The following is a 57,472-nucleotide window of genomic DNA, read 5'->3' as shown; positions in this document are numbered from 1 at the left end:
AGGGTCTCGGGTGTGGCCCGCGCGTATTTTTGGAACTGCGCGAAGCGCGCCAGTGTCGGCCCGTCTCCGAAGATCACGGGTTGCAGCGCCCGGCGGACCTGTGGCCTCGCCAGCGCTTGCGCCGTGATCTCGGGCCCGATCCCCGATACGTCTCCCAACGAGATTCCTACGACCGGACGCTCGCTCACGCGTCTTCCCTCACCCTGACCCTCTCCCAGAGGGAGAGGGGATTGACGCGGATTCCAACCCGGGGCTCGAGATACCCTCACCCCGTCCCTCTCCCAGAGGGAGAGGGGTGTTTGTTGGGGCTCGCTCTCAGATCTTCACGTCGATCGACGCCTGCTGCCTCAGCTCCTGCACGTATTGCTCGACGTACTTCTCCGTCTTCTGCAGCCGCAGCCGCCCCTCCAGCTCCGCCTTCACCGTCTCGAACGCGGGCACGTCCACCGCTCGCCTCTCCTCCACCTTCAACACGTGCCAGCCGAACTGTGTCCGCACCGGCTCGCTCACCTCGCCCTCCTTCAGCGCGAACGCCACCTTCTCGAACGCCGGCACCATCACCCCTCGCCGGAAGAAGCCCAGGTCCCCGCCTTCCTTCGCGCTCGGGCCCTCGCTCTTCGCCTTCGCCAGCTCCGCGAAGTCCACCCCTGGCTTGCGCGCCTCCTCCGCCAGCGTCAGCGCCTTCTTGCGCGCCGCTTCCACCTGCTCCGGCGTCGCCTTCGGATCCACCTGCACCAGGATGTGCCGCGCGTGCACCTCGGCGTCTCCCGACTCCATCTTCGAATACTGCGTGTAGGCCGCCTTCAGGTCCTCCTCCGACACCTTCACCTTCGGGCTCACCTTCATCTGCACCAGCTTCATCCGCGACATCTGCTTGCGCAGGAAGTCCTTGTAGGCCGCCAGTGTGTAGCCCTCTCCCGACAGCAGGCGCTCGAACTGCGAGTCGTCCGTGATGTTGTTCTGCTTCCTCACGTCCGCCATCGCCGCCTCGAGCTCGGCATCCGTCGTCGCCAGCCCCAGCTCCTGGATCTGCGCCTCCATCAGCTTCTCGCCAATGAGCGTGTCCAGCGAGCTCTTCAGCACCCGCGCGCGCTCCTCGGCGCGCTTCTGGGGCTCGCGCACCGCGCTGTTCACCCGCGCCAGCTCCGGCGCCGCGCGCTTCTCCACCTCGGACAGCGCGATGACGTCCTTGTTCACCACCGCCGCCACCCGGTCCACCAGCTCCGCACGCGCCACCGCACCGCTCAGCAGCAGCGCCGCCACCATCGTCCCCATCAGCTTCTTCATATGCCTCCTCATCCTCGTGTCCTCGTCGGGACGACGTGTCGTCATTTCTTCGCGGCCGCTTGCGTCGCCGGCCGCTCGCGGATGGCCTGCAGTGTGGCCTCGTTCACCCACACCTTCGCCTTCGCCCGGAGCTCCTGCTCGTACTTCGTCTGCGCCTCCGCCCGCCGCTGCGCCAGCAGCTTCGTCTCCACCTGGTCGCGCACCTCCGCGAACTCCAGCTTGCGCCCCGGCTTCTTCTCCAGCACCCGGAACAGGTGGTAGCCGTACTCCGTCTCCACCACGTCCGAGCTCTGCCCCACCCCGAGCTTGAACACCACCTCGTCGAAGGCCGGCGGCATCTGCCCGCGGGGGAAGAAGCCCAGGTCCCCTCCCACCTTGGCGTCCGCGCTCAGCGAATACCGGCGCGCCAGGTCGGCGAACTTCTTGCCCGCCTTGAGCTGCGCCTGCACCCGCCTCGCCTCGTCCATCCCCTTCACCACGATCTGCGCCGCGCGCACCTGCTCGGGCTCGGCGTACTCCGCCTCGTGCTCGGCGAAGTGGGCGCGCAGCTCCTCCTCCGTCAGCGCCACGCGCGTGTACACCTGGTTGGCGAAGAGCTTCTCGATGGTGAGCCGCGTCGCCTCGCGCGTCTTCAGCTCCGCCATGGACAGCTGGCCCTGCGCCAACACCTCGTTGAAGTTGCCCGCCGGATAGTCACTCGACAGCCGCAACACGCCGCGATCCACCTCCTCGGGAGTCACGGTGATGTTGTGCGTCCGGGCCTCCTGCAGCAGCAACATGCGCGAGATGAGCGTCTCCACCAGCGCCCGCTTGTAGGGCTCCACCTCTTCCGGCGTGGGCTGTTGGGAGGACTCCGTGCCCGTGGAGGCGAGCTCCCGCCAGAGCTCCTGCTCGAAGTCCGCGCGGGAGAGCACCTCCCCATTCACCGTGGCCACCACGTTGGTGTCCGGATCCTCCTTGTCCTTCTTGGGGCAGCCGGCCAGCCCCACGGCGAGTGCCAGGGTGGCGAGCAGCGGCGTGGCGCGGACGAAGGCTCGGCGCATGGAAGGGCTCCTCTCGACAGTCACGGTTGCTCCACGGGAGCGGTGGGGAAGGGGGAAGGAATGGTGCCAGGGGCCGGGCCGCTCGCGGGCAGCATGGGCGTGCTCACGTCCACGTGCACCCGCGAGAGCGCCGCGGTGTCCAGCGCGAAACCGGAGCGGCGCTCCAGGTGGGTGAGCAGCTCCGCCCACGCCCGGGTGCGCTTCTCCTGCGAGAGGCGGCCGGAGATCTGCTGGCGCACGTCCTCGAGCTTCAGGTCCAGCGCCGGCTGGTACCCGGTGAGCCGCAGCACGTGCAGCCCCGCGTCCGTCTGCACCACGCCACTGAGCGCGCCCGGGCCACTGGCGGCGAGCGCGCGCGCGGCCTCGGCCACCTCGGGGCCGAAGTCCCGGGCCAGCACGTCCAGGGCGCGGAAGCGCAGGTCTCCGTCCAACGGCTGCGTGCGGGGCTCCTCGCTGTGCGCCCGCGCCAGCCGGCCAAAGGCGGCGAAGTCCTTGGGTGGCAGGGCCTTCGCCTCGGCGAGCAGCTTCTCCGCCTTCGCGCGCGCCGCCGCCACGCGCGCCGCGTCCGCCCGGGGCGCCACGAGGAAGACGTGCGAGAGCCGCACCTGCTCCGGCCTCACGTAGTCCTCCTTCTGTTGCTCGTAGTACGCCGCCACCTCGGCGTCCGAGACGGGAGGCTGGGCCTCGTCGAGCTGCTGCCGCATCAGCCGCGACACCAGCGCGCGCTTGGTGCTGGCCACCACCTCGGGGTCGTTCTGCAGCCCGCGCGCGACGGCCTCGCGCACCAGCAGCTCGAAGCGGGCCAGGCCCTCCACGTACTCGCGCTTCTGCTCCAGCGTCTGGTAGCGCTCGCGCAGCGCGGGGCTCATCTCCTCCAGGCGCCGGTGCAGCTCCTGCGCCGTCACCCCGTCTCCCTCCCAGGAGGCCACTGGCGTACCGCCCGCTTCACGCGTGTGGCGGAGATCCACCTCGGCGTGACCCGGCGCGGGGCCGCGCTCGCAGCCCACGAGGGCCAGCAGGGCGAGGGCAAGGGGACGAAGGGTGGGGGACATGGTGTGCGGGCCCGTGGGGTAGCACGCCAGGGAGGAGCGGACAACGGGACTGCCCCCACGGCCTCACGGCCGGGTCGCGTGCGCGGACAGGAACGCCTCCACCAGGGGGAAGATTTCGTCCGGTGCCCGACGCCCGAGCACCAGGTCGGCATGGCCGTAGTCCTCGGCGAAGCCGTGCCCCCGCCCGGCCACTACCAGCTTCACCGGCCCGCCGAGGTGCTCCTGGGCCCTCGCCACGGCCAGCGGGGGAGCGAGCAGGTCCTTGCTCCCCGCCAGCAGCATCACCGGCAGGCGCACCCCGGACAGCGGCTTGCGGTAGCAGGTGCCGTCCGACATGCAGAACGAGTCGGTGGCAATCCAGTGGGCGAACTGGCGCACCACCCCGCCGTAGATGTCCGCGGGCACGTTGGCCAGCGCCTTGCGCACCACGTCCGGCTCCATGTTGGAGGCCAGCATCATGTAGCGGCTGAGCGGCCCCGGCGGCGCGCCGAAGAGGGCGATGCCCGTAATCCTCCGGGTGGGAATCATCTTCAGGCGCAGCAGCGGCTCTATCCGCTGGATGAAGCGCTTGAGGCCCGGCTGCACCGCGAAGGTGAAGGGGCTGCCCATGGCCACGGCCGCCCGCACGGGCGCTTGCGGGTTTCGCGCCAGATGACCGTAGAGGGTCAGCCCTCCCTTGGAATGGCCCACCCAGAGCACTTCCTTCGCCCCCGTGGAGAGGACCGTTCGCAGGGCGCTGCGCACGTCGTGCTCGGCCTGGTCATCGAAGGAGGCCTCGCCACAGGCGCCCGCCAGCCCCCGGCCCCGCAGCTCCATCACCCACGTCTCGAAGCCCGCCCGGGCCAGGTAGCGCGCCAGGCTGTAGCGCTCGTCGAAGTCCATGTGGAAGCGGTTGGCTCCCAGCCCATGGCACAGGACGACCGGCTCGGCGTAGCGGCGCTCTCCCCGAGGGTGGTAGCGCCCCAGGGCGATGGCCGCCCCGTCGTCCGTGGGCACCCGGTACAGCTCGTCGGGCTTGAAGGGCAGGGTGAGCAGCCCCTCTCCCTCGTGGTTGACCGACCGCGAGAAGAGGTCCGCCATCTTCAGCAACCTGGGCCCGTTTCGATTCGTCACGGCTGGAATGTAATGCCCTCGGGTGCAACAAATGTGTTCAAAATCCCATGCACCCACATGTCCGGCAGGGTGGTTGCAAAGCTCCTCCCCGTATTCAAGCCGGGAGGCTCGTTGATGCGGCAAGACCCGACACTTGCGGAAAGGATGTCCTCGACCGAGGTCACCCTTCTACCCACAGATACTCTCCTTCGTGCCCTGCGAGTGATGGAGCGACACGGTGTCTCGTTACTTCCAGTGGTGGAGGAGGCGGGAGGACTGGTGGGGCTCATCAGCCGGGCGCACGTGCTGTCGGCCTGGCGGGTGGACCCCCTGCTACCGGTGGGGTTGGTGATGTCGGAGTGTGGGAAACCCCGGGAGGGGCCATGGGAGGGCCCGTCTCCTTATTAGGAAGGGCGCGGGCGCGCTATGCTGCCGCCCGCCGTGCCGGACGCCTGGACCGTCTACATGGTGCGCTGCCGGGATGGGTCGCTCTACACCGGTGCCACCAACAACCTCGAGCGCCGCCTGGCCACCCACAACCGGGGCCGCGGCGCCGCCTACACGCGTGCCCGCCTGCCGGTGACGCTGGTGTGGAGCGAGGCGGCGGCCGATCGCGGCGCCGCCCTCCGCCGCGAGGCCGCCCTCAAGCGTCTCTCACGGGCTGAGAAACTCCGCCTTGTTCAACAGGTGCGTAGCTGACCCAGGCTGGGTTTCTTCTGACCCCATTTTATGACAGTGTTCCTGCGCAACTCTCCATTCCCTTGGAAATCAGGGGAGACCGGACGGACATGACGCAGCAGCATGGGAGAACCCCTCTGGATGGCTCAGGGGTCACGCCAGGGAGCGAGGACGTACTGCTCCAGGACGAGCAGAAACTTCTCTACATGGTGGCCTTCGCGTGCCTGCCGTTCTGGGTGCTGGACTCGCTGACGGTGATGCGGCCGGCGTGGGACACGTTGGCGCTGCGGCTGGTGTGGGCGGGGCTGACGTGGGGGCTGGCGCGGTCGCTCAGCCGGGTCTCGCCGTCGCGGCGCTGGGTGGTGCGGACGCTGGCCGGGGTGGTGTTGCCCAACGTCTTCTTCGGGCTGGTGGTGTACCGGGTGGGAGGGATGCACAGCCCGCTCTTCGGCTGGTTCTGCGTGTTGCCGGTGGTGTCGCTCTCCATCTCGCGGGGCGCCCTGAGGCATGGCGTGCTCAGTACGCTCTTTCCGATGACGACGGCGGGTGTGGTGATGTGGAAGGACGGGACGAGCCCGCAGTGGACGGTGGCGTGGCTGCTGCTGCTGCTGGGCGCAGGTGGGGTGGGGATGATGCTGAGCGACTTCTACCGGCGGATGGGCAACGCGCGGGTGAGGGCGGAGGAGGAGCAGCTGGCGGCGAAGGAGGCGCTGGTGGCGTCGCAGACGCGCGCGCTGGAGGCCGAGCGGCTGGCGCAGGTGGGGCGGCTGGCCGCGGGCGTGGCGCACGAGGTGCGCAACCCGCTGGCCTACATCCAAGCCAACCTGCGCTTCCTTCAGGAGGAGTGGCAACAGGCGGCGCCGGGAGTGGGCACGGCCGAGTACACCGAGGCCCTGCAGGAGACGATGCAGGGGGTGGAGCGCATCCATCAAATCGTGAAGGACCTCACGGCGATGTCACGCTCGGAGGAGGTGGTGGGGGTGGGGCGGTGCGAGCTGGCGCCGATCGTCGACGCGAGCGTGCGGCTGGCGTCGGTGCGGCTCAAGTCGCTGGTGAAGCTGGCGGTGGAGGAGCCACCGGCGGAGCTGGCGGTGAGGGCCGAGCCGCGGCGGCTGGGGCAGGTGCTGCTGAACCTGCTGTTGAACGCGGCGGACGCCATCGAGGACGCGAAGGTGCTGGATGGGCAGGTGGCGGTGCGCGTGGAGAAGGCGGCCGAGCGGGTGCGGCTGGTGGTGGAGGACAACGGGCCGGGGATGAAGCCCGAGCACTTGTCGAAGCTCTTCACACCCTTCTTCACGACGAAGGCGCAGGGGAAGGGTACGGGGCTGGGGCTGACGTTGTCGCGCCAGTACGTGGAGTCCTTCGGAGGCCAGCTGCGCGCGGAGAACCGCCCCGAGGGCGGCGCGCGCTTCATCGTGGAACTGCCGCCGGCATGACGTCACCCCCCTCTCCCCCTGGGAGAGGGGATGGCCGGGGCTCAGGCGGTCGGACGGGGCTGGGGCGGGCTGGCGGGGGGCTGCTGCTGGGCCTGCTTCTGCTTCTTGGAGCGCGCCACCACGAAGAGGATGCCCAGGATGAGGAAGACGCCCGCGCCCGTGAGGGTGCCGTAGAGCTGGTAGCGCAACAGGTCCGCGGTGACGCCCTGGATGACCTTGGGCAGATCGCACACGGTCTGCGCACCGAGCGGCGCCGTGTTGTACCAGGTGAGGAACTGGGGACCCAACCACGAGGCCGAGGCCAGCCCCAGGAAGGCCCCCGCGAGGATGAAGGTGAGCAGCGTCTTCAGTGTGGCCATCGTCCGAGCACCTCGGTGAGGAGACGTGGGAGCGTCCTTTAGCACGCAATCTGCTCACGGGAACCGCGACATGGCGAGAGCCGTGCTATCTGAAGGTCGTGCCGCTCCTTCCTCTCGCCGCCCTGTTCGGGGTCATCACGGTCGTCTGCGCCGCCTTCCTGCTGATCCATGCGTTCCGTCGCAGTCTGGGGACCGGGATGATGGTGCTGCTGGTGCCCTTCTACATGCTGGTCTACGCGTTCAGCCAGTTCGAGCACCCGCGCAAGAACCTCATCCTCGCGGGCTTCTTCGGCAGCACGGTGCTGGCCGCCGTGTTCCTCGGCCTGGGCGCCCACGCCGTGGAGCAGGTGCTGCTGCGGCCGCCTCCGCCGCCTGGCTTCTGACGTCCTGACGCGAGCCCGGGGTGACCGCGCACGAACCGCCCGCCTCCACGAGCCCCCGCTGCCCCACCCATCAGCGTGTGGCGGTGGCCACCTGCACCCGCTGCGGCACCTTCCTCTGTGGCGAGTGCACCGAGCTGCTCGGTGAGGTGGCGTACTGCGCCTCCTGCGCGGCCCTCCTCGGACCCCAGCACGGCCCCATTCCGTTGCGGCTGCTGGGGGTGTCGGGCCTGGTGCTGCTCGGGATGCTCTCCACCCTGGCGGCCTTCTTCCCGTTCCTTCCAGCCAGCTTCGCCATCCCCCGCTGGGTCCTGCTCGGGGTATCGGGTGCGTTGGGCCTCTGGGTGCCCACCCAGGAGCTGCGCCGCATCGACAGGGGACAGGGTCCTCGACGGGCGAGGCCCATCGCCCGGTGCACGCGCTGGCTCGCCGCCGTGAACCTGTTCTTCTTCCTGCTCTCGCTCGCCTGGGGCGCGTGGCTCATCCGCGCCATGTAGCCGGGCTGAGCGTCAGGGACCCGCCCTCACACCCCGCGCTCGTTCGGGTCCCAGGTGTACTTGTGCATCTGGAGCTGGAAGCGCACCGGGAGCCGGTCCTCGATGATCCACTCGGCCAGCGCCTTCGTCGTGAGCTTGCCGAAGACGGTGGAGAAGAGCAGCTCGTAGGGCTTCTCCAGCAGCCGGTGCTCGGTGATGAGGCGCTTGGACCACTCGTAGTCCTCGCGGCTGCCGATGACGAACTTGAGCTCGTCGTTGGCGTTCATCGAGGTGAGGTTCCGGTAGTCGTTCCGGTCGCTCTCGCCCGAGGACGGCGTCTTCATGTCCACGATCTTGTGGACGGCCGGAGGCACCAGCCGCACGTCGATGGCGCCGCTCGTCTCCAGCAGCACGATGAGGCCCGCGGAGAGCAACTCCTCCATCAGCGGGTACACGCCGGGCTGCAGCAGGGGCTCGCCGCCCGTCACCTCCACCCGGGGCGCGCCGAGCGCCTTCACCTGGGCCACCACCTCCGGAATCTTCATGCGCGCGCCGCCGTGAAAGGCGAACTCGCTGTCGCAGTAGGTGCAGCGCAGGTGGCAGCCGGTGAGCCGCACGAAGGAGCACAGGAGCCCCGCGTGCGAGGACTCGCCCTGCACCGAGAGGTAGATCTCCTTCACCACCACGGAGTCGGCGGTGGGAACACGACGGGGCTCGATCTGGGGACGCGCGGCGGGCATGGGGGATCCGAGGGGCCCGCTTCAACCCCACCCGGGCGGTGGATGCAAGCGGAGTCGCCCCCTGGCCCTCGAACCGCCCGGCGGCTCCGGGGATTTCCGGACGCCTGTCCACCTCGGGGAAGAGCGAGCCCCCGGTCGCCGGTGCGCGGACCTCAGCCCGGGGTGTTCCGCGCCTTCACCTGGGCGATGAAGGAGTCGATGAGCTTGCGGGCGATGCTCAGGCGCGGAGGGATACGCGGGAGGTCATCGATGGTGAACCACTTCGCCTCGGCGATCTCCTGCCCATCCACGCGGATGTCGCCTCCGGCGTACTCGGCGGTGAAGCCCACCATGAGCGAGCGGCCGAAGGGCCAGGGCTGGCTGCCGAAGTAGCGGAGGTTCTTCAGCTCCACGCCCACCTCCTCCTTCACCTCGCGCGCCACGGTCTCCTCGAGCGACTCACCGGGGTCGACGAAGCCGGCCAGGGTGCTGAAGAAGGGCTCGGGGAAGTTGGCGTTGCGCGCGAGCAACATGGAGTCGCCGCGGGTGATGAGCACGATGACCGCGGGGGAGATGCGCGGGTAGAAGGGCGTGCGGCAGGCGGAGCAGCGGCGCGCGCGCTCGCCGGGGACGAGCACGGTGGGCTGGCCACAACGCCCGCAGAAGCGGTGGGTGCTGTCCCACTCGGCGATGGCGAGCGCGCGGCCGGCGACGCCGAAGAGGGCCTCGTCCACGCGGTTGTAGAGGCTCCGGGCGGGGACGAGCTTCAGGCCCGCGGGGGGCTCGGTGTCCTTGGGGAGGGCGACGGCGTAGCAGTCCACGTCATCGAGCAGGCCCAGGAAGTGCGCCTCCGCGGCGAGCGCGGGCAGCTCCGCGCCAGTGGGGATGCGGACGGTCTCCCCCTGCTCGGCGACGAGCACGTCGAGGCCGCGCACCACGAAGAGCAGGGCGGGGTCGCGCGGGCGCTCGGGGGCGTCATAGGCGGGAATGAATCGGGGCTGGCTCACGCGCGGTACCTTAGCGGGACCGGATCCTTTGGGATAGGAACGGGGCATGCGCACCTCGCTCCTGATGGCCCTGCTCTGTGTCTCCGCTGGCTGTGCCCGGGCTCCCACCGTTCCCGTCCGTTACGTGGTGAGCACCGCGGACGCCGACACCTTCCGCATCGCCCAGGGAAAGGGCACGGCCATCCTGCTGGTCAACGAGGAGACGGGGGCCCGCGCGGCCTCGATGGGCGTGCTGGAGCTCCAGGGCGGCTCGGGCGTACCCGAGCACATCCATGAGGACAGCGTGGAGATGCTCTACGTGGAGGAGGGCGAGGCGGAGATGAGCGTGGAGGGGCGGACGATGCCCGTGCGCCCGGGAGATGCCGTCTACATCCCGGCGGGTCTCCGCCACGCGGCCCGCATCCCCGAGGGCACCGCGCGCTTCCGCGCCGTGCAGGTGTACGTGGGCCCCGGCCCCGAGCAGCGCTTCCGTCAGGGTGAGCCGGTGCAGCCGCCCGCCTCCACTCCTTGAGGCGGGCGGCTTCCGCGCGCCGGTGACGCGAGGGGTCAGTCGTTGTTCGCGCCGGCGAGGATCCAGGAGCGGATGCGCGTGAGCTCACCGGCGTTCCTGTCGTAGTAGTCCGGGTCGAGCGGCGGCATCCTGCGGCCGCAGCTATCGCTGCTGAGCCGCTGCACCAGCAGGGACTCGTCGGGCAGGCCCGGCTGCACACGATTGAGGGCGCTGCAGGCCTCGGTGCCCCCCACGTTGACGAGGGACGCGTAGGAGCTGCCCGCCTCCAGGTTCAAGCCCTGGGGCACCGCGCTGTTCGCGTTGTGGCAGTCCGTGCAGGTCGGGCTCCAGAGGGGCTGGATGTCCTGGGAGTAGGACGGGATCTGGAGCTGCACCTCACCCGAGCGCGTCACGGAATCGGCACCATCGGACACGGTGACCTGGAAGGAGTAGGTCGTGGCCGTGCGGAGGTCCGGAGAGCGCCACTCCGCGACGGGAGCATTCCGGTTCGTGAAGGTCCCCTCGCCCGCCGCGTTCGTCGTCGTCCAGGTGTAGGTGAGCGGATCGCCATCCTGGTCGTTGGCGCCGATGGAGAGGACGACGGTGTCTCCCGCGACCACCCGCGCGGTGGGGACGGTGATGGTCTCGTCCACGGTGGGCGCGCGGTTGCGGGAGGGGATGTTCGCCACCATCACCTCCAGGGAGGACTGGGCCGTGCCTCCCTTTCCATCCGAGACCGTGACCTTCAAGGTGAAGGTCGTGGTGGCGGAGACGAGGGGCGCCGTCCACGTGCGGGTCGCCCCGGTCTCGTCACCAAACGTACCCGCCGGGGCGAACGGAGTCTGCGTCCAGGAGTAGGTGAGCGGCTCTCCATCCGGGTCGCTGGCGGTCACCGTGAGGGTGGTGCTCGAGCCCTCTTCGAGCGAGGGGTCCGCGACGGTCACCCGGCTGATGGTGGGGGCGCCGTTGGGCGCGGGGACGGTGAAGGAGAGGGGCTGGGAGCGGGTGACGTTTCCTGCGGCATCGTAGGCCCTGGCGGAGAGCTGATGGCTCCCCTGGGAGACGGTGGAGGAGTCCCAGGCGCACGAGAAGGTCTCGCCGGAGCTCTTGGCCACTCCGTCCACGCAGGCGAGCGTGTCGGAGACGTAGAACTCCACCTTGGCGACCTTTCCGGAGTCGTCCTCGGCGGAGGCCTGCAGCGTCCTCCAGCCCGTCACGGTCTCCTCCGCCATCACGCCACCGGTGATCCGCACGTTCGCCGGTGCCGTGCTGTCCTTGCCGTCTCCACAACCCATCCATCCCAGGCTCAGGAGCAGGACCGCGCGAAGTGATGTCCTCGGGGACCGATGGGTCGATTGAAACAAGTGCATGCGCTCTCTCGCTGTCCAACGCGGTTGATGGTGCTGCTGACCAGCTCCGGCCATGAACGGACCCTCGCTGGAAACAGGCTCTGGGGGAATAACCGCATATTCTTGATTGGAGAAGTGGCCATCGCCGAGGAGGAGAGACTCCTACCCATGGCGTCCTGGTGCGATGGCACGCTCCCGTCTTCTTTTCTCGTACCGGGAGAGTGCCTCCGGACGGCATTGCCGATGCTGGCGCTCTCCGGTACGCCTGCGAGGACATGGATCAAGGACGAAGGCCAACGCTGGCACCGGGCGGAGGCAAGGCGGTCTGGCGGGCCCTCGGGTATCTGCGGCGATACAAGCTGGAGACGGCGGGAGCGCTGGTGTCGCTCCTGCTGCTCTCGGCCGCCAACCTCGCCGCGCCACAGATGGTGCGCCTGGCGATCGACGGTGGCATCGCCCGGGGCGATCGCTCGACGATGCTCGCGGCCGTGGGCGGCCTGGTGGCCATTGCCCTGGGACGCGGGCTCTTCAACTTCCTCGAGGGCTACCTCGCCGAGCGCGCCTCGCAGGGCGTCGCCTTCGATCTGCGTGACGGGCTCTTCGCGCGGATTCAACGGCTGAGCTTCAGCTACTACGACCAGGCGCAGACCGGGCAGCTGCTCACCCGGCTCACCAACGACGTCGAGCAGGTACGCACCTTCGTCGGCAGCGGCGTGGTCCAGTTCGTCGCCTCGGTGGTCATGCTCGTGGGCTGCGCGGCGCTGCTGCTCGGCATCGACCCGCTGCTCGGTGTCTCGGCGCTCGCGGCCGTCGCGCCCATCCTCTGGCTGCTCAGGCGGTTCATGGGCCGGATGGGTCCCCTGTTCGGCAGGTTGCAGGGCTCGCTCGGCCGGCTCAACACGGTCCTCCAGGAGGATCTGCGCGGCATCCGCGTGGTGCGGGCCTTCTCCGGCGAGGCGCGCGAGGCGGCCCGCTACCAGCGCATCAACGACGAGCTGCTGGATCAGAACCTCCAGGTCGTCGACGCGCTCTCCAGCAACTTCCCGTTCGTGGGCTTCTTCGCCAACCTCGGCACGCTCGTGGTGGTGGGCGTCGGTGGAATGCTCATCTTCGGCCAGCGGCTGACGCTCGGAGAGCTCCTCGCGTTCAACAGCTATCTGGGCTTCCTGCTCATGCCGCTGATGTCCGTGGGGTTCCTCTCGGTTCAGTTCTCGCGTGCCGGGGCCTCCGCGCTGCGTGTGTTCGAGCTGCTCGACACCGAGGTCGAGGTGGTCGACAAGCCCGGGGCCAGGGTCCTGCCTCCCATCCAGGGGCGGGTCGAGTTCCGCGAGGTGCGCTTCCGCTACGCGGGCAGTGAGCGGGAGGTGCTTCGCGGGGTGAGCTTCGTGGCCGAGCCGGGGCAGATCGTGGCCATTCTCGGCACCACCGGCTCCGGCAAGAGCACCATCATCAACCTGCTCCCCCGCTTCTACGACGTGACGGGGGGCACGGTGCTCGTGGACGGACACGACGTGCGCGAGGTGACGCTCTCCAGCCTGCGCTCGCAGATCGGCATCGTGTTGCAGGAGGCGCTGCTCTTCTCGGGGACCATCCGCGAGAACATCGCCTATGGCCGCCCCGAGGCGACCCTGGACGAGGTCAAGGCGGTCGCCGAGGCGGCACAGGCGGCGGGCTTCATCGCGGAGCTGCCAGAGGGCTATGACACGAAGGTCGGCGAGCGCGGCGTGGGGCTCTCGGGCGGGCAGCGCCAGCGGCTGGCGATCGCCCGGGCGCTGCTGACGGATCCGCGCCTGCTCATCCTCGACGACAGCACCTCGGCGGTCGACGCGGAGACCGAGGGCGCCATCCAGGAGGCGCTCGACCGGCTCATGCGCGGGGCCCACCGCACCGCCATCGTCATCGCCCAGCGGGTCAGCACGGTGCGCGATGCCGACCTCATCCTCGTGCTCGACGAGGGACAGGTGGTCGCGCGGGGACGCCACGAGGAGCTGGTCGCCTCGAGCCCCCTCTACAATGAAATCCTCGGCTCGCAGCTCCAGCCGGCACCCGCGGAGGTCGCATGAGGAGGCCCGGGAGTCTCGAGGCGATGGCGGAGGTGGAGGACCAGCGCGCCAGCAATCGCGGGGCGGTGGCGCGGCGGCTCCTGGGCGAGCTGCGGCCCCACCGGGGCACGTTGTTCGTCGCGCTGGCATTCATCGGAGTGAGCGCGCTGGCGCAGATGGCCGGGCCGTACCTGGTGAGCCTGGCCATCGATCGCGACATCGGGAGCGGAGACCGGCTCGGCCTGCTGCGCACCATGGTGCTGTTGCTGGGCGTCTACGCCGTGGGCGCCCTGACTCAGCGCGCGCAGACGCGGCGCGTGGGCGCGACGGCCCAGCGGGTGCTCGCCACCTTGCGCACCCGGCTCTTCGATCAGCTCCAGGCGCTGCCGCTCACGTACTTCGACAAGCGTCCCATTGGCGACCTGATGAGCCGGCTGCTCAGCGACGTCGACACCATCAGCCAGTTCTTCTCGCAGGGATTGACCCAGCTTCTGGGCCCGGTGCTCGCGTTGGTGGGCGTGCTGGGGATGATGCTGGTGCTCAATGTCCGGCTGGCGCTGGCGTGCTTCACCCTCCTTCCGGTGATGCTGGCCACCATCTGGTTCTTCGCCGCCCGCGCCCGGCGCGCCTACCGCAAGACGCGCCAGACGGTGGGCAATGTGACGGCCGAGCTCCAGGAGGAGATCGTCGGCGTGCGGCAGGCGCAGGCGTTCAATCGCACCGACGAGAACATCCGGCGCTTCCGTGACCGCAACGCCGCCAACCGCGACGCGAACGTGGCCGCCGTCGGAGTCACCTCGGCGTTCACTCCGGTGATCGACGTCCTCTCCACGCTCTCCACCGCGCTCGTCATCGGCTACGGCGGCCACCTGGTGCTCCAGGAGGACCTGAGCGTCGGCCTGCTGGCCGCGTTCCTCATCTACGTGCAGCAGTTCTTCCGGCCGGTGCAGCTCGCGGCCTCGGTCTACACGCAGATGCAGTCGGCGCTCGCCGGCGCCGAGCGCGTCTACTCCATCCTCGACGAGCCGCGTGAGCCCGTGGATGCACCGGACGCGCTGGAGCTGGGACGGGCCGAGGGCCGCATCGTCTTCGAGCGGGTGTCGTTCGCCTACGACGCGGCGCACCCGGTGCTCCACGACGTGAGCTTCGAGGCCGAGCCCGGTCAGACGGTGGCGCTGGTGGGCCGCACGGGGGCGGGGAAGACGACCGTGGCGAGCCTGATTCCGCGCTTCTACGACGCGAGCTCGGGGACGGTGCGGCTGGACGGGCACGACGTGCGGCGCGTGACGCGGGCGAGCCTGCGGCGGCAGATGGCGATGGTCCTCCAGGAGCCGTTCCTGTTCTCCGGCACCATCGCCGAGAACATCGGCTACGGACAGCCGGGCGCCAGCCGCGAGGAGATAGAGGCCGCCGCGCGCGCGGTCCACGCCCACGACTTCATCGCCGCGCTGCCGAAGGGCTACGACTCCGTCATCGGCGAGGGGGGCTCCACCTTGAGCCAGGGGCAGCGGCAGCTGCTCGCCTTCGCGCGGGCGGTCATCGCGGATCCGCGCGTGCTCATCCTCGACGAGGCCACGGCGAACATCGACACGCGGACGGAGGCGCTCATCCAGCGAGCGCTGTCCACGCTGCTCGCGGGCCGTACGAGCGTGGTGATCGCCCACCGGCTGAGCACCATCCGCAACGCGGCACTCATCCTCGTCGTCGATGCCGGGCGGGTCGTCGAGCGGGGCACCCACGAGGAACTGCTCGCCCGGGGCGGGCTGTACGCGGAGCTGTACCACCGGCAGTTCCGCGAGCCGCGGGGCCCCGCACGGGTGGAGCGGGTGGGTTGAGACAGGCGGCTGCCCGCCGCCGGCGCCCCGCCTACTTCTTCGGTCCGTGAGGGGGCAGCTCTTCCGGTAGGGGGATCCGGACCAGTTTCAGCCCCTTGGGCCCGAGGTCGATCACCGTAAAGCCCTGGCCGGCGATTCTGACGAGCTGACCATCACGGGCCGCCCCGCTCGCGAGCCATGCGTCCGCCTCGTCTCGCGATGCGAACGTGTGGGCGACCTTGATTCCCTCGATGGCTGGGGTGGTGATCTTTCGGAAGAACTCGCGGAACTGTTCGAGCTTCTGGATGTCGTCGCGGACGAAGAGTAACGCAGCGGCACAGACCCGAAGCGCCTCGTCTTCTGGCGTCCCCTCGGGGTGATGCTTGTTCATGGCTTCTACGGTCCGGAGGACGGAATCGGCATCGAAGTTCTTGTTGTATTTCATCGGTGGGCCGGAGGACCAACTGAGTGGTGCCGTGAACGACTGGCATCTAGAGGGCGAGAGGAGCGAGGATCAGAGCACCGGCTCCTCCCGTGGCGCCCCCAGTTCCGAGAGCGCTGCCTACTCCACTTGAATCCTCGTCGATGACGTAGAACTGCTCCTTGGCCTGCGCTGGTCTCACGTGGCTGCAACCGGCCCAGGCCACCAACGCGGCACTCAGCAACGCCACCAACCGCATGTCTTCTTCCTCCGCCTCGAGCATGCACTCGCGGCGGAGTTCACTTCGCGTGATGGGAAACCCGGCGTTGGATTCCGCTCACTTCTGTCCAGGCGGGAGCGGCTGGATGTCAACCTACGGGGCGGTTATTTCCAATTTTTAAGACCTGGAGTGTGGCCGCAACCCGGGGCTCATCCCGGGTTAGGATGGGAGTCCCCAGGGCCGGTCATGGTCTCTCCGTCGATGAACGAATCTCCCCAGTTTCTCCGCCCCCTCGGGCGCTACGAGCTCGTCCAACTGCTCGGCCACGGCGGCATGGGCGAGGTCTACCTCGCCAAGATCTCCGGCGCGGCGGGCTTCGAGAAGCCCTGCATCGTCAAGACGATCCTCCCCGCGCTCCTCAAGGACCAGCAGTTCCTCGACCGGTTCCACCACGAGGCCAAGGTGCTGGTGCACCTCGTCCACTCGTCCATCGCGCAGGTGTACGACATGGGCGAGGCCGAGGGCACCTACTACATGGCCCTCGAGTACGTGGCCGGCGTGGACCTGGCCTACCTGCAGGACCAGATGCGCACCCAGGGCCAGCAGATCCCCGTGCCGGTGGCGCTCTTCCTCGGCCAGCGCATCGCCGAGGGGCTCGGCTACGCCCACCGCAAGACGGGTCCGGACGGCCAGCCGCTGGGCATCGTCCACCGCGACGTCTCGCCCCACAACGTGATGCTCTCCTACGAGGGCGAGGTGAAGGTCATCGACTTCGGCCTCGCCAAGTCCGCGGCGCGCAGCAAGTACACCCTGCCGTCCACGGTGATGGGGAAGCTGGGCTACATGTCCCCGGAGCAGGTGCGCGCCGAGCCCGTCGACCACCGCAGTGACATCTACTCCTGTGGCGTGGTGGTGTGGGAGCTGCTCGCGGGCCGGCCCCTCATCGCCCACGGCACGGTGGGCGAGATGATGGCCGCCATGGCCAACCCCTCGGTGCCCTCGCTGCACGAGGTGCGCCCGGATGTGGACCCGGCTCTCGATGCGGTGGTGCGCCGCGCCCTGGCCCCCTCCCCGGCGGACCGCTACGCGCGCGCCGATGACTTCGCCCGCGCCCTCAACGAGCAGCTGCTGCGCACCGGTTCCCCGCTCGGCGCCGAGGAGGTGGGCAACTTCGTGCGCGAGCGCTGCCCGGAGGCCTTCGCCACGCAGCGCAAGCTCCTCACGAGCCTCTCCTCCAGCTCGGCCCTGCGCCGAACGCCCCTGCCCGGCGGCAACCTGGCGCCCCTGAACACCGCGCGCCATTCCCCGCTGCCTCTGGGCTCCCCCAGTGCGGAGACGGGTACGGGTTTCGAGCCCACCCTGGTGCGCTCACCCACCAGCCCCGCCATGCCCGTGGTCGTCCCCGGACTCGGGCTCGCGCCGGTGGCCACCGCGCAGCTCGCGGCGCCCGTCTCCGGACTCCTGGGCGTGAGCCGCAAGGGCTGGGTGTTGGCGCTCTCCCTCGGAGCGCTCGGACTGATTGGCATCACGGCGGCCGTGACCACGGGTTTCATGCTCCGCAGCACTCAGCAGCGGGAGGAGCGTGGCCCGGACAGGCGTGGGCCTCCTCATGGACGGCCAGGAGAGGGGCCTCCTCATGGGCGGCCAGGGGAGGGGCCTCCTCATGGGTGGCGGCCAGGGGAGGGGCCTCCTCCTGCGCACAGGCCGCCACCTCCGGGGGGAATGCCTCCGGGTGGCCCTGGTGGTCCGCCGGAAGCCATGGCCGAGGTGCCCCATGCTCCCGAGAAGGGGGGCGCTCCGTCGGCTCCGCCGGAGCTCGTCCCCGCGGAGCACGTGGTGTCGATGGAGGAGGGGCGAGGCAGGCTCTACCGCGTCCTCGGTGGGAAGAAGTCGGGTCTCTCGGAAGGGATGGTCCTTCCGGTGGTGGTGGCGCCGGTGAAGGACGGGAAGGCGAGGCTCCTGGGCGAGGCAACGGTGGTGCGGGTGTTTCCGAAGCAGGCGATGGTGGACCCCGACGAGCGCGTGCGTAACGCCGGGGATGTCGACCGTTTCCTGGTGCTTCCCGAGTCCCCCACCGCGAAGGCCAGAGCGGAGAAATCCAGACCCGCGAAGGCCGGGCTCGAGGCGGCGGAGCCCCTCGTGCCGCTTCGCGAGGTGACCGTCACGCCGCCGTCCGCCGAGTCGCCTCCCGCCGCCGGGAAGCCCGCGGAGCCACGGGAGTTGAGCGGGCGCATCACGACGAGGCGCATCGGTCCCCTCGTCCTGAAGATCATCCTCACCAACACGGACACGCTCATCTGGAGCGACTGCATCGTCGTCATCCGGGGACGGGACGTGTACAAGCTGGGAGGCATGGCCCCCGAGGGCGAGCGGGAGATTCCGCTGCGCGACTTCGAGAAGGGCGGCCATGACGTGCCCTATGTCGAAAGCAATCGGGTGGGCCTCTTCTGCGCCGAGGGCCGGAAGGAGTTCTCCGCGAAGCTGTGAGCCTCAGAAGTCGCCGGTGAGCTGCAGCGTGAAGGTGCGCCCGTACTGGGGCACGGGCGCGGCGGCGCGCTCGATCCCGAGCGGCAGGGCGTAGCGGGCGTCGAGGAGGTTCTGCACGCCGGCGAAGTAGCGCAGGTGCGGCAGCTCGCCGGAGACGCCCACGTTGAGGATCAGGGCCTCGCCACGGTCGGCGCCCTCCTTCGTGCCCCGGGCGCTCTGGTAGGTGGCCTGGGTGGACAGGCGCACGTCACCATTGCTGCCCAGGGGGAGCAACAGCCGTCCGGAAGCCAGATGCGCGGGCACGGCGGCGGCCACCTCTTCCGAGGCCTTGCGCAGGGAGACGAAGGAGTAGTTCATGTCCACCATCAGGTAGCGCCCGGGTTGCCAGCGCAGGCCGGCTTCGGCCCCCCAGGCGAGCATCACTCCGGGACGGTTCTGGAAGAGGATGCACTCCACGGTGCCGAGCGGGTTGCCGCACCGTGCCGGTCCGTCCTCCGTCTCCAGCACCACCAGGTTGGTGATGCGGTTGTGGTAGCCGGCCACGGTGAGGCGCAGCTCGTTCGTCAGGTCGTGCGAGTGCTCGAGCTCATTGGTGGTGATGGTCTCCGGCTCCAGCGAGCCGGCGGCGCGCTGGGTGAAGCCATAGTCCTGGTAGTCGAGCTCGTAGACGTTGGGCGCGCGGAAGGCGCGGCCGATCACCAGCTTGGTGAGGCCCTTGTCATAGGGGCGGCCGATGAGGGCCAGGCGCGGGGTGAGCGGGGTGGTGTCCAGGTCGAGGTACTTGTCCAGGCGCAGGCCCGCCGAGACGCTCAGCCTCGGGTGCGGGCGCCACTCGTCCAACAGGTAGGCGGACAGCAGCATGCGGCGCCGGCCGGGCATGGGGGCCTCGCCCACGGGACCGAAGCTCTCCTGTTCCACGCGCAGCTGGGCCTGGCCCTCCAGTCCCACGGTGAGGCGGTTGCCCTCGAAGAGTCGGGCGAGGAGGCGGGCCTCGGTGGAGATCCAATCCGCGGCTCCCGCGTCGGTGTCGCGCCGCATGCCGCCTTCCGGCTCCGAGTACATCCAGTATCCACGGTAGCGGCTGGCGTCGTAGGAGCCGCGCACGAACAGGCTCATGCTCTCGCTCAGCGTCTTCTCGTAGCGCGCCTCGACGAAGGCGCGGAGGTCCTCCACGCGGGTGCCGTCGACGCCCAACGCCGTGCCAAATGAGCCCGTGGGGACCTGCTTCGTCCGTACGTGGTAGTGAGCCTGGAGGGAGAGGCCCTCGAGGCGGGCCCGCAGCGAGGCCGTGAGGACGCGCTCCCCGTCCAATCCCTCCACCACCGGGAAGCCCTCGCCCATCCGGGTCGTCTCCGCGCCCTTCATGTTCAGCCCCGCCACGGAGAACAGCACCGACCTGTGCCCGTCGTCCCACGCCGCGGTGCCGTGCAGCCGCGTGGTGCCCAGCGCCCCCACCGCGGCCGTCGCCTCCACCCTCCGCTCCGTGCCCAGCGATTCGCGCGGCACCACGTTGATGACGGCGAAGAAGGCGCCCGTGCCGTAGAGGGCGCTGCCCGGGCCGCGCACCACCTCGATACGGTCCACCTCCTCCAGGTCCACCGCCAGATCGCGCGCCGAGTAACCCTGGCCGGCCCACACGTCGTTGACGGAGTGGCCGTCCCAGAGGATGAGGACGCGGGTGTTGAGGTCTCCCGGAGGCGCGAAGCCGCGCACGCCCAGGTACGTGTAGGAGCGGTCGTCGGAGATGAAGAAGCCGCGCACGGCGGCCAGGGCCTCGGCGAGCGTGGTGTAACCGAAGGTGCGTAGCTCCTCCCGGGAGATGACGGTGATGGAGGCGGGGGCCTCGTCCACGGAGAGCAGGTTCTTGGACGCGGCGCGTACCGGCGGAGGCTCATAGCGCAGGTCGGCGTGGATGCGCTTCTCCTGGTTGGCCACCACCGTCACCTGCTGGCTCATGGGACGCGCGTCCCGGCTCTCCACCACCAGGGTGTGCTCGCCCTCGGTGAGGGTGACGACGGTGGGGGTGAAGCCGGCGGGGTGGCCGTCCACGTGAACGGTGGCGTTGTCGCGGTTGGCGGTGATGATGAGGCGCCCGGTGGGTTTCTCCTGCGGGCGCAGGGCCACCGGGTGGGAGACGGTGCCGTCGGCGGGCACGTCCACCAGCAGCTGGACCGGGGTGTGGCCGGGCGCGCGCACGTGCAGCACGTGCTGGCCGGGGGTGAAGCTCAGCGTCCCGGGCACCCGTCCCACCACGGGGCCATCCGGGGTCTCACGCACCTCCGCGCCCTCGGGCGTGCCGGTGAGCTCCACCTGGCCGGTGATGAGCTCCAGCTCGAAGGGCTGCGACGTGGCCTCGCCCCGCACCAGGGAGATGGACTGCTCCGTGGGGCGGTACCCCTGCTTGCGCACCATCACCTTGTGGGTGCCGGGCGTCAGCGCGAGCGTCTGGGGCGAGAGGCCGCGGATGCCGAGGTCCTCGCGGTCCACGAATACCTCGGCGCCCGGGGGCTCGGTGGTGACGCGCACCAGGGCCACCTTGGGACGCAGCCGCTCCAGGGCCCGCTGCACCTCGGTCTCGTCGGCGTTGGGGAGGTGCTCCTGGGCCAGGTCGTTGTAGTAGCGGTAGGCCTCGTTGTAGCGGGCGAGCGCCTCGTAGCAGCGGGCGATGTTGAAGAGGACGTTGCGGTTGGGGACGAGGCGGTAGCTGGTGAAGTAGGCGCGCAGGGCCTCGACGTACTGCCTGCGGGCGTAGGCCTCGTTACCGAGCTCGAACGTCACGTCCGCCTCGTCCGCGGTGTTGTTGGCCAGGACGGTGGCGGGCGTGAGCAGGAGTGTGAGGACGAGGGTCCCGAGACAGAGGGCGCGCATGGGCGCCGCCATTCTTCACCGCGAGGTGTGGCGAGTCCACGGGCGGGCAGTGGGGGTTGCACGGAGCGAGTGGGCAGGCGCCGGGCGAAAGGAGGGCCCGGCCGCTCACCCGCCCAGCGCGTCCGCCAGGGCCCGGGCCGCCGACTCCAGCTCCGCCTCCGGGCGCCAGTCCCCCGGGGCCGCGTCGAAGGCTCCTCGTCCCCAGAGGCGCTGGGGCGTGTCCCGGTAGCGTGGCACCAGGTGCAGGTGGAAGTGACGCAGCACGTCTCCGATGGCGAAGGCGTAGGCGTGCTCGGCGCCGAGCACCTCGCGCTGGGCCCGCATCACCCGCGCGGCGAAGGGGCCCAGCTCGCGTGCCGCCTCGTCGTCCAGGTCATACAGGGCGCGTGCGTGCCCTATACTGGTGAGCACGACCCAGCCGGGCAGCGGGCTGGGCGAGGCCACTCCATGGAGCACCAGTCCGGCCGAGCGGGCGAGCACTCCCCCCACGGGCCGGGTGGCTCCCCTCACGATGGCGCAGCCGAGACAGGGGTCGTTCACATCCACGTCGCTCATGGCGCGCACGCTAGCAGCGTCCGCGGCGCCCCGTGGTCCTCCCGGAAAGGCCCACCCGGGGGGCTCCCGCCGTCCCCCAGCTTGACGTGGGAGGCCCGGCTCGGAGAGTGTCATCCCGCCGCTGTGCGTGGGCTGACACTCCAAGCATTCCAAGGTGGGAAGATGAAGAAGCATTGGGCAGTCGTGCTGCCGCTGCTGGTGATTGGCTGCAAGGGTCCGGATGACGTGGACCAGGACGGCATCGTCGATGGCGTTCGCGAGCCGGATACCGTCTCGGTGGTGGCTCCGGCCAACCCGAAGGGGACCGTCTCCGGTCAGGTGCTGACCACCCGCATGGAGCCGCTCTCGGGCGTCTCGGTGGGGATGACCATCGGGAGCGCGACGACGGACAAGCCCGTCACCGCCACGACGGATGCCTCGGGCAACTTCATGTTCACCAACGTGCCGGCCGGCTCCAACGTGCTGCTGACGATCAGCAAGCAGGGCTACGCCACGCTGCGCACCAGCGCCCTCGTGCCCTCCAACGCGGGCAACATCCCCATCAACAACGGCAACGCGAACATCGGCGCCGTCGCCCTCACCGAGACCAACAGCACCTTGCGCTTCACGCTCGTCACGCCCTCGGGCCGTCCCGCCGCGGGCGCCCAGGCGTACCTCGAGGCCACTCCCGCCGGGACGATCTCCATCGATGGCACCTCGACGACGGCCGTGAGCTCGGTGGTGGTCATGGCCCAGGCGGATGCCCTGGGTGTCGTCACCTTCGAGCGCGTCCCCGCGCCGGCGGAGCTGGCGCGCATCGGTGGCACCGGGACCGCGGCGGGTGGCTACCGCCTCTGGGTGGACCCCATCGACCTGAACACCGATGGCATCTTCGACGCGGGCGGCTATGCCCGGAAGATCGACGCCTCGGCCCTGATGACGTACGGCGGCTCGCAGCTCATCCAGCTGCCCGCGCCTCGTACCGACGCTGGCTCCGTCGACCCGAGCAACCCCGACCAGGCCGCCGGCTTCGGCATCCTGGCCACCAACCTCCCCAGCCTGAACTTCGCCACGATCACCGATGCCGCGAAGAAGGTCGAGGCGAAGCGGCCGATCCGCAACCTCCTGCGCCCCGGTGAGTCCATCTTCATCAGCTTCACCCAGCCCGTGGCGAAGGACTCGCTGCTGGCCATCCTCACGGACGAGTTCGGCCGGGAGAAGTTGGATCTCACCGTGGCAGCGAGCGCCACGGGTGATTCCTACTCGCTCACGCCCGCGGCTTCCGCCATCCGGGAGGGGCAGGAGTACAACCTCATCCTGCGCGCCACCTCGGCGTATGACGGTTCCGTCAAGACCTGGAAGGGCTTCTTCGTCAGCGGCGACCCGAAGACTCCCAGGCCGGCCCAGCTGGTGAGCGCGGCGTTCAAGGACTCGGCCACGACTGGCACCCCGGGTGTGCTGGACCAGGGTGAGTGCGTCATCCTCACCTTCAATCAGCTCATGATCCAGAACTCCGTGCTGATGGAGGCCGTCATCACCACGGCCACGACGAGCTCGGCGTCTTACAAGACCACGCCGGCTCCTGCCCCCACGACGAGCTGCGTAGGGGATCAGCCCGCGAAGTATCCCATCGACACCGTCAGCTTCAATGATGCCACCAGCCGGTTCACCATCGGCTACGGGCCCGTCTCCACGACTCCGACGTTGCCGCCGATCAATCCCAGCACCACCAGTGCCCGGGTGAAGGTGGACTTCACGAATTTCCAGTTGGCGGAGCCGGCGAACTACGTCGAGACCTCCTGGGGCGCGCCCATCCCCTCGACCACGGTCGTGGAAGCCGCCCTCACCAAGGCGCCGTAGTCCCGCGGTCCAGGCCCGGGCGGGAGTGCGCCGCCCGGGTTTCCCAAGTCATCAACGCTGTGAGTGAAGTGTCCGCGGTCCGACAGGTTTTGTGGGCCTGGCACCCCTGGGATCCTGGCGGGGACGAGCACATCCACGGGGCCGTGCATAGCATGGGGCGGCGTTCCCACACTGGACGAGGGCCCCTCGCCATGACCGTACCGCCCACGCAAACCCTCGAAATCGCGACGGATGACAGCGCCAGGCCGGCCAATTCGGCCGAGCCCACGCGTGTGCTCGTCGTCGACGACTTCGATGATGCCCGCGAGATGTATGCGGAGTACCTCGCATATGTCGGGTTTCAGGTAGATGTGGCCCGCAACGGCGTGGAGGCCGTGGAGAAGGCCCAGGGCGCACCCCCGGACATCATCCTGATGGACCTGTCCCTGCCGGTGATGGACGGCTGGGAGGCCACGCGGCGGCTCAAGCAGGATCTGCGTACCCGGAACATTCCAGTGATGGCGCTCAGCGGCCACGTGCTCGCGGGCAATGCCGAGCAGGCGCGGCAGGCCGGCGCGGACGAGTTCGTCGCCAAGCCGTGCCTGCCGCAGGACCTCGAGGACCGCATCCGCCGGATGCTCAAACCCAGCAAACCGAAGAGCAGCTCCTAGCCCGTCGCCTGGTTCCCTCGCGTCCCCGCACGTCAGGTACTCCCCGTGGGCTCCTCGCCTGCTTCCAGGTCCAATGTCGACGGGTGGACTCCACCCGAGGCGTTCGACGAGTACCGTCTGATGCGCCTGCTGGGCCATGGGGCCACGGGACGCGTGTTCCTGGCCCGGGACACGCTGCTCGACCGGCCGGTGGCGGTGAAGTTCGTCCGGGCGCTGGACGCTGGCGCGCTCACCCGCTTCCTGGTGGAGGCCCGGGCCGCGGCGCGTGTCCAGCACCCCAATGTCGTCACCCTCTACCGGGTGGGGCAGCTGGAGAACCACCCGTACCTCATCTCCGAGTTCGTCCGCGGCACCACCCTGGACCGGTTGCCCAGGCCCCTGCCCTGGGAGCGCGTGCTGGAGCTCGGCAAGCAACTGGCGCGGGGACTCGGCGCGGCGCACCGGCGCGGGGTGCTGCACCGTGACATCAAGCCGGGCAACGCCATCCTCACCGAGACGGGCGAGGTGAAGCTGCTGGACTTCGGGCTGGCCAAGCTGCTGGACCCGGAGGCGCCGGTGTCGGGGGACTCCTCGCTCGCCGAGGCCGGAGCCGCCCTGCCCCTCCTGCCGGACCTGGACCCGGAGACCCTGGCGGGCTCGCTCGATGGCGTGGACCTGCCGTCGCTGCCGGATGGCACGCTGGTGGGCACTCCCTATTTCATGTCCCCGGAGGCCTGGGCGGGCGGGGAGCTCACGGCCCGCAGCGACGTGTACTCGCTGGGCCTGGTGCTCTATGAGCTGTGCGCCGGCAGCGGGCCCTTCCGCAACGTGCCCCTGAGGGAGCTCTCGGTGGTGATTGCCCACCGGGACGCGCGGCCCCTGGCCGAGGCCGCCCCGGGGGTGGACCCGGACTTCGCCGCAGTGGTGGACCGCTGCCTGCGCCGCGCGCCCGAGGAGCGCTACGCCTCCGCCGTGCTGCTGCTGGACGCGCTGGAGCAACTCTCCCGGGACGAGGCCGCGGGCGCCGTCCCCGAGGGCAACCCCTACCGTGGCCTCCAGGCCTTCGAGGCCGAGCACCGCGCCCTCTTCTTCGGCCGGAAGCGGGAGCAGCGCGAGGTGCTGGAGCGGCTCCGGGCCGAGTCCTTCCTGCTCATCGCCGGTGACTCCGGGGTGGGCAAGTCCTCGCTGTGCCTCGCGGGAGTGCTGCCCCGTGTCATCGACGGCGCGCTGGAGGACGGGCGGCGCTGGCGGGGGGTGCGGCTGGTCCCGGGCCGGCGCCCCGCCGCCGCGCTCGCCGCCGCGCTCGCCCCCGTGCTGGGCGCGGACGAGGAGGGGCTCGTGGCCTCCTTGCGCTCGGATCCCACGGGCCTCGCGCGCCGGCTGCGGGCCCACCTCCGCGCGGAAGAGGGGCTCGTCGTCTACGTGGACCAGATGGAGGAGCTGGTGACGCTGGCGGGCGACGCGGAGGCCGCGCAGGCGGGCCTCGCGCTCGGAGGGCTCGCCGACGGTGTGTCCGGCGTGCGCCTGCTGGCCACGTGCCGCAGCGACTTCCTCACCCGGCTGACGGCGGTGCCGGGGCTGGGCACGGCGGTGTCCGGAGCGCTCTACCTGCTGCGGGCGCTCGGCCCGGAGGAGATTCGCGAGGCCGTGGTGGGTCCCGCACGGGCCACGGGCGTGCGCTTCGAGTCCGAGGCCCTGGTGGATGCGCTGGTGGCCTCCACCTCCACCACCGAGAGCGGGCTGCCGCTGCTGCAGTTCGCGCTCGCCGAGCTGTGGGAGGCGCGGGACGTGGCCGCGGGCCTCATCCCCCAGACGGCGCTGGATGGGCTGGGCGGAGTGGGGGGCGCGCTGGCGAAGCACGCGGACGCGGCCGTGGCGCGCCTGCTGCCGGATCAGCGCACCGTGGCGCGCGGTGTCCTGCTGCGCCTCATCACCGCGGACGGCACCCGGGCGCGCAAGACGGACCGGGAGCTGGTGGGGGACGACCCGCGCCACCGCACGGTGCTGGAGGCCCTGGTGCGCGCGCGCCTGCTGGTGGCCCGGGAAGGGGAGGGCGGTACCTCCTATGAGGTGGCCCACGAGGCGCTCCTGTCCGGCTGGGGGACGCTGGCGCGCTGGCTGGCCGAGGCCGCCGAGCGCCGCGAGGTGCAGGCCCGGCTGGAGGCCGACTCGGCGCACTGGGAGCGCCTGGGCCATGTGCGGGACATCCTCTGGGGCACGCGGCAACTGGCCGAGGCCACCCTGTTGGAGCCCGCCGAGCTCACCCGCCGCGAGCTGGCCTTCCTCGAGGCCTCGCGCCGCACGGTGGTGCGCAGCCGCCGCATGCGGCGGGCCCTCATGGCGGGCTTCATCCTCTCGCTGGCGCTCGTCTCCGGAGGCTTCCGGCTGCGCGAGGAGGCGAAGCGGGACGCGGCGGTGCGCGCCTGGCTCACCGAGGCCGCCACCGCGATGGAGCGGGTACAGCGGGAGCGCGCGGCCTTCACCTCGGCGCGCGAGGAGGCCCTCCTCCACTACGACGCGGGCCGCAAGGAGCAGGGCGACGCGGCCTGGACGCGCACCGTCACGGCGGAGACCGTGTTGCACCGCCACCTGGACGAAGCGGGAGACCACCTGGAGCACGCGCTGGTGTTGGACCCCATGCGCCACGATGTCCGCGAGGCCCTGGCCGACTTCCTCCTCGAGCGTGCCTTCCATGCCGAGCAGTCGCTGAAGACCAGTGAGCTGCCGGCGCTGTTGCAGCGGTTGCGGCTGTACGACACGACGGGGGAGCGCTGGCGGCGCTGGACGGCCCCCACGCTCGTCACGCTCGACATCGCCGCTCCCGGGGCGATGGTGGAGCTGCGGCCCGTCTCCCGGGACGTGGAGGGCCGCGAGCTCCTCGGAGAGCCGGTGTCACTCGGGCCGGAGCCCTGGGTGGACAAGGCGGTGCCACCGGGAGACTGGCGGCTGAGGGTGTGGGCCCCGGGCCACGAGCCCGCGCTCGTTCCGCTGCGCCTCATGCGCGGCGAGCGGAGACACCTGCGGCTGCCGCTGCTGCGTGAGGGGGAGCTCCCCACGGGCTTCGTCTACGTCCCGCCCGGGCGCGTGCTCTTCGGCAGCGCGGCGGATGCGAGCGTGCGCGGGTTCTTCAACGCCGTGCCGCTGCACCCGAAGGAGACGGCGGGCTTCCTCATCGCCCGCCGGGAGACGACGTACTCGGACTGGCTGACCTTCCTGGAGTCGCTGCCCGCGGCGGAGCGGGCCCCGCGCATGCCGCGCACGAGCACCACCTACCACGGCATGCTCCGGCTGGAGCGGGTGGGGGGCACGTGGACGCTCCGCTTCCAGCCGGGGGGCGTGCCCTACACCGTCCGGGCGGGCGAGAAGCTGCGCTACGCGAAGCGGGAGCGGCGTGCCCTGCAGGACTGGCTGAACTTCCCCGTCACCGGCATCTCGTTCGAGGACGCGGTGGCCTACGCGGCGTGGCTGGACCGGACGGGCCGGGTGCCGGGTGCACGCCTGTGCACGGAGCTGGAGTGGGAGCGCGCCGCTCGGGGCGAGGACGGCCGCGAGTTCCCCCACGGAGACTCACTGGCTCCGGATGACGCGAACTTCGATCTCACCTACGGCAAGGAGCCGGGGGGCTTCGGCCCCGACGAGGTGGGCTCCCATCCCGCCTCGCGCAGCCCCTTCGGCGTGGACGACCTGGCCGGCAATGCCTGGGAGTGGACGCACTCGGCGGTGGAGCCCGGCCAGGTGGTGGCCCGCGGAGGCGCCTACTACTTCGCCGCCGCCTCGGCACGTCTGGCCAACCGGGAGCTGCCCGAACGTACCCTGCGGGACATCACCGTGGGCATTCGCGTGTGCGCGGACCTGCCCTCCCGTACGTTGCACTCGCCGGACTGACGCCACGGTCCCCCGCGGGGGTGAAGCCGTGAACGGTGCAAGTGCCCGGGTACGACATGTGTGGCTTGCCCGGAAATTGGCCGCTGCACACCGTCGCTCGCAAGTGGGGATGGGGACGGAGGTAGGGCCATGCGAGCGAGTGGGTGGTGCCGTGTTGTCGTGGCGACCGTGGGAGTGGTGGCGTGTGGAGGCGAGGCGCCGGTGCTTCCGGACGCGTCTTTCGGTGAGTCGGGCGCGGCGTTGGGTGTGAGCAATGGCTCGAACCTGAACGGGTCCAACCTGAACGGCTCGGACCTGAATGGCTCCGACTTGAATGGCTCGGACCTGAACGGGGATGCGCTCAATGGCCTCGCCCGGATGCTGGTGTCGGTGAACTACGCGGGCGCGTGGCTCGGGGGTTGGACCGAGCCGGCTCCAGGGCGTGGCTATGGCTGGAAGGAAGGGCGGCTCGACGCCGTGTGGCTGGAGGGCTCGGTGCTGCACGGCCGGTACCTGGGACGGTCCGTGTCCGGAACGCAGTTCGCGCACGCGTGGTTCACGGGCAACCTGGGCAACGGCGGCAAGGTGGAGCTGCGCGTGGACGGCATCACCCCGGGCACGGGCGCGGAGCAGGACGTGTGGAAGTACCGGGTGTCCTATCGCGAGCCGACGGATGGCCGTTGGTATCCCATCTGCCGTGACGCGAGCGGGCAGCCGGCGGACGCCATCGCCGTGGCGGGGCGCTGGGACTACCGGCAGGACCTGCCGGGCGTGGGGGGCGCGAAGTACGACGACCCGAACACCTTCACCTTCGCGTGCGAGGGCGCGGCCATCGCGAAGTGCATCCACATGGGCTACAAGCCCTGGGCGAGCGTCGGGGGCGTGAGCCTGGCGGCGCACCACCAGGCGTGCACGCGGCTCATCCGCGCGGACTACTGCGGCGACGGCACCTCGCACACGGTGAACGGGCAGTGGGTGAACATCTACGACGCGCTGAACGTGCAGTCGGACACCGAGGGCTGGGGGCTGGAAGCGGAGTGGGACACCGAGGGGGCACGCTGCTTCACGGACCACAACCGCGCGCACGCGCCCGTGTCGTGCCCTGGGGCTCCGGTGAAGCCGCAGTGCGGCACGGCGGACGCCTTCAGCACGGGGACGCTGCTTCAGAGCGAGACGCCGTAGCGCGCGCGCAACACCCCTCTCCCTCCGGGAGAGGGACGGGGTGAGGGTACCCGGATCCTGGGAGCCAGACCCGAGAGGTTCCCAGGTATAACCTCGGGGCCTCCGATACCCTCACCCCCGCCCTCTCCCGAAGGGAGAGGGAGAGTCGAACCCAAGAGAAGCCGTGCGTACGACGCCAGGTGTCCTGCTGACGCTCCTCGTGGGCTCCATCTCCCAGGCTGGGGAGATGTCCACGAGCAGCGGTGTCCCCCTCACCTTCGAGTCCTCCGAACTGCACGATTGGGCGGGCACCTGGGGAGGCGAGCCGTTCCGCTCCCTCATGGTGTTGCCCGGGGTGAGTCACATCGTCTCCGGCGCGAGCCTGCCCGTGGTGCGAGGGTCGGCTCCGTCGTCCACGGGCATCTACCTGGACGGCGTGCGCGTTCCCCAGCTCTATCACGTGTGGGTGGGCCCCTCGGCCATCAGCCCCGAGCTCGTCTCCGGGTTCGACTTCCACCGGGGTCCCCCTCCGGCGCGCTTCGGCCGGGAGCTGGGCGGCACCGTGGAAGCCCGGCTCGTCGCGCCGAGCACGGACACGGTACGCGCCGCCGGCTCGATCGACCTGTTCAACGTCGGTGTGCTCACCCAGGTGCCCATCGCCTCCACGGGCACGGAGCTCACGCTCGCCGGCCGTTTCGCCTATACCCCGTGGATCGCCGCGTCGGTCATCAATGGCCTGCGGAGCTCGCCGGGCCCGGACCTGGTGCTCGGCCTCTTCGACTATCAGGCGCGCGTCACCCAGGCCGTGGGCCGGGGCTCGCTGCGCCTGTTCGCCCTGGGCAGCTCGGATGACGCGGGCCTGCGCGGCACGGGGACGGTCGTCCGGCTGGGGACCGCCTTCCACCGCGTGGACCTCCGCCTCACGCATCCCCTGGGCGCGGGCGAGGCCGAGGCCGCCGTCACCTACGGCCACGACACCCTGGGCGCCAACGGTGGAGGCGAGGCCTCGCGAGTCACCGTGGGCCTCTCCGAGCGCACGCTCGGGGCGAGGGTGGCGTGGCGCGCCTCGCTGTCGGAACAGCTCGCGGTGGAGACGGGCGCGGACGTGGAGCGCCGGCTCGCGGACATCGACCAGTCCACCACCTTCCGCCCTGGCGAGGCCGGGGACCCTTCCCGCCCCACCGTCACCACGGGCGTCCTTCAGTCGCTCGCCCGGGCCACGTTCGCGGGCGCGTACGCGCAGGCCACGTGGACACGGGACAGGTGGCGGCTCACCCCGGGCGTGCGCGTGGATGGCTACCTGCTGGCACCCGCGCTGAACCAGGTGGCCGTCGAGCCCCGGTTGCACGCGAGGGCGATGCTCTCGGAGACGGTGGCGCTGCGCCTGGGGGCGGGATTCATGCACCAGCCACCGGCCCACCTCATCGACGCGCCGGGGGTGGAAGCGGCGGCGTTGCGCCTCGGCATGCAGCGGGCCCTCCAGGTGGAGGTGGGCGCGGACGTGCGAGGCCCCGCGGGCTTCACCTTCGGCGCGGACGTGTTCGCCCACCCGATGCTGCGCACGGTGGAACTGGACGTGCTGTCCTTCGACATGCTCGCGGACGACCCGGTGGCGCGAGGGCGGAAGCGCACGGCGGAGGGGCATGGCTATGGCGTGGAGCTCCTGGCCCGGCGCGCGCTCTCGGACCGCTGGTCGCTCCTCGCGTCCTATACCTTCCAGCGGCGCACGCTGCGCACGACCGTGGAGCGCCGGAACGACGCGGGGCAGGTGGTGGGCACGGAGCAGGTGTCGCTCGCCTCGTCGCTCGAACAGGCGCACGTCTTCAACACAGCCGTCACGGTGAAGCTGCCCTGGGGCCTCACCGTGGGGACCACGCTGCACTACAACACGGGGATGCCCGAGGCGGGGAACCTCCTCTTCTCGTATACGCAGCGCGAGGGCGTGGAGCCGGAGAAGGGCACGTCCCGCTGGATTCCGGCGGACCGCGACCGGGTGACACGCCTGCCGGGCTACTTCCGGGTGGACGGCCGGGTATCCAAGACGGGCACGCTGGGGCCGCTGGCGATGGAAGCGTGGCTGGACGTCTTCAACGTCTCATTGACGAAGGAGGCCTTCCGCTACACCTACGGGCGCGAGAAGGGCGGGCTGGTGCGCAAGCCCTTCGGTCTGCCGCCCGTGACGTTGCCGTCGTTGGGATTCCGGGCGCGCTATTGACGGCGCCTCGGAAGCCCGGCCCATGGCGACTAGGGAGGAGAGTTATTCGTGGGTGACTGCGTGGACAGATTGGGTTGGGTCATGAAGTTTGCATGCTGTCTGGCCACATCGAGGCCGAAAGAGACGAGATTCGTCCTCCAGCGGTCCTCATGGCCCGGAGGAGTGGGCGGTTGGGGCGGCTTGATGGGGAAGGCTCCGGAGCCCGTATTGCCGAGCGGCATGTAGAACGAGAGCAACCGATCCTTGGCGGCGATGCTGCCGACCTGCTGCTGGAACTGCTGGAACTGTGTGCCCTTTCCCTCGACGGCGAGCACGATCTCTCTCTTACGCACGTCCACCAGATAGGCCACGAAGACCCCGGAATCAGGCTCACGCCAGATGAGCTCCACATGGTCCACCAGTGGCTGCGGTGGAGTCGGCTGCGGCTCGCATTGGGACTGGGGCTCGTCTGCGGGGGGCGGGCCCAGCTGGCATTCAGTGGCCATCAGGAGCGGGGCTGCCGCCACCATCGTCCACATCATCTTCCTCATGGGTGCTCTCCTTTCGATGTTCGGACGGCTCACTGGAACAGCAGGACCTGCTCCACCCAGGGATTCCCCTGGCGCTTGCGCCAGGCCAGCCGCTCGTCACGCAGCACCCTGGCCGGTGGTTCTCCCGCCCGGATGCGGGCAAGCACCGGCTCGAAGAAGCGGGCCGCCTCGCTGTTGGGAATCTTCTCCGTGGTGGCCAGCACCCACCGCGCCCCCGCGTGGATGAAGGCGATGGGCAGCCCGAAAGACTCGTGCAGGGAGGGCGTCGTCCGCCCGGAATAGCATGCGGCCAGCAGCACGAGGGGACGGCCCTCCAGGTGTGTCTCCTGAAGGTCACGGGCCGTCAGCGTGAAGCGCCCCCCATCCTCCTTCGACAGGACGAGGAACGAGGCGTCGGAAACCCCGAGGTCGATCATCCCATGTGCGTGGATGGCGATCTCCGTGGCGTTCGCCATGGCCTCGAGAACCCGGGAGGGCGTCGCGGCGTAGCCGCGGAGGACCGTCGTGTCGCCCGGGGACTCCGGCTCGAACGGGGCCTCGATGCGCGGTAGGACCTGCCGGAGCTCCTCGGGCAACTCGATGTCCGTGACGACCAGTCGCCGCGTGGGCAGGGCCGAGGGACGGGTCGTGGTTGGACCCACCCGGTAGGCCCAGGCCACATCCGATGGCAGCAGGCCGGAGCGTCCCTGCACGGGAGGACGCGCCAGGACGTCCACGCTCTCGCAGGCACGCAGGGCCTCCACCATCCCGTCGGGCACGAGCCCACCGGCCCCGGCGAACGGCTGCTTGCGGCTCGCATCGTAGGCGCCGTGTGTCTTCCCCGCGGTGTCGCGGATGACGACCAGCGTGCGCTCGTCCTCCACCGTGACGCCCAGCACGCACCGGCCGGGCGGGGTCATTTCCAGCTCGGCGCTGAACAGCACCAGGGCCTGGTCGTATTCACCGTGCCGGCCCGCGTCGAAGAGGAGCGAGGTGTAGCTGTAGGCCCGGGCCTTGCGCCCGTTCACATCGGTTGCGGGTAGCCGCTCCGTCTCGGCGATCGCGCGCCGCAGCAGGGATTGACCGAGCGGGCGGTTGCGCTCGAGCTCGAACCGTCCCTCGACACTGGTGGCGAGTGCGCTCTCTCCGGGGTTGGAGGGGGAGGCGGTGCGAACTGCTTCCAGCGCCTTGCGCAGCGTGTCTTCATCCTCTGGACGGGGGCGCTGGCGTGCCAGGTCCGCCACGACGGCCGCCCGGGCCAACGTGGGCGTCCGTCCGCAGCGGGCCGCGATGTCGACCTCGTTCCGGGCGCCATCGAAGTCCAGGGCCGACTGGTGGGTCGCGGCCAGGAGGGTGTGGACGAAGTCCTGGTAGTCGCAGGCCGCCGGCTCCATGCGGGCGAGGAACTCCTCCAGGTAGGCGTGCGTCAGCAACAGCTTGTCCGTGTGGGCCGAGAGCTGCCCCAGGTCCTCGAACAGCAGCAGCTCCAGCGGCCAATCATGGCTGCGCAGGCCGCGTCGCAGTGCCCCCAGCGCGTGCTGGTGTGCCTCCTGCGGCCGGTGGAGGGTGTCATAGACAGTGGAGAGCAGGCGCTGCACCCGCCCACAGCGGTAGTCGAGCCGTGCCGTGTCGCCGCAGCGGCGCAGCGCTCCCAGCAGCCGCGCTTCCGCCGCGAGCGCCTCGCCCCGGGACAGCTCCGCCTCCGCCTGCTTGTCGTCCGCGAGCAGTGCGAACCAGGGGTCCTCCGTCGCCAGGGCCAGCCGGCGGTACTCGTCCAGGGAGGTGCCCGGCGCCGGACTGAAGAGCAGCGCGCCCAGCAGGAGGTCCTGCTCCGGAGAGCGGCGCAACCGCTCCAGGAAGCCGGGGAGCTCCGCTGGCGGCAGGGTGCCCAGCGCCAGTGACGCATAGGTCTCCGCGAGGGGCCGGCGCACAGTGAAGTCCCGGCCCGCGGTCCGCTGCACGTAGGCCTGGAGGTGCGTCCCGGAGTCGATGTCATCGAGCTGCCGCGCCACCGGGAGCAGGCCCAACACCCGCTCCCGCGAGGGCGAGGCACGGACGGCATCGTAGAGGTAGAGGCGAGCCAGGCCGGGGAGCTCGGACACCTGCGCGGGGGACAGGGGCGTGCCGTGCTCCACCATGGCTCGCCCGGCCTGGATGAGCGCCTCCCACGAGGCCTTGCGGCGCCGTACCTCCTCGCGCAACGCGGCCGCGGCGCGTGACGCCTCGCCGGACCAGCCCGGCTCGCCGAGCGCCACCACCTGCTCGAAGGACCCCGCGGCTTTCAAGAGCAGGCCGAGCTGTCGGTAGGCGAGCGCCTGGTTCCACAGCGCCTGCGCGTGCCGGGGCCTTGCCCGCAGTGAGCGCTCCAACAACGCGAGCGCCTCGTCCGGCCGGTCCTGGCCGAGTGCGATGACGGCCAGGTCGTTGTCCACCTCCGGCCCCGCGGGGGCCCGCGCGAGGTACTCCGCCGCCTGCTTCCACTCGCCGCGCACCAGCCACGCCGCGGCGATGCCACGGAAGTCCCGCTGGCGCTCCAGCGTCGCGAGTGCCTCCAGGGAGGGAGACCCATTCTCCGCCGCGCCTCCGGGGCCAGAGCGCGGCACGTCGTAGGTCCTGTGCCCATCCGCCCGCCCGTCGCTCACCCGGGCCTCGATGGAACGCGTGGGCGCCTCGGCGAGCCAGACCTCCGCGGGGACGCGAGGCGGCGCGATGCTCGTGTACACCAGGGCCAGCACGCAGGCCGCGAGCGCCGCCAGCCCCGTCCCCATCGCCACGAGACGCGCGCGCCCCCATCGCCGTGCGGGGAGCGCCTGCGACAGGCGCAGCACCTGGGTCCGTGGCTCCTCGTCCGCCAGGAGCCTCTCGGCCCGCAGCTCGAGCTGCACCGCTTCGCTCAGCGCGGCCTGGCAGGGCTCGCAGGAGAGCAGGTGCTCGCGGAATGCATCCGCCTCCGCGGGCTCCAACTCACCATCCACGAAGCGCTCGAGACGCTCACAGGCGTTGCTCATGAAGGATCCGCCTCCTGGACCGCGTCCTCCGGCTCCATTCCCGGAGAGAGGAGCCGCCGGAGCTTCTGGCGCGCCTGGTACAGCCAGGTGGCCACCGTGCCCATGGGAATGTTCAGCTGCCGCGCGATGGCCTGGTACTTGTAGCCCCGGGCATGGAGGACATAGGCCTCCCGGTGCCGCGCCTCGAGCTGGTCGATGGCGTGGTGGAAGTCCTCATCGGGCACCTGCTCCCACGACTCACGCGGCGTCCCCGCGAGTGATACCTCCTGCTCCTGCACCACCTTCAGCGCGGGCAACGCCCTCACCTCGGTGCGCCGCCGCCGGCAATGGTCGAGGAAGCGATGGGTGAGCGTGCTGCCCAGCCAGGCCTCGAGTGATTCCACTCCGCGAGCCTCCAGCTGCTCCAGGTTCTGGAGGGCGCGCACCAGCGTCTCCTGCACGAGATCCTCCGGATCCACGCTGCTCGTGCCACACAGCCTGCGGGCGATGCGCAGCAGACGGGCCCGGTGCTCGCGCACCAGCGCTTCTGCTCGGCGCTGCTTGGCGTTCGGGGGATGGCTCATACGAATCGGAGACGCCTCTTCTGCCCTGGCGTGCATCATCCAAGAAGACATGGCGAACCACGACTCTCTTCATGAGAAGGCGGGTTGGGTGGAGTTGTCCAGAGACACCGGGTCTCAGCGGGCCTCGGGGGAGCGATCGCAATCGAAGAGCAGGCGCATCTTCGAGCGACGAGACCACGCGGAGTCGACGGAGTCGCGCATGGCGACATCCACCTGCTGCTCGAAGGCCGCGTGGACCTGCTGCTCCCGCTGCTTCGGATCCGGCGGAAGGGAATCGGGCTCGGGCTGGAGCTTCATGTCTGCCTCGATGGATGCGGGTGGTGGGAAGCCGAGCCCCGACCTGGGCATGAGTCGGCCGTTCCCCTCAGGGCTTCGACGGACCTGGGGTCTACCGACTCAAGCTTTGGGGAGGTCCAGCGACCGGAGTGTTCATCCCCGGCTGCCCGAAAGACGGGGCAGCCCGAAATTCTTTTATGGGAATTCCTCCCTGCTTTTTCGCGCCACCTCCGCGGCGAAGAAAAAAAGAGGACAAAAAAGAATCCCGGCGTCCGGCGTCTTCCTGACAGCCGGTGGACAGCCACCGGACCGCAGGCCATCGGGGCCTGGCCTGGAACCGCTGAAGTGCTGTCCGCGCGAAGAGGCAAAGAATCATCGCAATGAAGAGCGTCATTGGAGTCACGCATTTTGTCGTCAGCGCGAACTCACTCACTGAGAGGATCATCGCAATGAAGAGCGCCATTGGAGTCGCCGCAATTCTTCTCGTCAGCGCGAGCCCACTCGCTGCAAGCGCAAGAGACGTGCGCATTACCTGGTCGGCAGCGCACCCATACGACAGCGGCGCCAACCCCGCGACGGCGGCCGGTCGCGTCGGCGGCATAGACGTCGGCATCGAGGTGCACGAAGGCAACAACGGGAGTCTCTGGTACCGCGTCGCCACGCCACAGGGATACCTCGAGCCTTCCCCCGGAGATTGGACGAGCTTTCTCAACTGGCGCTACTGGAGTTATCAATACGATAACGGCTATAAGCCGTCGGTCGCGGCGTACGGCGACAAGCTCATCGAGGTGCACGAGGACGGCTACGGAGGGCTCTGGTTTCACACGGGGACCTTCACCTTCATCAGCGGCGTAGGCGCCTCGGCGACCTTCGCGCCGAGTGGGAATCCGCTCACCTGGAACTACTACGACCACGGCTACAAGCCTTCCGTCGCGGTGTACGGCACCAACCTCATCGAGGTGCACGAGGACGGCAACGGAGGGCTCTGGTTCAAGCGGGGGACCTTCAACAGCGACGGGACGGTGACCTGGAGCCCCGCTCAGAAGTACGACAACGGCTTCCGGCCCTCGGTGGCGGTGCGCGACTACACGATCGTCGAAGTGCACGAGGACGGCAACGGAGGGCTCTGGCTCAAGCGCGGGAGCTTCAACAGCGACGGGACGGTGAGCTGGAGCCCCGCTCAGTGGTACGACAACGGCTACAAGCCTGCCGTGACGCTCTGTCCGTACACCGCGATCGTCGAGGCGCACGAGGACGGCAACGGAGGGCTCTGGTCCCACATGGGAAACGTCTACTGGTCATCGATCGGCTGGGAAACCATTGTCAAATACGACAACGGCTATTCGCCGTCCCTCGCGTGCTTCCCCACGCCGAACTACGGCTCCGAGCAGTTCGTGGGCGCTGACGGACCGACCCTCGGATTCGAGGTCCATCAAGCCGGCACGAGCCCGGGAGCGGAGTGGTACCGCGTGTTCAATCTGTGGAACTGGTACTGAGCATGCGGCCGGGAGATGGCTCGCCGACGGAGCGGGCAATCCGCCCGTTGCGCGAGAGCACGGGAGGACGTATCGGAACTCCTCCAGCCTGAGCGGAGGAGGGTCGGGATGTATCGCGCGGACACGGTCGTGAACCTCATCGAGCACGGTCACGAGGGAGCGCTCGCCGTCGGAGCGCCGGGGAGGCCCGGTCTCACCCATGGCGGCCTGCGGGAGCTTGCCCGGCGGACCGTCGCGGCGCTGAATGCCCTGGGCATCGGGCGGGGGGACCGGGTGGCCCTGGTGCTGCCCAACGGTCCGGAGATGGCGACGGCCTTCGTCACCATCGCCTGTGGCGCCACCACCGCGCCGCTCAACCCGGCCTACCGTGCGGAGGAGTTCGAGTTCTACCTCTCGGACCTGAACGCCCGGGCGCTCGTCATCCAGCAGGGCATGGAGAGCCCGGCCCGCGCCGTCGCCGCCGCGCGAGGCATTCCCATCATCGAGCTGGTGCCCGATGCGAGCGGCCCGGCCGGTGTCTTCACGTTGAAGCCGGAACGGCCACTCTCGGGGACACCGGCACGGGCGGGCTTCGCCGGGGCCGAGGACGTGGCGCTCGTGCTCCACACCTCCGGGACGACCTCGCGGCCGAAAATCGTGCCCCTGCGCCACGTCAACGTCACGGCGTCCGCCTATCACATCGGCCGCACGCTGGAGCTCGGGCGTGAGGATGTCTGCCTCAACATCATGCCGCTCTTCCACATTCACGGGCTCATCGCGGCGGTGCTGTCGAGCCTCGCGGCGGGAGGTGCCGTGGTGTGCACGCCGGGCTTCAACGCGCTCAAGTTCTTCTCCTGGTTCGAGGAGGTCCGGCCGAGCTGGTACACGGCGGTGCCCACCATGCACCAGGCCATCCTCGGCCGCGCCGAGCGCAACAGCGGCATCATCCAGTCCGGGCGGCTGCGCCTCATCCGCTCGTCCTCCGCGTCGCTGCCGCCGCAGGTGATGGAGGAGCTCGAGCGGGTGTTCCAGGTGCCGGTCATCGAGAGCTACGGCATGACCGAGGCGGCGCACCAGATGGCTTCGAACCCGCTGCCGCCGAGGCCGCGCTACACGGGCTGCGTGGGGCTCGCGGCGGGGCCGGAGGTTGGCATCATGGACGAGGCGGGCAACCTGCTGCCCGCGGGCTCGCTCGGGGAGATCGTCATCCGGGGCCGCAATGTCACGGCGGGCTACGAGAACAACCCCGAGGCCAACGCCAAGGCCTTCACCCACGGCTGGTTCCGCACGGGGGACCAGGGGACGCTCGACGAGGCCGGCTACCTGCGCATCACGGGCCGGCTCAAGGAGATCATCAATCGAGGGGGAGAGAAGCTCAGCCCGCTGGAGGTGGACACGGTGTTGATGGACCACCCGGCGGTGCAGCAGGTTGTCACCTTCGCGATGCCACACCCGAAGCTGGGCGAGGAGGTGGCCGCCGCCGTGGTGCTGCGCGAGGGGGCGAGCGCCACCGAGCGGGAGCTGCGGGACTTCGCGGCCACGCGCCTGGCGGACTTCAAGGTGCCGAGGAAGATCGTCTTCCTCACGGAGATTCCCAAGGGGGCGACGGGCAAGCTTCAGCGCATCGGGCTCGCGGAGCGCCTGGGGCTCACTGCATGAGGATCACCATCTTCGGAGCGGGAGCGATTGGCGGGTTCCTCGGCGTCCGGCTGGTGCAGGCGGGGGCCGAGGTCACCTTCATCGCTCGTGGGGCGCACCTCGCCGCGATGCGCGAGAAGGGCGTCACCCTGCGGAGTGAGGGCCAGAGCGTCACCGTCCACCCGCCGTGCACGGACAACCCGGCCGAGGCGGGGCCACAGGACTACGTCTTCGTCACGTTGAAGGCGCACTCGCTGCCAGCGGCGGCGGCGCAAATCGTCCCGCTCTTGGGTCCCGAAACGGCACTCGTCACCGGCATCAACGGCGTGCCCTACTGGTACTTCTACGGACTCGACGGTCCCTACCGCGACCGGCCGGTGGAGAGCGTGGACCCTGGCGGAAGGCTCTGGAAGACGTTGCATCCATCGCGAGCCATCGGCGCGGTGGTCTACCCGGCGGCCGAGGTGGTCGAGCCCGGGGTCATCGAGCACACCTATGGAGACCGCATCTCGCTGGGCGAGCCCGATGGGAGCAAGAGCCCGCGTATCGAGGCCCTGGCGAAGCAGCTGATCAAAGCGGGCCTGAAGGCGCCCATCCGGCCGCGCCTGCGCGATGAAATCTGGGTGAAGCTCTGGGGCAACCTCGCCTTCAATCCGCTCTCGGCGCTCACGGGGGCGACGTTGGAGCGGCTCGCGACACAGGCGGACCTCCAGGCGGTGGCGCGCGCGATGATGGTGGAGGCGCAGGCCGTCGCCGAGACCCTGGGCGTGCGCTTCCCGGTGGACATCGACAAGCGCATCCAGGGGGCGGCGGAGGTCGGCGCTCACAAGACCTCCATGCTGCAGGACCTGGAGCGAGGCCGGCCGATGGAGATCGACGCGCTGCTGGGCGCGGTGGTCGAGCTGGGCCAGCTCGTGGGCAAGCCGATGCCCACGTGCGAGCTGGTGCTGGCGCTGGTGCGCGAGCGCGCACGGCAGGCGGGGTGCTACCCGGCGCTGTCCTGAGCGTATGCCGAGGCGGGAAGGACCGAATGATGCCGCAATGGCTTCAAGCCGGATTGTGGGGCGGGCTCGCGGGGAGTTCCCTGTTCTCAGCCCCGGACACCGAGCCACCGGAAGGCCCGCCGCAGCTCCGTCGTGCCCCGCTCCAGGTAGCAGCGCCCGTGGGCGAGGACGATGCGCTCGGGTTGCCACGCCAGCATTCGCAGCAGGCAGGCGCGTGCCTCGTCCTTGCGGCCCAGGAACGTGAGCCGCATGTCCACGGGCGCCTTCCCATCCGGGTGCAGATTGCCGGCGAGCCGCGTCAGCCAGCGCAGCCCGGGGCGGAGGTGGTCCGCCTCGAAGTTCTCGATGAGGTCGGCGAGCACGAGGGTGCGGCTGGCCCGGTGCAGGAACACCACTTCATCCATGAAGCGGCTGCCGCGGAAGACGAGTTGCTCGAGCTCCGCCCCCCACTCTGGCGGGGGCACGTCGCCGAGCTCGGCGTCGAAGCTCACGGCGATGCCCTGGCTCGCGGCGCGCTCGCGCACGCCCGGCGAGGCCCAGGCCCGTGCCTCCGGGTACGCCGCCTTCCACGCGGCGATGTGGGCGTAGTGAATCTTGTTCGGCGAGACGAGATGGGCGACCCGGCCCAGGGCCTCCACGTGCCGCCGGAGTGCCTCGGAGGGGGCGGTGGGCGAGTGCAACCACAGGTCGCCGTTCGCCAGCCGGATGATCGTCATGCGCGTGGGGAAGGGGAGCTGCGTGCCAAGGAATGCCATCCGGATCACCGGACCGTCGACGAGCCATATGTTCTCGGCCAGGGGCTTGGGAACGTCGAGTGGCGTGTACTGGCGGATGGGACCTTCCCACTCCTCCTCGGAGAGGCCCGGGTTGGGACTGGTGCTGTCATTGGGCGCGGACATGGAGTGAGCCTGGACGGTAACAATGAAAAGCACCTTCGCGAGTGGAGCCCCGGAGAGAGTGTGCTGATGGTGACGGACCTGGTGCCCATCCACGAGGAGTGTCCGCACTGGAAGGACGCCGAGCGCTGCGCACTGTGAGCCCTGTCCCGGTTGCATACGAGGCTCGGACAGCCGGGCAAGACGTGCGATTCTCGCGCTCATGAAGAATCGCCCCACGTTCTCGCTCCTGTTGCTGCTGGCCCTGGTGTCCTGGGCCGGAGTGTCTCGTGCCGCCGAGGTGGTGGTGTGGCACGGCTACCGCGCTTCCGAGCGCGCCGCGCTGGAGAAGGTGGTGGCCGCTTACAACGCGTCTCAGGCCAGCTCCGGTGTGCAGGTGAAGCTGTTGGCCATTCCCTCGGATGCGTTCACGGACAAGATCTCCGCGACGCTTCCACGGGGATTGGGGCCGGACGTCTTCGTCTTCCCGCAGGACCGGCTCGGGGGCTGGGTGGAAGGGGGCGGGCTGCTCGAGCCGCTCGACTTCTTCCTGGAGCCGTCCGTGCGTGAGCGCTACGTGAAGGGGACGCTGGAGGCGATGACCTACCGGGGCTCGGTGTACGCGCTGCCGTTGAACTTCAAGGTCATCACGCTCATCTACAACAAGAAGCTGGTGGCGAAGCCGCCCCAGACCACGGGGGAGATGCTGGCCACGTGCAAGGCATTGAGGGCGGGCTCGGCGGACAAGGAGCGGGTGTGCCTCGCCTATCCCTACGCGGACTTCTACTACCACGCGGCGCTGATGCACGCCTTTGGGGGGCGAGTGTTCGACCCGGGCCCCAAGGTGCGCCTGGACGCGCCGGAGAACGTCAAATCCCTGGAGCTGTTGATGAGCTGGGCGAAACAGGAGGGTGTGCTGCCCGCCGAGCCGTCCACGGCGCTCGTCACGTCACTGTTCAACGAGGGCAAGGCGGCGATGGTCTTCTCCGGTCCCTGGTTCATCGGGGAGATCGCCCCGGGCATCGACTACGGCCTGGCGCTGCTGCCCACGGTGGACGAGGCGGGCGGCAAGCCCCTGAAGCCGTGGATGACGGTGGAGGGGGTGGCCATCTCCTCGCGCTCGAAGCTCAAGGAGGTGGCCTATGACTTCGTGCGCTACCTCACGGGCCCGGAGGGGGCGCGCGTCATGGCGTTGCAGGGGCGGCAGAACCCGGCGTTCGCCCAGGTGTACGAGGAGCCGGCGGTGGCCTCGGACGCGGTGCTGTCGGCGATCCGCAAGCAGGGCGAGGTGTCCCTGCCCATGCCGAACCTGGCGGAGATGACCATGGTCTGGTCTCCGGCGACCTCGGCGATGAACGCGACCCTGCACCGGCTCTCCACGCCCAAGGCTGCGTTGGAGCAGGCGCAGCGGGAGGTGCAGAAGGGCGTGGCCGGGCTGCGTCGTGGTGCGAAGGCTCCACCCGAGGCTCCGAAGAAGGCTCCCTGAGTAGGTGACTAGCGTCTACTTCACCGCGAAGAACAGGTCGTCCTGGTCGTTATAGCTGCCCGCCACGCAGGAGCCCGGTGAGCCGCCGTAGCGGAACACGCCACGCACGGCCTGCACCGCGCCGACCGGCAGGGTGTAGGTCGTGGAGAGCACTTGCTGCCCACCGGCGGAGGGAATGAGCGTGCTCAGGTACGTCCACGAGGGATTGCTGGCGTCCGCGGTGTAGTAGAGGTCCAGCGCGTCCGAGCTGCCGGAGCCCCAGGCCCACACCGTGGCCTCGATGCGCACCGTCTTGCCCGCGGCCAACGCCGTGCCGTCCACCGTGGACACCTTCAACCGGTCCAACGACTCATCCGCATGGAAGGAGCCACCCGTACCGTCCTGGCACGAGGAGTAGAGCGTGTTGGGGGCATGGGATTCGGGTCCCAGCGTGGCGCGGCCCACCAGGAGGCTCGCCGAGTCACACGAGGCCGAGCCCGCCGGCATGCAGCCCGGCGCCAGCCGCGCGGCGTCGTAGACGGCGGTGGCGGAGGGCGGTGGCGGGGGAGGGGGCGGCGCGTGGTTGTCGACGGTGACCTGCACCGGCGCCGAGTCCGTCACGTTGCCCGCGTAGTCACGCGCCCGGGCCACCAGCGTGTGGAGTCCATAGGTGTACATCCCGGTGTTCCAGGGGATGGGCTCGCCCGAGGCGGTCGGGGACGAGATGACGGAGCCATCCACGAGCAGCTCCACGGTCCGGACGAGCCGGTCATCCCGGGCATCCACGGTCACCGAGCGCATCCCCGACACCGTCGTACCTCCCGCCGGCGAGGTGATGGAGACCGTGGGAGGCGTGGTGTCCGGAAGGAGGGTGACCTCCAGCGGCGTGCTCAGCGCCTGGTTGCCCGCCACGTCTCGGGCCCGGGCCTGAAGCCTGTACGTGCCCGCGGCGTAGGTCCGGGTGTCCCAGATGAAGGTGTAGGGATGGGTGTTGTTCGAGGGGACGTAGACCGTGTTGCTGTTCAAGAGCAGTTCCACGGGCCCCATGCCCCGCGCGTCCGTCGCATCCACCGTCACCGTCACCACTCCGCCGACCGTCGCGTTCGCCTGCGGCGAGGTGATGGTGACCGCGGGCGGCGTCTTGTCCACGAAGACCTGCACCGGCGCGGATTCACCCATCTTGCCCACCACGTCGTACGCGCGCGCGAACAGCGTATGCGTTCCCTCGGAAACGCCACTGGTGCTCCAGAAGAAGTTGGCGAAGTTGGACGTGGTGGAATGGACGAGGGTTCCATCCACGTAGACCTCCAGCAGGGTGACCCCGGTGTCGTCGGAGCCCCGGGCCTGGATGGAGCCCAGGCTCCCCCACGTCTGGTCCGCGGTGGGCGTCAGGATGGAGGCGGTGGGCACCGCGATGTCGTTGAAGACCCGGACCTGCACCTTCGAGGAGGCCGTCACCTGGCCCGTGGTGTCGTAGGCCTTGGCCTGGAGCTCGTGGACTCCGTTGTAGGCGCTGAGCGTGCCCCACGCGTACTCGAAGGGGGCGCTCGTGTCCGTGCCGAGCGGCGTCTGGTCCACGAAAAACTCCACCTTCGCGACGCCCTGGTCGTCCGTGGCGTCCGCCTTGATGAGCACCGTGCCCTGGAGCTGGGCGTCGGCGATCGGCTCGGAGATCTGCACGGTGGGGGGCGGGTTCGGTGCAATCGCTCCGCTCACCGGGAACGCCAGATCGTCATAGTCGCTGTAGGCACCGATATCGCAGCGGTTCGTCGTGCCATTCCGGCAGAAGACTCCGCGAATGGCGTACAGCTCCGTTCCCAGGGTGGGCAGGGTGAACGTCGTGGAGAGCACCAGGCTCCTGTTGCTGGAAGTCGGGTAGAGCGTGGTGAGATAGGTCCACGATGGGGAGTCGGCGGTGCCCGTGACGTAGAGCTCCAGCTTGTCCACGGTCGAGTAGGTCCACGTCGTGGCCTCGATGCGCGCCTGCTTGCCCGCGGTCAGCGGAGTGCCGTCCAGCGAGGACACCTTCAATCCATCCAGCGACTCGTCGAAATGGAAGGTGCCCGTGGAACCGTCCACGCTGGGACTGCCCGCCAGGGTATTGGGAGCATTGGGCTCGGGGCCCAGGGGACCACGGCCCATCAGCAGGCCCTGGGAATCGCAGATGGGCCCGCTCACGGTGCAGCGAGGGGCCTTGCGCAGGGCGTCGTAGAGCACGCCGCCGGTCGAGACGCACACATTGAGCGGCGAGCAGGCCTGACCGCTCGAACAGGTGCCGCAGTTGAGCGTCCCCCCACAGCCATCGGAGAGGGTGCCGCAGTTCTTCCCCTGCGCCGCGCACGTGGTGGGCGTGCAGATGGGGTCGTCCGTGTAGAGCTCCGCCGATGAGCCACCTCCGCCCAGTCCGCCCATCACCAACATGCGATCACCGCTCAGCAGCGCCACCCCGTGGCTGCCCCGGGCCACGCGCAGTGGGCTGATCGTGGTCCAGGTTCCCGTGGCGGGGTTGTACCGCTCGACGCTCGAGGTGTAGTTGCTGCCGTAACCGCCCGAGATCAGCACCATGCCCGAGGACAGGAGCATGCCCGCCTGCTGCTGGCGCGCCATGTTCATCGAGCCGGTGGTGGTCCAGGTGTTGGTGGCCGGGTCGTAGAGCTCGGCGCTCGTGAAGTACAGCGGGCTCACCGGCGCGGCATTCGCTCCCCCCGCCACGAACACCCGTCCGTCCGCGAAGAGGAAGGCCTCGTGGTGCCGGCGCGTGGCGGCCGGGCTGCTGGCGGGGCTCCAGGTGTTGGTGGCCGGGTCGTAGAGCTCGGCGCTCGCGGGAACGCTACCGCCCACCACGAGCACCTTGCCGTTCTGCAGCCGCGTGGCCGAGTGCCCCGTGCGTGTGACGCTCATGGGCGCCGCGCTCGTCCAGACTCCCGTGGCGGGATCGAACAACTCACAGCTCTCCAGAAAGGCGTAGTTGGAGGCAGTTCCTCCGGTGACGAGGACGCGTCCATCCTGCAGCAGCGTGGCGGTATGACTGGCGCGCGCCTTGAGCAGGTTGCCAGCGGGGCTCCAGGTTCCGGTGGCCGGATCATAGCGCACGGCCTGATTCAGATACTGGGACTGGGTGCCGATTGATTCGATGCCCCCCATCACCAGCACCCGGCCGTCATTGAGTCGCACGGCTTTATGGTTCCGGCGGTAGGTGGGCATGCTCCCGGTGGGCGAGAAGGAACCCGTGGCCGGGTCGTAGAGCTCGGCGCTCGCCCCTCCTCCCTGCCCACCCACCACGAGCACCTTGCCGTTGGTGAGCACGGTGGCGGTGAAGTCGTCACGGGACGTCGACATGGAGCCGGTGTAGACGCTCAGGCGCGCTTCTTGTTGGCCTGGCTCCCCGTCGCTCTCCGTCCGTGGCTCTTCCAGCGTGCCGCATCCAGCACAGACCACGAGGAGCAACGCGAGCGCGTTGTTCCTCCACTTCGATGCAAGTCGATTCATGTTCCCCCTCGAGGGCATGGAGAGCCCGCCGACTGTCTACCGCACGGCCGACCCCATGTAGAGGGGGGGTATACACGCCGGGTCTGTCATTCCCCCCTACGGCTTGGGCGGTTGCAGCGCCTCGAACTCGGAGATCGCCGCCCGCTCCTCAGTGCCAACGCGACCAGCGTGAGCACTCCCAAGCTCCAGTCCGGAGCCGAGCCACAGCCACAACGGCCGGGTTCACCGAGCTGGGGCACGGGGCCAGGGATGCCGCGCATCTCCGAGGATCGCGCCACCCAGAGGTGACTGGTGACGGTGCGAGGTCTGTCATTCACCCAGACCTCCACGCGGAAGCGATCCTCACCGTGCTCGGGCGCGGTGACGTCCTGCTCCACCACGAAGTCATCCGACGTCACCGCCACGAGCGGCAATCGCACGCCGTTGTGGACGAAGCGCACCTGTTGCCCCTTCGCACCCGTAACACGGGCACTCAGCCGGGTTCCCTCCGCGAGCACGGTGTCCCCAGTGGGCGCCACGCTGCTCGTCAGCTCCACCATGGGGTCCTCCGGTCCCTGGAGCTTCACCACCGTGCGACCATCACGGATGCCGTCCAGCAGCGCCCGCACGCTCAACTCGCGCGCATACACGAGGGTGGTGGGATTGCCGATGGCGCTCTGGGTGAAGTCCAGGTCCACGCCGGCGCGGTGGTCATCGCTGCCTCCGAGCGCCGCGGCGTGTTGCCCCTGTGTGCACAGCCAATCCCAATAACCGAGCGCGCCCTCGGAGAAGAAGCGCCCCAGCTTCTCCCAGCCGCCATTGGCCACCTCGACACCGTCCACGCCGCCCGGGGGCACGGTGTGCTGCCACGCGCAGCCGATGCACATGTCGCCCACGTCGTAGGTGGGGTGGTTGATGGAGAAGAGGGCGCCCTGGCGGTGGAACTCATCCACGGCCTCCTTCAAGGAGACCCCCTCGCCCACGCGCGGAGGCACGTAGCGGGTGGCGCCGATGGCGTTCGCATGGCCCGCATAGGTGGTGTACTCGATGCCCGGCACCAGCAGCAGGTCGGGGAAGCGCGACTGGGCATCTCCGAGGAAGTCGAGCGTGGACGTGGTGTTGTGCTCGGTGAGCACGACGAAGTCGAGCCCCTGTCCACGCGCGTAGCGGGCGATCTCCTCCAGCGCGGGCCGGGCATCACCGCTCTCGCGCGAGTGGACGTGGAAGTCGCCCGCGTACCAACGGGCCTGCGAGGAGAGCGCGTCGGCGGGGTGGTAGGGCTGGCGCTCGGGCTGGGGCGCGAGCGTGGCCTGCGTGCGCAGAATCACCTCGATGCGGTAGCGCGCGGGCGTCTTGCGAATCTTCGCCTTGCCCACCGTCACCTTCCAGGTGCCCGCGGGCAGGGGGCCAGCGAGGTAGGAGCGCGAAGCCGCCCGCTCGCCCACGATGGCGGGCTCCTCGTTGCCACCGCCGTAGCCTCGGAAGCCGTTCGGGTCCTCCAGTCCCCAGTCGAGGATGTTCTCGCTGGCGAGGTCGTCATGGCGGACCTCCAGCTCCACCGTGCCGGGAGGGACCTCGAAGGGGACGTCGAAGAAGCTGCCCTCGGTGGGCACTTCCCCCTCCAACACCAGCGGTCCGGCGGCGGCGGCGGAAGTACAGACGAGGAGACAGAGCAGGAACGGGCAGAAGACGAAGGGGGAACGCACGGGCCCCGGAGCCTACCCGATGCCCGGCGTCCGGCGCGTTCCACCCGGCTCGGCCTCGGAGAGCAGCTCACCGAGGAAGTCCACCTGGAGCCCTCCATACTCCGAGCGCCCCAGCTCCAGGCGCCACCCGTGCAGCACCGTCACCTTCCAGGCGATGTTGAGCCCGAGGCCGTTGCCTCCCGGCCCTCGCGTGCGCGCGGCGTTGCCCCGGACGCGCCGCTCGACGATGCGCGACAGCTCGTTCTCGGGAATGCCGGGCCCGTCGTCGAGCACTCGCAGGCGGAACGTGCTCCCCGGCTGGCGCTCGAGCACGACGGCCACATGCCCTCCGCGCGCGTTGTAGCGCACGGCGTTGTAGATGACGTTGCTCACCGCCTGCTCGATGAGGATGTCGTCCCCGAGCACCCTCACCGGCTCCTCCGGCACGGCGTATTCGAGCGCCACGTCCTGCTGGCGCGCGATGGGGCGGTGGCGGCTCATGCACCGCTCCACCAGGGCGTTGAGGTCCACCGGAGCGCGCTGCACGGCCGGCTCGCCCGCCTCCAGCCGGGCCGCGGCGCCCAGGTTGTGGATGAGCGCCGCCATGTAATGCGCCTCCTGGCTGGCCGCCGCGACGACCGACGCCTCCACTGGCTCGCCCCGGGCCGCGCGTTGTTGCAGCTCGGCCAGGTGTCCCTGGAGCACCGTCAGGGGGATCATCACGTCGTGCGTGGTGTTCTCCAGGAACGAGCGCAGCGTCTGCTCCCGCTGCTCCTTGAGATCCATCTGTGCGCGCACCTCGCGCCCGGCCTCGTCGAAGGCACGCGCCAGCTCGGTGACTTCATCGTTCCCCTGGAGGGTGATGTGCCCCTGGTATGCGCTGCTCACGGAGGTGCGCACCTCGCGGGTGAGCTGGCGCAGGCGGCGCACCACGGGCCCCACCGTGAGCAGCACGCCCGCCAGGGCGATCAACGAGGGGAACACCAGCATGTCGGGAGGGGGAGTCGGAGACCGCCGTCCTCGCGGGCCCGGTCCCCATTGCCGGGCGAGCACGAAGGCGCACGGGCCGGAGGCCCAGGGCATCCGCACCACCAGCTCCCTCATGCCCCGGTCGTCGAGCCCGGGGGACCGGCCGGCCGTCTCCCGTCCCTTGCGCATGGCCGTCGCGAGCTTCTGGTGCAACGGGGGCGCGGCGGGGTTTCGGGCCACGAGCTCCGTGTCGTAGGCGAACAGCACCGTTCCTCCGGGGGGTGGAGGAGGGCCGCCCGGCTCCTTCCTTCCAAACCAGTTCCGAGAGGGTGGCGGTGGCGGAGGGCCATTGGGCCCACCCGGTGGGGGACCGCGAGGTCCAAAGGACTGCTCATGGCTCCAGGTACTGGGAGAAGCCTCGCAGCGCTCACGCCCGCCCTGGAGCATCTGCGTGAGAGCGTACTCGGCGAGTATCGACTCGCGCTCGCTCGTCTCGAAGGTCCAATGGAGCCACGCCAGCCCCAGCGCGATGGCGAGCGCCACCGCCGCGGTCGTGAGCGCCAGCCGCATGCGCAGCTTCATGAGCCCTCTCCGTCCCCGAGCCGGTAGCCGATGCCCCACACCGTCTCGATGTGCTTGCCGGGGCCGAGCTTGCGGCGCAGCCGCGACACGTGCACGTCCAGCGTCCGCTCGGTGCCCTCGCGCTCGGGGTCCAACACGTTCTCCACCAGCCACTGGCGCGTCACCGCGGCTCCCGGCCGGCGGGCGAGCGCGGCCAGCAGCTCGAACTCCACGCGCGTGAGCTCCACCGGCTTGCCTTGGACGCGCACCTCGTGGCTCTCGAGGTCCACGGACAACCCACCGAGCTCCACGGCGTTCTGCCGCTGCATCACGGGCCGGCGCAGGCGCGCGCGGACGCGCTCCACCAGCTCCTCGGGCCAGAAGGGCTTGGTCATGTAGTCGTCGGCCCCCAGCTTGAGCGCCCGCACCTTGTCCGCGGTGTCATTGCGCGCGCTGAGGATGAGCACCGGCACGTCCGAGCCCTCGCGGAGCTGCCGGAGGATGTCCATGCCGTAGGTGCCGGGCAGCATCAGGTCCAGGATGACGAGCCGGTAGGCCGCCGCCTCGCCGGGTTGCAGGGGACGTCCCTCGGACCACCACGTGGCCTCGAAGCCCGCCCGTCCCAGGAAGTCCGTGATTTGTGCTCCGAGCTGATGGTCGTCCTCGATGAGCAGGATGCGCTCACCCATGGGGCTGTCCTCCCTCATCCGCGTCCTACAGGAACTGTCGTAAGAAATTCTGAAGACGTGGCCCCACACACGGAGCGCGAGAGCGCATGCGCTCGGCTCCCCGCCCCCTCTCCGAGGCGCAACCCCTCCTCCACGAGAGGTTTCCGGGCGAGCAGGCAACCATCGGGAGCGGCTCCAAGGTGTCACTCCGGGTGCGTCGGCACTCAACCATGCACATCACCACGCGGTGTGTCAGGAGGTGGTTTGGCGTGAGTGCGAGCACGAGACGCCGGGGACTGGGACGGTGGGTACAGGGGGCCCGCGGTTTCATCATTATATCGAGCCTGGTGGGGAGCCTGGGGGTGCTCTCGGGCTGCAAGCCGGGAGCGCCGGAGGCGGCCCAACCGCAGGAGCAGGCCCCGGTGACGCTCGGGCCGGAGGACGTGGTGCGGGTGGAGCCCCGCGAGCTGCAGGAGGGGCCCGTCCTCTCCGGCACGCTCCAGGCCCGGCGCGCCGCCACCATGCGCTCCGAGGCGCAGGGCGCCGTGCTGGAGATGGCCGTCGAGCAGGGCCAGGAGGTGAAGAAGGGCCAGCTCCTCGCGCGCATCCAGGACCTCTCGCAGCAGGACCAGCTCCTCGCGGCGACCACGGCGGTGCGGGTGGGGCGTGACGCCCTGCGGGTGGCCCGGGCCGAGGAGGCGCGCAACCGCAAGCTGGCCGAGGCGGGCGTCATCACCCGGCGCGACTTCGAGCGGGCGGAGCTGGCGCGCGTGCAGGCCGAGTCGCAGCTCGCCGAGGCGAATGCCCGGCTGGCGCTCGCGCGTCAGCAGGTGGGCCGCACCCGCATCCTCGCCCCCTTCAATGGAATCGTGAGCGAGCGTCACGCCAGCGCGGGAGACGTCGTCCAGCCGGGCACGCCGCTCTACACCGTCATCGACCCCACCAGCATGCGGCTGGAGGCCTCGGTGCCGGCCGCCCAGCTGAACACGTTGAAGCCCGGCACGCGGGTGGATTTCACCGTCGGCGGCTATGGCGACCGCACCTTCGCGGGCCGCATCGAGCGCATCAACCCGGCGGTGGATCCAGCCACCGGCCAGGTGCGCCTCTACGTCACCCTGCCCAACACGGAGCAGGCGCTGCTCACCGGGCTCTTCGCCGAGGGGCGGGTGGCGTCGCTCCAACGCGAGGCGCCCGCCGTGCCCGTCTCCGTGGTGGACACTCGCGCCGAGCCGCCCACGGTGCTGCTCGTGAAGGAGGGCCGGGTGGCGCGCGTGCCGGTGACGCTGGGCATGACGGACCAGATGGCGCGGCTGGTGGAGCTGCGCTCCGGCGTGGAGTCCGGTGACGTGGTGCTGCGTGGCTCGGCGCGGGAGCTGGCCGAGGGCACGCCCGTGCAGGTGCGGCTGCCCAGGGAGCAGCCCCGGGAGCCCGAGCAGGGCGTGGGCGGTGGTGGGCCTCCCCCGGCCGAGTCCGTGTCCCCGCCGCGCTGAGCCTCGCGCCCACTCTCATTAGAGGGAGAGCCTTCGTGTTCATCTCCGACTTCGCCATCAAGAAACCCATCGTCACCATCACCGCCATGCTGGCCCTGGTGGTGTTCGGCGTGGTCGCGCTCGTGGCGCTGCAGACGGACGAGTTCCCGGACGTCGATCAGCCCATCGTCGGCGTCACCATCGTCTACCCGGGCGCATCGCCAGACGTCGTGGAGCGCGAGGTGGTGGAGCCCATCGAGGACGCCATCTTCAGCATCAGCGGCGTGGACGCGCGGCGCTCCACCTCCAGCGCCACGGATGGCCTCGCGCAGTTCACCATCTTCTTCGACTACGAAAAGGACATCCAACAGGCGTCGCAGGACATCCGGGACGCCATCTCGAGCAAGCGCGCGGATCTGCCGCTGGAGATGGAGGAGCCCATCCTCACGCGTTTCGATCCGGCGGACATGCCCATCGTCTCGCTGGCGCTCACCTCGGACACGGTGCCGGCCACGGCGCTCTCCCGGCTGGCGGATCCGGGCATCGTGGGCGAGCTGCGTGCCATCCCCGGTGTGGCGCAGGCCTCGGTGGTGGGTGGCATCGAGCGGGAGATGACGGTGTTCGTCCGTCCGCGGGCGCTACAGGCCGCGGGGCTGAGCATCGGGCAGGTGGTGCAGGCGCTGCAGGAGCAGAACCTCGCCGCGCCGGTGGGGCGGCTGGACGCGAAGCTGGATGAGACCACCATCCGCCTCAAGGGCCGGCTGGAGACGCCCGAGGACTTCGCGCGCGTCGTCGTCGCCGAGCGCAACGGCCAGCCCATCCGGCTCGGCCAGGTGGCCCAGGTGGTGGATGGCACCGAGGACCCGCGCACCCTGGCCCTCTACGACAGCCGCGAGGCGGTGGGCCTCGAGGTCATCAAGGCCCAGGGTTACAGCACCACGCAGGTGGCCGACGCCATCCGCGAGCGCATCGCCGCCATCCAGCCCAAGCTGCCCCAGGGCGTGAAGCTGGAGATCGTCCGTGACGCGGGCGTCCGGGTGGACGAGGCGGTGTTCAACGTGCAGTCCGCCCTCCTGGAGGGCGCGCTGCTCACCGTGCTGGTGGTGTTCCTCTTCCTCAACTCGTGGCGCTCGACGGTGATTACCGGTCTGGCGCTGCCGGTGAGCGTGCTGGCCTCGTTCATCAGCGTGTGGGCGTTCGGCTTCACGCTCAACACCATGTCGCTGCTGGGCCTCACGCTGGCCATCGGTATCCTCATCGACGACGCCATCGTGGTGCGCGAGAATATCGTCCGCCACATCGAGATGGGGAAGGACCACTACACGGCCTCGCGCGACGGCACGAGCGAGATTGGGCTCGCGGTGGCGGCGACGACGTTCTCCATCGTGGCGGTGTTCGTCCCGGTGGCCTTCATGTACGGGGTGGCCGGGCAGTGGTTCAAGCCGTTCGCCCTCACCATCGCCTGCTCGGTGCTGGTGTCCCTGTTCGTGAGCTTCTCGTTGGACCCGATGCTGTCGGCGTACTGGCCGGACCCGGCGGTGGAGAAGGGGGCGCGCAGGGGTCCCATCTCGCGGGTGCTGGCGCGCTTCAACCATTGGTTCGACCGGCAGGCGGACCGCTACAAGGGCGTCATCGCCTGGGCGCTGGACCACCGGCTGGCCATGGTGTTGTTGGCGGTGGGCTCGCTGGTGGGCGCGTTGGTGTTGCAGGGCACCGTGGGCGGAGCGGGCTTCGTCCCGGTGAGCGACCGCGCGGAGATCGAGATGTTGGTGGAGACGCCCGCGGGCTCCAACCTGGAGTACACGCGGCGCAAGGTGGATGAGGTGACCCGCATCGCGCGCAACCACCCGGAGGTGGCGTACACCTTCACCACCATCGGCACGGCGCTGCCGTTGCGCTCGCCGGGCGTGGACCAGGCGCTGGTGTACGTGCGCCTCAAGCCCAAGAACGAGCGCGAGGTGAGCCAGGAAGCGCTGGGCGCCAGCCTCCGTCAGGAGCTGTCGCGCGTGGCCGGGGCGCGGGTGTCCGTCTTCACCAGCGGCTTCGGCGGGGCCTTCAAGCAGATTCAGTTGGAGCTGCGCGGGCCGGACGCGCGGGAGCTGACGCGGCTGGCCGAGCAGGTGCGCCGCGAGGTGGAGAAGGTCCCGGGCGCGGTGGACGTGGGCCTGTCCACGCGCGGGGAGAAGCCCGAGGTGGAGGTGGAGGTGGACCGGGGCGTGGCGGGCCGGCTGAACGTGACGGTGGCCCAGGTGGCGCAGTCGCTGCGCGCGGCCTTCGCGGGCGTGGACTCGGGTGACTGGGTGGACCCCTCGGGCGAGACGCGGGACGTGATGGTGCGGCTCGTCCCCGAGGCCCGGACGCGCCCGAGCGACCTGGAGCAGCTCCCGCTGGTGGCGGGCATGACCGCGGGCGGCACTCCGGCGCTGGTGCCCCTGGGCCAGGTGGCGCGCATCCGCGAGACGGTGGGGCCCGCGCAGATCAACCACCTCAACCGCGAGAAGGTCATCAACGTCCAGGCCAACGTGCAGGGGCGCTCGCTGTCGGAGGTGATGACGGACATCCAGGCGCAGGTGGCCAAGGTGCGGCTGCCGCCGGGCTACGAGCTGGGCGTGGGCGGCGAGGCGGCCGACCAGGCCGAGGTGTTCAGCCGCGTCTTCCTCGCGCTCGCGGTGGCGGTGCTGCTGATGTACCTCATCCTGGTCATCCAGTTCGGCTCGTTCCTGGACCCGCTGGCCATCCTCCTGTCGCTGCCGCTGTCCCTCATCGGCGTGGTGCTGGCGCTGCTGCTGGCCGGGGACACGCTCAACATCATGAGCCTCATCGGCGTCATCCTGCTGATGGGCATCGTGGCCAAGAACGCCATCCTGCTCATCGACTTCGCCAAGTGGGCGCACATGCGGGGCAAGCCCATGCGGGAGGCGCTCATCGAGGCGGGACGCATCCGCCTGCGGCCCATCATGATGACGACGCTGGCCCTCATCGCCGGCATGGTGCCGGTGGCGCTGGGGCATGGCGAGGGCGGTGACTTCCGGGCGCCCCTGGGCCGGGCCGTCATCGGAGGTGTCATCACCTCGACATTGCTGACACTGCTTGTGATTCCTACTGTGTATGAGATCCTCCATGACTGGCGGACGTGGGCGCTGGGCAAGCTGAAGCGCAAGACGGGCCACCGTGAGCGCGAGCCGATTCACGGGCCCCCCCAGGCGCGTCCGGGAACGTGAGGGGGGAACGAGCTGGGAGGGAAGGCGAGCAATGGAGGTGACTGCCCACGAACGTCTGTGCCGGAACCTGCGAAGGACCGCACGGCTTCAGGGCGGCATCGTCCTGCTGGTGGGGCTGGTGGTGCTCGTCGCGTGGTTGCTGGACATCCCCTCGCTCAAGGGGCTGCGGCCGGGCCTGCCGACGATGAAGGTCAACACGGCCCTGTGCTTCATGTTCTCCGGGAGCGCGCTGGTGCTGGTGGGCTTCTCCCGCTCCAGCGCCTTCAAGCGGTGGGCGGTGCGGGTCGGCGCGGGGCTCGTCATCCTCATCTCGGGGGCGACGTTCGCCCAGTACGTCTTCGAGGTGGACCTTGGCATCGACCAGCTTCTCGTGAGCGACCCCATCCTCGGCGTGGAGCTCGGCCATCCGGGGCGCATGGCTCCCAATACCGCCGTCTGCTTCTTCCTCATCGGCATTTCGCTCCTCAGCATCGAGCTGAAGACGCGGGTGGTCGGCTGGCCCTCGCAGTACCTCGCCGCGCTCGCGGGCGTCATCTCGCTGGTGTGCTTCGTGGGCTATGTCTACGGGCTGCGGGAGTTCACCGGCATCAGCCGCTACGCGCAGATGGCGGTGCACACCACGGTGTGTTTCCTGCTGCTGTCCATGGGGGTCTTCTTCGCCCGTCCGGACCGCGGCTTCATGAAGGTCGTCACCCACTCGGGCCTGGGCGGGGTGCTGTCACGCTGGTTGCTGCCGCCCGCGTTCATCCTCCCCATCCTCCTGGCCGGGCTGGTGCTCGCGGGCTACCGGGAGGACGCCTACTCACTGCCTTTCGCCGTGGCGCTCATCGCCACGGTGAACGTCCTCACCTTCGCCGGGCTGGTATGGGGGGCCGCGTTCTCGCTGGACCGGGAGGAGGCCCGGCGCCTGCGTACCGAGGAGGAGCGGATCCGCCTCGTGGAACGGGAGCAGGCCGCGCGTGCCGAGGCCGAGGCCCAGCAGCGTGAGCGTGCCCGGGCCGAGGCCGCCGAGCGGGAAGCGCGCAACGCGGTCCGCACCCGCGAGGAGGTGCTGGCCGTGGTGAGCCATGACCTGAAGAACCCCCTGGGCAGCATCTCCCTGACGGTCCAGCTCCTGCGCCGGCTCATCCCCGAGGGCGAGGTGGGTGAGCGGATGCGCAACCACACGGGGACCATCGAGCGCTCGGTGCAGCGGATGGACCGGCTCATCCGGGACCTGCTGGACATGGCCAGCCTCGAGGCGGGCCGGCTGAAGCTGGACCTCGGGCAGTACGCGGTGGACGACCTGGTGCGCGAAGGCCTGGTGCTGCTCGAGCCGCTGGCCATCCAGAAGCGGATCGAATTGCGGACGTGGCTGCCCCGGGAGCGTTGCCGGGTGAGCTGCGATCGGGACCGCCTCTTCCAGGTGCTGTCCAACCTGGTGGGCAATGCCCTCAAGTTCACTCCTGAGGGCGGGCGGGTGACGGTGGAGGTGGAGTGCGGGGAGGAGTTCGTGCGCTTCTGCGTACGCGACACCGGCCCGGGCATCTCCGCCGAGGCCCTGCCCCACCTCTTCCAGCCTTTCTGGCAGGCGGAGGGGACGGGGAAGAAGGGCACGGGGCTCGGTCTCTTCATCACGCGGGGCCTCGTCCAGGCCCATGGCGGCTCGGTGGGGGTGGAGAGCGAGGAGGGGCAGGGGAGCACCTTCTCCTTCACGTTGCCCCGGGCATCCCACTCCGCCGAGCGGGAGCGGACCCCCGAGCCTCCCGTGCACTGAGCGGGCGGGCAGGCATCCGCTATCGAACACTCCGTGCGCGTGTGCCACACTGGCGCCCCGCCCTCCGAGGAGAGGGAGGGCGGAGCCATTTCGGGGGTACTTTCCATGACGGATGAGCGTTGGACGAACGAGTTCCTGGATGCCATGCGCGAGCAGTGTGACCCGCCAGCCGACGAGGCGGTGCGGAGCCTCTTCGCGCAGGGGATGGTGGGCTCGGCCAACGAGCTGATGAAGCAACTGGTGGCCCAGGAGACGGTGACGGCGGAGCAGCTGCCGGTGCCGTTGCGCGGCTACTTCGAGCAGAGCGCGAAGCTGCCCTCGTGGGCGGACAAGGATCTCATCCGCGAGGGGCAGGCGGTGTTCAGCCGCTGCGGCCCGTTGTCGGTGGTGGCGCTGGTGTGCGCGAGCCTGCCCACCTGCTACGCGGGAGCCGAGGGCGTACAGGTGCTGCACATGACGGCGCGCCTGCAGACGGACACCCAGCGGCGCATCGTGGAGACGGCGCAGATGGTGGTGGACGTGATGAGCCCTGGGGGGCTCGAGCACGACGGGTGGGGCATCCGGGACGCGCAGAAGGTGCGGCTGATGCACGCGGCGGTGCGCCACCTCATCCTCCAGAGTGGCCGGTGGAAGGCCGAGTGGGGCCAGCCCATCAACCAGGAGGACATGGCGGGCACGCTGGTGACGTTCTCGGTGGTGACGATCCGCGCGCTGGTGAAGCTGGGCTACACGCTCTCCGCGCGCGAGGCGCAGGCCTACTACCACGCGTGGCGGGTGGTGGGTTACGTCATGGGCGTGGACGAGCGCCTGCTGCCGGAGTCGTTCGAGGACGGCGAGCGCCTTACGGACATCATCCTGGGGCGCGTGTTGCACGCGTGCCCCGAGGGCCAGGTGATGACGAAGGCGCTCATCGAGCTGCTGGAGCACATCATCCCGGGCAACCTCTTCGACGGGTTGAGCAGCACGCTCATCCGCTACCTGGTGGGGGACAAGACGGCGGAGCTGATCGCCGTGCCGCCGTCGGACTGGACGCGGGCGCTGGTGAAACCGCTGAAGCTGCTGGGGTGGGTGATGGACGAGGGCGACGAGCAGAACATCGTGGCGGAGAAGCTGAGCGAGCTGTTCGGGCGCAAGCTGCTGGAGGGGATCGTCTGGGTGGGACGAGGAGGAGAGCGTCCGCCGTTCCGCATCCCCGACACGCTGCGGGAGACGTGGAAGGTGCGAAGCCGGGAGCAGCAGCTCTAGTGGGTTCCGCATGCTCCCTCTCCCTCTGGGAGCTGAGCATTAGTCACATTTTCAGGCCCAGCTCCTGGAGACGCTGGAGGTCATCGGCGATGATGGCCAGGGTTTTGAGACCACGGCCGATGGTGATTGAGCCG

At 69.9% G+C, this 57,472-nt stretch carries 44 protein-coding genes (1 of these 44 cut by a window edge); 23 read left to right on the top strand and 21 right to left on the bottom strand.

All coding sequences use genetic code 11. The annotated features are described in order from the left end of the window. The 5 genes from pdxA to NR810_RS48895 form a co-directional block, all read right to left on the bottom strand. Window positions 1-188, bottom strand: the 5' portion of a protein-coding gene (gene pdxA, locus NR810_RS48915; protein WP_257462840.1) for a 4-hydroxythreonine-4-phosphate dehydrogenase PdxA. It extends 784 nt beyond the left edge of the window; 188 of the gene's 972 nt are visible here — the first part of the coding sequence; it begins with the start codon at window positions 186-188; its stop codon lies off the left edge, out of view. A 127-nt stretch (window positions 189-315) separates the two neighbouring features. After that, window positions 316-1,287 carry a peptidylprolyl isomerase gene (locus NR810_RS48910; RefSeq protein ID WP_257462838.1) on the bottom strand — a complete coding sequence of 324 codons (972 nt, stop codon included), beginning with the start codon at window positions 1,285-1,287 and terminating at the stop codon, window positions 316-318. A 41-nt stretch (window positions 1,288-1,328) separates the two neighbouring features. Then, a complete protein-coding gene (locus NR810_RS48905) occupies window positions 1,329-2,330 on the bottom strand; it encodes a peptidylprolyl isomerase (RefSeq protein WP_257462837.1) in 1,002 nt (333 codons plus the stop codon). A 20-nt stretch (window positions 2,331-2,350) separates the two neighbouring features. Next, window positions 2,351-3,382, bottom strand: coding sequence for a peptidylprolyl isomerase (locus tag NR810_RS48900; RefSeq protein ID WP_257462835.1), 1,032 nt, complete (start codon window positions 3,380-3,382; stop codon window positions 2,351-2,353). A gap of 63 nt (window positions 3,383-3,445) precedes the next feature. Continuing rightward, the gene (locus NR810_RS48895; protein ID WP_257462855.1) at window positions 3,446-4,462 is read right to left on the bottom strand and encodes an alpha/beta hydrolase; all 1,017 of its coding nucleotides are present in this window, start codon (window positions 4,460-4,462) and stop codon (window positions 3,446-3,448) included. Window positions 4,463-4,507: 45 nt separating this feature from the next. On the opposite strand from NR810_RS48895, the gene NR810_RS52475 reads away from it, so the two are divergent. The 3 genes from NR810_RS52475 to NR810_RS48880 all read left to right on the top strand — a co-directional run bounded on the left by NR810_RS52475 (window position 4,508) and on the right by NR810_RS48880 (window position 6,588). Next, window positions 4,508-4,882 (top strand): CBS domain-containing protein, encoded by a 375-nt coding sequence (locus tag NR810_RS52475; protein ID WP_306819145.1) that lies wholly within the window; start codon window positions 4,508-4,510, stop codon window positions 4,880-4,882. An 18-nt stretch (window positions 4,883-4,900) separates the two neighbouring features. After that, the gene (locus tag NR810_RS48885; RefSeq protein WP_257462832.1) at window positions 4,901-5,173 is read left to right on the top strand and encodes a GIY-YIG nuclease family protein; all 273 of its coding nucleotides are present in this window, start codon (window positions 4,901-4,903) and stop codon (window positions 5,171-5,173) included. A gap of 89 nt (window positions 5,174-5,262) precedes the next feature. Then, a complete protein-coding gene (locus NR810_RS48880; RefSeq protein ID WP_257462830.1) occupies window positions 5,263-6,588 on the top strand; it encodes a sensor histidine kinase in 1,326 nt (441 codons plus the stop codon). Between the two features lie 41 nt (window positions 6,589-6,629). Here the strand turns inward: NR810_RS48880 and NR810_RS48875 are convergent, their stop codons facing one another. After that, window positions 6,630-6,947, bottom strand: coding sequence for a hypothetical protein (locus tag NR810_RS48875; protein ID WP_257462819.1), 318 nt, complete (start codon window positions 6,945-6,947; stop codon window positions 6,630-6,632). A gap of 98 nt (window positions 6,948-7,045) precedes the next feature. Here NR810_RS48875 and NR810_RS48870 point away from each other — a divergent pair, with 98 nt between their 5' ends. Together NR810_RS48870 and NR810_RS48865 are read left to right on the top strand one after the other, a co-directional pair. After that, window positions 7,046-7,330, top strand: coding sequence for a hypothetical protein (locus NR810_RS48870; RefSeq protein ID WP_257462818.1), 285 nt, complete (start codon window positions 7,046-7,048; stop codon window positions 7,328-7,330). Window positions 7,331-7,350: 20 nt separating this feature from the next. Then, window positions 7,351-7,824, top strand: coding sequence for a B-box zinc finger protein (locus NR810_RS48865; protein WP_257462817.1), 474 nt, complete (start codon window positions 7,351-7,353; stop codon window positions 7,822-7,824). Between the two features lie 26 nt (window positions 7,825-7,850). On the opposite strand, the gene NR810_RS48860 is transcribed toward NR810_RS48865, so the two are convergent. Together NR810_RS48860 and nudC are read right to left on the bottom strand one after the other, a co-directional pair. Beyond that, complete coding sequence (locus tag NR810_RS48860; RefSeq protein ID WP_257462816.1) at window positions 7,851-8,543, bottom strand: radical SAM protein; 693 nt, start codon at window positions 8,541-8,543, stop codon at window positions 7,851-7,853. A 152-nt stretch (window positions 8,544-8,695) separates the two neighbouring features. Continuing rightward, window positions 8,696-9,529 (bottom strand): NAD(+) diphosphatase, encoded by an 834-nt coding sequence (gene nudC, locus NR810_RS48855; protein WP_257462813.1) that lies wholly within the window; start codon window positions 9,527-9,529, stop codon window positions 8,696-8,698. Window positions 9,530-9,575: 46 nt separating this feature from the next. On the opposite strand from nudC, the gene NR810_RS48850 reads away from it, so the two are divergent. Further along, window positions 9,576-10,040, top strand: a complete 465-nt coding sequence (locus NR810_RS48850; protein WP_257462806.1) for a cupin domain-containing protein — start codon at window positions 9,576-9,578, stop codon at window positions 10,038-10,040. Window positions 10,041-10,075: 35 nt separating this feature from the next. Here the strand turns inward: NR810_RS48850 and NR810_RS48845 are convergent, their stop codons facing one another. After that, window positions 10,076-11,389 (bottom strand): PKD domain-containing protein, encoded by a 1,314-nt coding sequence (locus NR810_RS48845; RefSeq protein ID WP_257462805.1) that lies wholly within the window; start codon window positions 11,387-11,389, stop codon window positions 10,076-10,078. Window positions 11,390-11,643: 254 nt separating this feature from the next. Between NR810_RS48845 and NR810_RS48840 the strand changes: the two genes are divergently transcribed. Both NR810_RS48840 and NR810_RS48835 read left to right on the top strand, forming a co-directional pair. Further along, window positions 11,644-13,431, top strand: a complete 1,788-nt coding sequence (locus NR810_RS48840; protein WP_257462802.1) for an ABC transporter ATP-binding protein — start codon at window positions 11,644-11,646, stop codon at window positions 13,429-13,431. Then, window positions 13,428-15,245: an ABC transporter ATP-binding protein gene (locus NR810_RS48835; RefSeq protein ID WP_257462801.1), complete on the top strand. Its 1,818-nt coding sequence runs from the start codon at window positions 13,428-13,430 to the stop codon at window positions 15,243-15,245. Before NR810_RS48840 ends, NR810_RS48835 begins: the two co-directional genes overlap by 4 nt. A 31-nt stretch (window positions 15,246-15,276) precedes the next feature. Here the strand turns inward: NR810_RS48835 and NR810_RS48830 are convergent, their stop codons facing one another. Further along, window positions 15,277-15,669, bottom strand: a complete 393-nt coding sequence (locus NR810_RS48830; RefSeq protein WP_257462799.1) for a hypothetical protein — start codon at window positions 15,667-15,669, stop codon at window positions 15,277-15,279. A gap of 457 nt (window positions 15,670-16,126) precedes the next feature. Between NR810_RS48830 and NR810_RS52470 the strand changes: the two genes are divergently transcribed. Beyond that, the gene (locus NR810_RS52470) at window positions 16,127-18,352 is read left to right on the top strand and encodes a serine/threonine protein kinase (RefSeq protein WP_306819144.1); all 2,226 of its coding nucleotides are present in this window, start codon (window positions 16,127-16,129) and stop codon (window positions 18,350-18,352) included. Between the two features lie 3 nt (window positions 18,353-18,355). Here NR810_RS52470 and NR810_RS48820 read toward each other — a convergent pair whose 3' ends face one another. Both NR810_RS48820 and NR810_RS48815 read right to left on the bottom strand, forming a co-directional pair. Continuing rightward, on the bottom strand, window positions 18,356-21,220 hold the full coding sequence (locus NR810_RS48820) for a TonB-dependent receptor domain-containing protein (RefSeq protein WP_257462797.1): 2,865 nt from the start codon (window positions 21,218-21,220) through the stop codon (window positions 18,356-18,358). A 105-nt stretch (window positions 21,221-21,325) separates the two neighbouring features. Then, a complete protein-coding gene (locus NR810_RS48815) occupies window positions 21,326-21,775 on the bottom strand; it encodes an HIT family protein (RefSeq protein ID WP_257462793.1) in 450 nt (149 codons plus the stop codon). A gap of 162 nt (window positions 21,776-21,937) precedes the next feature. Here NR810_RS48815 and NR810_RS48810 point away from each other — a divergent pair, with 162 nt between their 5' ends. From NR810_RS48810 to NR810_RS48790, 5 genes are all read left to right on the top strand, one after another. After that, window positions 21,938-23,614 (top strand): carboxypeptidase-like regulatory domain-containing protein, encoded by a 1,677-nt coding sequence (locus NR810_RS48810; protein ID WP_257462790.1) that lies wholly within the window; start codon window positions 21,938-21,940, stop codon window positions 23,612-23,614. A gap of 191 nt (window positions 23,615-23,805) precedes the next feature. Beyond that, window positions 23,806-24,264: a response regulator gene (locus NR810_RS48805; RefSeq protein ID WP_257462788.1), complete on the top strand. Its 459-nt coding sequence runs from the start codon at window positions 23,806-23,808 to the stop codon at window positions 24,262-24,264. 45 nt (window positions 24,265-24,309) lie between these two features. Next, complete coding sequence (locus NR810_RS48800; protein ID WP_326522555.1) at window positions 24,310-28,128, top strand: bifunctional serine/threonine-protein kinase/formylglycine-generating enzyme family protein; 3,819 nt, start codon at window positions 24,310-24,312, stop codon at window positions 28,126-28,128. 129 nt (window positions 28,129-28,257) lie between these two features. After that, window positions 28,258-29,289 (top strand): ADYC domain-containing protein, encoded by a 1,032-nt coding sequence (locus NR810_RS48795; protein ID WP_257462787.1) that lies wholly within the window; start codon window positions 28,258-28,260, stop codon window positions 29,287-29,289. 163 nt (window positions 29,290-29,452) lie between these two features. Continuing rightward, window positions 29,453-31,483, top strand: a complete 2,031-nt coding sequence (locus NR810_RS48790; protein WP_257462786.1) for a TonB-dependent receptor — start codon at window positions 29,453-29,455, stop codon at window positions 31,481-31,483. Window positions 31,484-31,512: 29 nt separating this feature from the next. On the opposite strand, the gene NR810_RS48785 is transcribed toward NR810_RS48790, so the two are convergent. The 4 genes from NR810_RS48785 to NR810_RS48770 all read right to left on the bottom strand — a co-directional run bounded on the left by NR810_RS48785 (window position 31,513) and on the right by NR810_RS48770 (window position 35,860). Further along, entirely contained in the window at window positions 31,513-32,013 is a 501-nt protein-coding gene (locus NR810_RS48785) for a hypothetical protein (RefSeq protein ID WP_257462781.1), read from the bottom strand. A gap of 29 nt (window positions 32,014-32,042) precedes the next feature. Beyond that, window positions 32,043-35,000 carry a CHAT domain-containing protein gene (locus tag NR810_RS48780; protein ID WP_257462779.1) on the bottom strand — a complete coding sequence of 986 codons (2,958 nt, stop codon included), beginning with the start codon at window positions 34,998-35,000 and terminating at the stop codon, window positions 32,043-32,045. Beyond that, on the bottom strand, window positions 34,997-35,563 hold the full coding sequence (locus NR810_RS48775; RefSeq protein ID WP_257462771.1) for an RNA polymerase sigma factor: 567 nt from the start codon (window positions 35,561-35,563) through the stop codon (window positions 34,997-34,999). Before NR810_RS48775 ends, NR810_RS48780 begins: the two co-directional genes overlap by 4 nt. Window positions 35,564-35,677: 114 nt before the next feature. Beyond that, the gene (locus NR810_RS48770) at window positions 35,678-35,860 is read right to left on the bottom strand and encodes a hypothetical protein (protein ID WP_257462770.1); all 183 of its coding nucleotides are present in this window, start codon (window positions 35,858-35,860) and stop codon (window positions 35,678-35,680) included. A gap of 500 nt (window positions 35,861-36,360) precedes the next feature. On the opposite strand from NR810_RS48770, the gene NR810_RS48765 reads away from it, so the two are divergent. From NR810_RS48765 to NR810_RS48755, 3 genes are all read left to right on the top strand, one after another. Further along, the gene (locus NR810_RS48765) at window positions 36,361-37,335 is read left to right on the top strand and encodes a hypothetical protein (protein ID WP_257462768.1); all 975 of its coding nucleotides are present in this window, start codon (window positions 36,361-36,363) and stop codon (window positions 37,333-37,335) included. Window positions 37,336-37,443: 108 nt separating this feature from the next. Further along, the gene (locus tag NR810_RS48760) at window positions 37,444-38,973 is read left to right on the top strand and encodes an acyl--CoA ligase (protein WP_257462766.1); all 1,530 of its coding nucleotides are present in this window, start codon (window positions 37,444-37,446) and stop codon (window positions 38,971-38,973) included. Then, a complete protein-coding gene (locus NR810_RS48755; protein WP_257462759.1) occupies window positions 38,970-39,956 on the top strand; it encodes a 2-dehydropantoate 2-reductase in 987 nt (328 codons plus the stop codon). The genes NR810_RS48760 and NR810_RS48755 overlap by 4 nt, the downstream gene beginning before the upstream one ends. An 86-nt stretch (window positions 39,957-40,042) precedes the next feature. On the opposite strand, the gene NR810_RS48750 is transcribed toward NR810_RS48755, so the two are convergent. Then, window positions 40,043-40,855, bottom strand: coding sequence for a DUF4336 domain-containing protein (locus NR810_RS48750; protein ID WP_257462757.1), 813 nt, complete (start codon window positions 40,853-40,855; stop codon window positions 40,043-40,045). Window positions 40,856-40,858: 3 nt separating this feature from the next. Between NR810_RS48750 and NR810_RS48745 the strand changes: the two genes are divergently transcribed. Then, window positions 40,859-40,993 carry a hypothetical protein gene (locus NR810_RS48745; RefSeq protein WP_257462755.1) on the top strand — a complete coding sequence of 45 codons (135 nt, stop codon included), beginning with the start codon at window positions 40,859-40,861 and terminating at the stop codon, window positions 40,991-40,993. 61 nt (window positions 40,994-41,054) lie between these two features. Beyond that, entirely contained in the window at window positions 41,055-42,317 is a 1,263-nt protein-coding gene (locus NR810_RS48740; protein ID WP_257462753.1) for an extracellular solute-binding protein, read from the top strand. A 15-nt stretch (window positions 42,318-42,332) separates the two neighbouring features. Here the strand turns inward: NR810_RS48740 and NR810_RS48735 are convergent, their stop codons facing one another. The 4 genes from NR810_RS48735 to NR810_RS48720 all read right to left on the bottom strand — a co-directional run bounded on the left by NR810_RS48735 (window position 42,333) and on the right by NR810_RS48720 (window position 49,668). Then, window positions 42,333-45,785, bottom strand: coding sequence for an Ig-like domain-containing protein (locus tag NR810_RS48735; protein ID WP_257462748.1), 3,453 nt, complete (start codon window positions 45,783-45,785; stop codon window positions 42,333-42,335). 86 nt (window positions 45,786-45,871) lie between these two features. Further along, entirely contained in the window at window positions 45,872-47,470 is a 1,599-nt protein-coding gene (locus NR810_RS48730; protein WP_257462741.1) for a CehA/McbA family metallohydrolase, read from the bottom strand. 12 nt (window positions 47,471-47,482) lie between these two features. Further along, window positions 47,483-49,000, bottom strand: coding sequence for a sensor histidine kinase (locus tag NR810_RS48725; RefSeq protein WP_257462739.1), 1,518 nt, complete (start codon window positions 48,998-49,000; stop codon window positions 47,483-47,485). After that, window positions 48,997-49,668, bottom strand: a complete 672-nt coding sequence (locus tag NR810_RS48720; RefSeq protein ID WP_257462738.1) for a response regulator transcription factor — start codon at window positions 49,666-49,668, stop codon at window positions 48,997-48,999. The genes NR810_RS48725 and NR810_RS48720 overlap by 4 nt, the downstream gene beginning before the upstream one ends. Before the next feature lie 341 nt (window positions 49,669-50,009). Here NR810_RS48720 and NR810_RS48715 point away from each other — a divergent pair, with 341 nt between their 5' ends. The 4 genes from NR810_RS48715 (at window position 50,010) to NR810_RS48700 (ending at window position 57,338) form a co-directional block, all read left to right on the top strand. Beyond that, on the top strand, window positions 50,010-51,137 hold the full coding sequence (locus NR810_RS48715) for an efflux RND transporter periplasmic adaptor subunit (protein WP_257462736.1): 1,128 nt from the start codon (window positions 50,010-50,012) through the stop codon (window positions 51,135-51,137). Between the two features lie 35 nt (window positions 51,138-51,172). Then, window positions 51,173-54,337: an efflux RND transporter permease subunit gene (locus NR810_RS48710; RefSeq protein WP_257462735.1), complete on the top strand. Its 3,165-nt coding sequence runs from the start codon at window positions 51,173-51,175 to the stop codon at window positions 54,335-54,337. A 31-nt stretch (window positions 54,338-54,368) separates the two neighbouring features. After that, complete coding sequence (locus NR810_RS48705; protein ID WP_257462734.1) at window positions 54,369-56,093, top strand: sensor histidine kinase; 1,725 nt, start codon at window positions 54,369-54,371, stop codon at window positions 56,091-56,093. A 105-nt stretch (window positions 56,094-56,198) separates the two neighbouring features. Continuing rightward, window positions 56,199-57,338 (top strand): oxygenase MpaB family protein, encoded by a 1,140-nt coding sequence (locus NR810_RS48700; protein ID WP_257462733.1) that lies wholly within the window; start codon window positions 56,199-56,201, stop codon window positions 57,336-57,338. Window positions 57,339-57,472 lie beyond the last annotated feature (134 nt).

The organism is Archangium lipolyticum (genome assembly GCF_024623785.1).
Classification (GTDB): Bacteria; Myxococcota; Myxococcia; order Myxococcales; family Myxococcaceae; genus Archangium; species Archangium lipolyticum.
The sequence above is the reverse complement of the archived record's forward strand: the minus strand, read 5'-3'. Positions and strand labels throughout refer to the sequence as shown.

What these genes read in the sequence shown, in the direction of transcription:
- NR810_RS48910 (WP_257462838.1), bottom strand. Translation starts at nt 1,287, where the DNA reads ATGAAGAAGCTGATGGGGACGATGGTGGCGGCGCTGCTGCTGAGCGGT.
- NR810_RS48905 (WP_257462837.1), bottom strand. Translation starts at nt 2,330, where the DNA reads ATGCGCCGAGCCTTCGTCCGCGCCACGCCGCTGCTCGCCACCCTGGCA.
- NR810_RS48900 (WP_257462835.1), bottom strand. Translation starts at nt 3,382, where the DNA reads ATGTCCCCCACCCTTCGTCCCCTTGCCCTCGCCCTGCTGGCCCTCGTG.
- NR810_RS48895 (WP_257462855.1), bottom strand. Translation starts at nt 4,462, where the DNA reads ATGGCGGACCTCTTCTCGCGGTCGGTCAACCACGAGGGAGAGGGGCTG.
- NR810_RS52475 (WP_306819145.1), top strand. Translation starts at nt 4,508, where the DNA reads ATGCCCTCGGGTGCAACAAATGTGTTCAAAATCCCATGCACCCACATG.
- NR810_RS48885 (WP_257462832.1), top strand. Translation starts at nt 4,901, where the DNA reads ATGCTGCCGCCCGCCGTGCCGGACGCCTGGACCGTCTACATGGTGCGC.
- NR810_RS48880 (WP_257462830.1), top strand. Translation starts at nt 5,263, where the DNA reads ATGACGCAGCAGCATGGGAGAACCCCTCTGGATGGCTCAGGGGTCACG.
- NR810_RS48875 (WP_257462819.1), bottom strand. Translation starts at nt 6,947, where the DNA reads ATGGCCACACTGAAGACGCTGCTCACCTTCATCCTCGCGGGGGCCTTC.
- NR810_RS48860 (WP_257462816.1), bottom strand. Translation starts at nt 8,543, where the DNA reads ATGCCCGCCGCGCGTCCCCAGATCGAGCCCCGTCGTGTTCCCACCGCC.
- NR810_RS48850 (WP_257462806.1), top strand. Translation starts at nt 9,576, where the DNA reads ATGCGCACCTCGCTCCTGATGGCCCTGCTCTGTGTCTCCGCTGGCTGT.
- NR810_RS48845 (WP_257462805.1), bottom strand. Translation starts at nt 11,389, where the DNA reads ATGCACTTGTTTCAATCGACCCATCGGTCCCCGAGGACATCACTTCGC.
- NR810_RS48840 (WP_257462802.1), top strand. Translation starts at nt 11,644, where the DNA reads ATGGATCAAGGACGAAGGCCAACGCTGGCACCGGGCGGAGGCAAGGCG.
- NR810_RS48835 (WP_257462801.1), top strand. Translation starts at nt 13,428, where the DNA reads ATGAGGAGGCCCGGGAGTCTCGAGGCGATGGCGGAGGTGGAGGACCAG.
- NR810_RS48830 (WP_257462799.1), bottom strand. Translation starts at nt 15,669, where the DNA reads ATGAAATACAACAAGAACTTCGATGCCGATTCCGTCCTCCGGACCGTA.
- NR810_RS52470 (WP_306819144.1), top strand. Translation starts at nt 16,127, where the DNA reads ATGAACGAATCTCCCCAGTTTCTCCGCCCCCTCGGGCGCTACGAGCTC.
- NR810_RS48820 (WP_257462797.1), bottom strand. Translation starts at nt 21,220, where the DNA reads ATGCGCGCCCTCTGTCTCGGGACCCTCGTCCTCACACTCCTGCTCACG.
- NR810_RS48815 (WP_257462793.1), bottom strand. Translation starts at nt 21,775, where the DNA reads ATGAGCGACGTGGATGTGAACGACCCCTGTCTCGGCTGCGCCATCGTG.
- NR810_RS48810 (WP_257462790.1), top strand. Translation starts at nt 21,938, where the DNA reads ATGAAGAAGCATTGGGCAGTCGTGCTGCCGCTGCTGGTGATTGGCTGC.
- NR810_RS48805 (WP_257462788.1), top strand. Translation starts at nt 23,806, where the DNA reads ATGACCGTACCGCCCACGCAAACCCTCGAAATCGCGACGGATGACAGC.
- NR810_RS48795 (WP_257462787.1), top strand. Translation starts at nt 28,258, where the DNA reads ATGCGAGCGAGTGGGTGGTGCCGTGTTGTCGTGGCGACCGTGGGAGTG.
- NR810_RS48785 (WP_257462781.1), bottom strand. Translation starts at nt 32,013, where the DNA reads ATGAGGAAGATGATGTGGACGATGGTGGCGGCAGCCCCGCTCCTGATG.
- NR810_RS48780 (WP_257462779.1), bottom strand. Translation starts at nt 35,000, where the DNA reads ATGAGCAACGCCTGTGAGCGTCTCGAGCGCTTCGTGGATGGTGAGTTG.
- NR810_RS48775 (WP_257462771.1), bottom strand. Translation starts at nt 35,563, where the DNA reads ATGAGCCATCCCCCGAACGCCAAGCAGCGCCGAGCAGAAGCGCTGGTG.
- NR810_RS48770 (WP_257462770.1), bottom strand. Translation starts at nt 35,860, where the DNA reads ATGAAGCTCCAGCCCGAGCCCGATTCCCTTCCGCCGGATCCGAAGCAG.
- NR810_RS48760 (WP_257462766.1), top strand. Translation starts at nt 37,444, where the DNA reads ATGTATCGCGCGGACACGGTCGTGAACCTCATCGAGCACGGTCACGAG.
- NR810_RS48755 (WP_257462759.1), top strand. Translation starts at nt 38,970, where the DNA reads ATGAGGATCACCATCTTCGGAGCGGGAGCGATTGGCGGGTTCCTCGGC.
- NR810_RS48750 (WP_257462757.1), bottom strand. Translation starts at nt 40,855, where the DNA reads ATGTCCGCGCCCAATGACAGCACCAGTCCCAACCCGGGCCTCTCCGAG.
- NR810_RS48740 (WP_257462753.1), top strand. Translation starts at nt 41,055, where the DNA reads ATGAAGAATCGCCCCACGTTCTCGCTCCTGTTGCTGCTGGCCCTGGTG.
- NR810_RS48735 (WP_257462748.1), bottom strand. Translation starts at nt 45,785, where the DNA reads ATGAATCGACTTGCATCGAAGTGGAGGAACAACGCGCTCGCGTTGCTC.
- NR810_RS48725 (WP_257462739.1), bottom strand. Translation starts at nt 49,000, where the DNA reads ATGAAGCTGCGCATGCGGCTGGCGCTCACGACCGCGGCGGTGGCGCTC.
- NR810_RS48720 (WP_257462738.1), bottom strand. Translation starts at nt 49,668, where the DNA reads ATGGGTGAGCGCATCCTGCTCATCGAGGACGACCATCAGCTCGGAGCA.
- NR810_RS48705 (WP_257462734.1), top strand. Translation starts at nt 54,369, where the DNA reads ATGGAGGTGACTGCCCACGAACGTCTGTGCCGGAACCTGCGAAGGACC.
- NR810_RS48700 (WP_257462733.1), top strand. Translation starts at nt 56,199, where the DNA reads ATGACGGATGAGCGTTGGACGAACGAGTTCCTGGATGCCATGCGCGAG.